This is a genomic window from Amycolatopsis sp. NPDC005003 (genome assembly GCF_053600695.1).
In genome coordinates this window covers 113,395-171,065 of record NZ_JBSGAI010000016.1, presented here as the reverse complement: position 1 = coordinate 171,065, position 57,671 = coordinate 113,395, and the positions used below count along the sequence as shown (strand labels likewise).

The window sequence follows — 57,671 nt, the reverse complement described above, 5'->3', positions numbered from 1 at the left end:
CTCGGTCAGCAGCTCGATCGAGCCGGCCGACCAGTCGACCTGCGGTGTCGGCGCGTCGACGTGCTGGGTGGCGGGGAGCTGCCCGTGCCGCAGCGACTGGACCATCTTGATCACCCCGGCCACGCCGGACGCCGCCTGCGTGTGGCCGACGACGGACTTGACCGAGCCCAGCCACAACGGCCGGTCCCGGCCCTGGCCGTAGGTGGCCAGCAGGGCCTGGACCTCGATCGGGTCGCCGAGGACCGTGCCGGTGCCGTGCCCCTCCACGGTGTCCACATCGGACGGTGAGAGCCCGGCGCTCGTGAGGGCCTTGCGGATGACCCGCTGCTGCGCGGGGCCGTTCGGCGCCGTGAGGCCGTTCGAAGCACCGTCCTGGTTGACCGCGCTGCCCCGGATGACGGCGAGGACCTGGTGCCCACGCTCACGAGCCACGGAGAGCTTCTCCAGCAGCAGGACGCCGACACCCTCGGCCCAGCCGGAGCCGTCGGCGGCCGCGGCGTAGGACTTGCAGCGCCCGTCGAAGGCCAGCGCCCGCTGCCGCGCGAAGCCGACGAACCCGCCGGGCGTCGCCATCACGGTCGAGCCACCGGCCAGGGCCATCGAGCACTCGCCACGGCGAAGGGCTTGCGCGGCAAGGTGAATCGCCACCAGCGACGACGAGCACATGGTGTCGACCGTGACGGCGGGGCCTTCCAGGCCGAGCGTGTAGGCGACCCGCCCGGAGGCGACACCGCCCGCGGTGCCCAGGGCGCGCTCCAAGCTCATGAAGCCCTCAAAGCCGCTGAGGTCCGGGGCGTAGTCCTGGTGCACGACCCCGGCGTAGACGCCGATGTCGCTGCCGCGCACCGAATGCGGGTCGATGCCCGCGCGTTCGAGGGTCTCCCAGGACACTTCCAGGAGCTGCCGCTGCTGCGGGTCCATGGCCAGCGCCTCACGCGGCGAGATGCCGAAAAAGCCGGCGTCGAACCGGGCCGCGTCCTGCAGGAAGGCGCCCTCCCGCACGTACGTCGTCCCGGGGTTGTCGGGGTCCGGGTGGTAGAGGCCCTCGACGTCCCAGCCGCGGTCGGCGGGGAAACCGGTGTAGACGTCGGCGCCGTCCGACACCACGCGCCAGAAGTCCTCCGGGCCGCGGATCCCGCCGGCGTAGCGGCAGGCCATGGAGACGATCGCGACGGGCTCCGCGGCGGCCGCGGCGAGGGCGGCGTTCTCCTGCTGGAGGCGGACGTTCTCCTTCAGCGAGGCGCGCAGTGCGTCAACGATCTGCTCGTTCGGCGCGGACATGTTCTTCCTCCACGATTCGTTCGCCATCGGCGGTCAGCTCGTCTGCCCGAGGGCCCGTTGCACGAGACCGGAGATGTCCAGTGCGTCGATCAGGTCTGCGTCGTCGGCGGCCGGGGCCGCTTCCGGGGTCGCCGTTTCCGGGTCGGCCAGGCCGAGCAGGGTCTCCAGCACGCCCGCCTCCTTGAACCGGGCGAACGGCACGGCCGCGAGGACCCGCCGGAGGTCGTCTTCCCGCCCGTCCAGGCCGTCGTCGGCTTCCCGGAGGAGTTCGACGCGCAGGTAGCCGACCAGCGCCTCCGGGGTGGGGTAGTCGAAGATCAGCGTCGCCGGCAGCCGCAGCCCGGTGGCCGCGTGCAGGCTGTTGCGGAGGTTGACCGCGGCCAGGGAGTCGAAGCCGACCTCCTGGAACGCCTGCCGCGGGCCGATGCCGTCAGCGCCGCTGTGGCCGAGGACCGTCGAGGCGTGCCCGCGGACCAGCTTCAGCAGGATGCGGTTCTGCTCGGCGTCCGGCACCGCCCGCAGGGAACCCGCGAGCGACGACGCCGTGTCGCCGTCTTCGCCGTCGTCCTGCGTGGCCTGGAGGATCGCCTTCGCCTCGGGAAGGTCGGCGAACAGCGGGCTGGGCCGGACCGAGGTGAACGCGGGGATGAAGGCACCCCAGTCCATGTCGGCCACCGCCACGGCCTTCTCGTTGCCGTCGACGGCCTGCACCATCGCGGTGACGGCCAGCGGCGGCGCCATCGGGAGGACACCGCGGCGGCGCAGCTGGGCGAGGGCGGCCTCGTCCATGCCGATGCCGATCTCGTCCAGGGCGCCCCAGGCGATCGACGTCGCCTTGAGGCCGCGGGCCCGCCGCCATTCGACCAGGGCGTCGAGGACGGCGTTCGCCGCACCCGCCGGGCCCTGCCCGCCACCGCCCCAGATGCCGGCGATCGAGGAGAACACCACGAAGGCGTCGAGCGGAGTGTCCTCGAACAGCTGGTCCAGCCACACCGCGGTGGTCACCTTGGCGGTGAACACCTCGTCGAGGTCGGCCCGGCCGGTGTCGTCGACGGAGCTGGTCTGCGCGATGTCGGCCGCGTGCACCACGGCGGTGACCTCCGAGCCCGCCACCAGCCGTTCCAGGGTGTCCCGGTCGGCGCAGAACTCGACCGTGGTGTCGGACTCGGCCAGCTCGGCCCGCAGTGCGTCGACGCCGTCACCGGTGACGATGAGCCGTTCGGCGCCGGACTGCGCGAGCCAGACCGAGGCGTGCCGGCCGAGCCCTTCGGCGCCGCCGGTGACCAGGACCGTGCCGCGCGGCTCCCACTTGCCCGCGGACTCCGGCACGGGCTTGCGGACCAGCCGCCGGTGGTAGACACCCGACCGCCGGACCGCGAGCTGGTCCTCCCCACCAGCGCCGTTCAGCACGCCGAGCAAGGCCTGCGCCGTGCGCGCGTCGGTCGCGGCGGGCAGGTCGACCAGGCCACCCCACCGGTCGAGGCGCTCCAGCGCGACGGCGCGGCCGAGGCCCCACACCGCCGCCTGGGCCGGTGCGGTGACCGCGTCCTGGATGCCGATGTTCACCGCGCCGGAGGTGAGGCACCACAGCGGCGCGGCCGTGTCGGTGTCGCCCAGGGCCTGGACCAGCGCGAGGGTCGAAGCGGTGATGTCGGTCGCGTCCGCGGGCCCGCCGTCGAGAGCGAGCAGCGAGAGCACGCCGGTGAGGTCGTTGTCCGCCAGGACACCCCGCAACCGCTCGGCGAGCTGGTCCCGTGAAGGGTCCTCGATCTCCAGCCGGACGAGGTCGAGCCCCTGGCCGGTCAGCTCCGTCAGGAGCGCGTCGGTGGTACCGGCCGGAACGACGGCCAGCCAGCGCCCGCCCGGCACGCCGGTGGCTTCGCGTTCGAGGGGCTGCCAGGTGACCTGGTAGCGCAGCTTCTCCGCGGCCGAGCGTTCGCGGCGCCGGCCGCGCCACCCGGCCAGCACGGGCACGACGGTGCCGAGCGCACCGCGCTGCTCCGGCACCAGGTCGAGCAGCTCGGCCAGACTGTCCACATCGGACTTCTCGACCGCGGTCCAGAACTCGGCGTCCACGCCTTCGGCCGCCTCCGCTTTCTCGGCCTCCTGCAGCCAGAAGTGCCGCCGGTCGAAGGCGTACGTCGGCAGGTCCACCCAGCCGGTCGCGGGCGCGGCAGCCGTCCAGTCCACGGCCACCCCGCGGACGAACAGCTCGGCCGCCGACACCAGCAGCCGCCGGAGCCCGCCGTCGTCGCGCCGCAGGGATCCGCCGACCACGGCGTCGTCGCCGATCTCACTGAGCGGCTGGACCAGCACCGGGTGGGCACTGATCTCCAGGAACACCGAGTGCCCCAGCCCGGCCAGGTCCGCGACCGACGGCCCGAACCGCACCTGCTGCCGCAGGTTCCGGTACCAGTAACCACCGTCGACGACGGCGTCCCCGATCCACGCGCCGAGGACGGTCGAGTAGAACGGGATCGCCGGTGCCTGCGCGCTGATCCCGGCCAGGGCCTCGGCGAGGGTTTCCTCGATGGCCTCGACGTGCCGGGTGTGCGAGGCGTAGTCCACCGCGACCCGCCGCACCCGGACGCCGTCGGCTTCCAGCGCGGCCAAAGCCTCGTCCAGGGCCTGGGCGTCGCCCGCGACCACGACCGAGGACGGGCTGTTGACCGCGGCCACCTCGACCCGGGCTGCCCACGGCGCCAGCCGCGCGACGGCGTCTTCCTCGCTCAGCGCGACCGACGCCATGCCGCCGCGACCGGCCAGTTCCGCGGCGATCGCCTGGCTGCGCAACGCGACCACCTTCGCCGCGTCGTCCAGCGACAACGCCCCGGACACGCAGGCCGCGGCGATCTCGCCCTGGGAGTGCCCCAGCACCGCGTCCGGGACCACGCCCAAGGAGGTCCACACCGCGGCCAGGCCGACCATCATCGCGAAGCTCGCGGGCTGCACCACGTCGACCCGGTCGAGCAGGTCGGCGTCGCCGCGCAGCACGTCGAGCAGCGACCAGTCGGTCCACGGCTCCAGCGCGGCGGCGCAGTCCTTGATCCGCTCGGCGAACACCGGCGAGGCGTCCAGGAGTTCCCGGCCCATGCCGGCCCACTGCGAGCCCTGGCCGGGGAACACCCAGACCAGCTTGCCCGGTTTGCCCGCGGTCCCGGTCACGACGCCGGGCGCGTTCTCGCCGCGGGCCAGCGCCTGCAAGCCTTCCTGGGCTTCTCCAGCGGACCCCGCGATGACGACCGCACGCTCGTTCAGCGTCGCGCGGCCCGACACCAGCGCCCCGGCCACACCCGCCAACGTCTCGCTCTCCAGGACCGCGGCCAACCGGCCGGCCTGCCCGGCGAGGGACCCGGTGCTGCGGGCCGACACGACCAGCGGCACCACGCCCGGTCGTGAGTGGAAAAGAGGGTTAGAACCCGAATCTTCACTCACGACAAGCCGCGGCAGACCGGCTTCGGGGGCTTCCTCGATGATCAGGTGCGCGTTGGTCCCGCTGGCCCCGAAACTGGACACCCCGGCCCGGCGCGGACGCCCGGTGCGCGGCCACTCGCGGGCCTCGGTGAGCACCTCGATCGCGCCCGCGGACCAGTCGACCTGGCTGGTGCGCTCGCCGGCGTGCAGCGTGGCCGGCAGGATGCCGTTCCGCATCGCCATGACCATCTTGATCACGCCGACCACGCCGGCGGCAGCCTGCGTGTGCCCGATGTTCGACTTCAGCGAGCCGAGCCAAAGCGGCGTCTCCCGCTCCTGCCCGTAGGTGGCCAGCAGGGCCTGGACCTCGATCGGGTCACCGAGTGCCGTCCCGGTCCCGTGGCCCTCCACGACGTCCACATCGGACGGTGCCAGCCCGGCGCTCGCCAGCGCGCCACGGATCACCCGCTGCTGCGATGGCCCGTTGGGCGCGGTCAGGCCGTTCGAAGCGCCGTCCTGGTTTACCGCGCTGCCGCGCAGCACGGCCAAGATCCGGTGGCCGCGTTCCTGGGCCACCGAAAGCCGCTCCAGGGCGACGACGCCGACGCCTTCGGCCCAGCCGGTGCCGTCCGCGCCTTCCGCGTAGGCCTTGCACCGGCCGTCGGCGGACAGGCCGCGCTGGCGCGAAAACTCCAGGAAGGCGTCCGGGCCGGCCATCACGGTCGCGCCGCCGGCCAGTGCCATCGAGCACTCGCCCTGCCGGAGCGCCTGCGCCGCCAGGTGGATCGCGACCAGCGAAGACGAGCACGCGGTGTCCACGGTGACGGCCGGGCCTTCGAAGCCGAACGTGTAGGCCACCCGGCCGGACGCGACGCTCGAGGCCGTGCCGGTCATCGTGTAGCCCTGGACGTCCTCGGGCACTTCGCGCAGCCGGGTCACGTAGTCGTGGTGGACGATCCCGGTGAAGACGCCGACGTCGCTGCCGCGCGCGGAGAGCGGGTCGACGCCCGCGCGTTCCAGGGCTTCCCACGACGTCTCCAGCAACAGCCGCTGCTGCGGGTCCATGGCCAGGGCTTCGCGCGGCGAGATCCCGAAGAGCCCGGCGTCGAACTGCGCCGCGTCGTGCAGGAAGCCGCCCGAGCGCGTGTAGCTCGTCCCGGCGTGGGCCGGGTCCGGGTGGTAGAGGCCGTCGAGGTCCCAGCCGCGGTCGACCGGGAAGCCGGAGATCGCGTCCCGGCCCTCCGCGACGAGGTTCCACAGCTCTTCGGGGCTGTCCGCGCCGCCCGGCAGGCGGGTGCTCATGCCGACGATCGCGATCGGCTCGTCGGAGACGTCCCGGGTCACCACGACCGGCGCCGCCGGGCGCTCGCCGCCGAGTTCGGCGCGCAGGTGGGCCGCGACGGCGGCCGGGTTCGGGTAGTCGAAGACCAGCGTGCTGGGCAGGTCGACGCCGGTGAAGTCGCGCAGGCGGTTGCGGAGCTTGATCGCGCTGAGGGAGTCGAACCCGTGGTCCTTGAAGGACCGGTCGAGGTCGAACGCATCCGCGTCCCGGTGCCCGAGCATCACCGCGGCGCTCTCCCGGACCAGCTCCAGCACGTCTTGGACCGGCTGGGCCGGCCGGTCCGCGACCGGGGCCGGTTCGTCGGTGCCGACCCAGAACCGCTCGTGCTGGAACGCGTAGGTGGGCAGCACGGTCCCGACCGCCGCACCCGGCTCGTCGAGCACCGCCGTCCAGTCCACGGCCACGCCCCGGACGTGCAGTTCGGCGAGCGCGGTCAGGACGTCGGGGACCTCGGCGCCGTTCTTGCGCAGGGTGGCGACGCAGCTCTGCTCGGACCCGCCGAGCGTGCCGAGCGCCATGGCGGCCAGGGCCCCGCCCGGGCCGAGCTCGAGGAACGTCGTCGCGCCCTGAGCGCTCAGCTCGGTGACGGCGTCGCTGAACCGCACGGCGTTCCGGACCTGGCCGACCCAGTAGTCCGGGCTGTCGAGCGCCGCGAGTTCCCCGGTCAGCGTCGAAACAACCGGCAGCGAACCAGTCCGGTACGTCAGGCGCTCCGCGACCGCGCGGAAGTCGTCGAGCATCGGTTCCATCAGCGGCGAGTGGAAGGCGTGGCCGACGGTCAGCCGCTTGGTCTTGCGGCCGCGGTCCGCCAGTCCGGCGGCGACGGCCACCACGGCGTCTTCGGCGCCGGAGAGCACCACGGAGTCCGGGCCGTTGACCGCGGCGACGCAGACAGCGCCGCCGAGGAAGGGCGCGACCTCGTCCTCGGTCGCCTGGACGGCCACCATCGCGCCGCCCGCGGGCAGGGCCTGCATCAGCCGGCCGCGCGCGGCGACCAGTTCGCCCGCCTCGGCCAGGTCCAGTACGCCGGAGACGTGCGCGGCGGCGAACTCGCCGATCGAGTGGCCGGCGAGGAGGTCCGGCCGCACCCCCCACGACTCGAAGAGCCGGAACAGGGCGGTCTCCACGGCGAACAGCGCGCCTTGGGTGTACATCGTCCGGTCGAGCAGCGTGCGGTCGGTGAAGACGACCTCGCGCACCGGACGCCCGCCCAGGTGCGCGTCCACGGCGGCGCAGGCGGCTTCGAAGGCGCCGCGGAAGACCGGGAACCTCTCGGCGAGGTCGCGGCCCATCCCCGCCCACTGGCTGCCCTGACCGGTGAAGAGGACGGCCAGCTTGCCGTCGACCGGCGTCCCCGACACGACGCCGGGGCCGAACGCGGTGAGGTCCGCCTTGAGCTGCTCCCGGTCGGCGGCCAGGACGACGGCCCGGTGGCCGAGCTGGGCCCGGGTCGTGGCCAGGGCGTGGGCGACGTCGGGGACGCGCACGTCAACGCCGAGGAAGTCGGCGAGCCGCGCGGCCTGCCCGCGTAGCCCGGCAGCCGAACGCGCGGAGAGGAGCACCGGCACCGGGAACTCTTCCGGCCCCGGCTCGGCCTCGGTGACCTGCTGGGGCACCTCTTCGAGGACGACGTGCGCGTTCGTGCCGCCGATGCCGAAGGAGGACACGCCGGCCCGGCGCGGGTGGTCGCCGGCCACCCAGTCCCGGCTCTCGGTCAGCAGTTCCACCGCACCGGCCGACCAGTCCACATGGGACGACGGCCGGTCGACGTGCAGCGTCTTGGGCAGGACGCCGTGGCGCATGGCCATGACCATCTTGATCACGCCCGCGACCCCCGCCGCGGCCTGCGTGTGCCCGAGGTTCGACTTCACCGAACCCAGCCACAGCGGCTGCTCTCGCTCTTGGCCGTAGGTGGCGAGCAGCGCCTCCGCTTCGATCGGGTCGCCCAAGGTCGTCCCGGTGCCGTGCGCCTCCACCGCGTCGACGTCCGATGTGGACAGTCCGGCGGCGGCCAGTGCCTTGCGGATCACGCGCTGCTGGGACGGCCCGTTCGGGGCGGTGAGGCCGTTCGAAGCGCCGTCGGAGTTGACCGCCGAGCCGCGGACCACGGCCAGCACCTGGTGCCCGCGGCGGCGGGCCTCGGACAGCCGCTCCACCAGGAGCAGCCCGACGCCCTCGGACCAGCCGGTGCCGTCCGCGGCGTCGGCGAACGCCTTGCACCGGCCATCCGGCGCGAGCCCGCGCTGCCGCGAGAACTCGACGAAGGTCTCGACCGTGCCCATCACCATCACGCCACCGGCCAGGGCCATCGAGCACTCGCCGCGCTGCAGCGCCTGCACCGCCATGTGCAGCGCCACCAGCGAAGACGAGCAGGCTGTGTCGACCGTGACGGCCGGGCCTTCGACGCCGTAGTGGTAGGCGATCCGGCCGGAGAGCACGCTCGCCGAGCCGCCGGTGAGCCGGAAGCCCTCGACCCCCGCCGCCCGGTGCGTCCGCAGGCTGTAGTCGTGGCTGTTGACGCCGGCGAACACGCCGATGTCCTGCCCGGCCAGGGTGGTCGGGTCGATCGCGGCCCGCTCGAACAGCTCCCAGGACGTCTCCAGCAGCAGCCGCTGCTGCGGGTCCATGGCGAGGGCCTCGTTGGGCGAGATGCCGAAGAAGGCGGCGTCGAACCCGGCGGCGTCGTCGAGGAAGGCGCCGTGCCGGACGTACGTGGTGCCTTCGTGGTCGGGGTCTTCGTGGTAGACGCGGTCGGTGTCCCAGCCGCGGTCGGCGGGGAACTCGGTGACCGCGTCGACGCCGTCGGCGACCAGCCGCCACAGGTCCTCCGGGCTGTGCACCCCGCCGGGGAAGCGGCACGCCATCGCGACGATCGCGATCGGCTCTTCGGCCGCGGCGGTCCCGATCTCGGCCGGTCGCGGTGCGGCTCCGCCGAACAGCTTGGTGCGCAGGTGTTCCGCGAGCGCCGGGGGCTTCGGGTAGTCGAAGATCATCGCCGGAGACAAGGTGAGCCCGGTCGCCGCGGCCAGGCGGTTCCGCAGTTCCACCGCGGTCAGCGAGTCGAAGCCGGCGTCCTTGAACGTCCGTCCGGAGCGGACGGATTCGGCACCGGCGTGGCCGAGGACCTCCGCGGCGTGCCGCCGGACCAGGTCGAGCAGGGCTTCGGCCCGCTCGGCCTCGCGCAGCCCGGCGAGCCGCTCGGCCGGCGACGCGGTCTTGGCCGCCGTCCGGCGCGGCAGCGGGGCGAGGCCGCGCAGCAGCGGCGGGACCGGGCCACCGGACTTCGCCGTCGCCCGCAGGGCGGCGACGTCGAACTTCGCCGCGACCAGGGCGCCACCGGTGCCGATGGCGGCGTCCAACAGGGCCGTGCCCTCGTCGGCGGCGAGGCCGGACATGCCGATCCGCTGGTTGCGCCTCAAGTCGGCGGCCCCCAGGTGTTCGGTCATCCCGCTGACCGCCGCCCAGTATCCCCAGGCGATGGACACGGCAGGCAGGCCGAGGCGGTTCCGCTGGTGCGCCAGCGCGTCCAGTTCGGCGTTGGCCGCCGCGTACCCGGCCTGGCCGGGGTTGCCCAGCACGCCCGCCGCCGAGGAGAACAGCACGAAGGCGGCGAGGTCGGCGTCGCGGGTGAGCTCGTCGAGGAGCCGGGCGGCGTCGACCTTCGGCCGCCGCACGGTGGCGAGCCGGTCCGGGGTCAGCTCGGTGACGACGCCGTCATCGAGGACGCCGGCGGCGTGGATCACGGCGGTGAGCGGGTGCTCGGCCGGGATCGCCCGCAGGACGGCTTCGAGCTGCGCCCGGTCCGCCGCGTCGCAGGCGGCGATGGTGACCGACGCCCCCAGCGCGGTCAGCTCGTCCCGCAGCTCGGGAGCCTCGCCGCGGCGGCTGACCAGCACCAGGTGCCGGACGCCGTGCGCGGTGACGAGGTGCCGGGCGGTCAGCGCGCCGAGCGTCCCGGTCCCGCCCGTGATCAGGACGGTCCCCTCGGGATCGAGCGGCCGCGCGTCCTGCCGGGGCGCAACGCGGGCCAGCCGGGGCACCGACGCGACGCCGCCCCGCACCCGCACCTGCGGTTCGCCGCTCGCCACCACCGCGGGCAGCACGGCGGGGTCGTCGAGGTCGGCCAGGACGATCCGGCCCGGGTGCTCGGACTGCGCCGAGCGCACCAGGCCCCAGATCGCGGCCGCGCCGGGCTCGGCGCAGTCGCCGGTGAGCACGGCCAGCCGGGTCTCCGCGGGGTCCGCCAGCCAGGCCCGGAGCGCGGCGAGGGTGTCCTCGACCGACGTGGCTTCGTGGGTCACGACGTCGGCCTCGCCTGCAGCGGGGAGCGGGATTTCCGTCCAGTCGACGCGGAACAGCGCGTCGGTGCGGCCCGGTTCGGGGGCGAACGGTGTGCCGCGCACGGATTCGACGGTCAGCACGGGCCGCCCGGCCGGGTCGGTCAGCCGCAGCCCGGCCGCCGTCGGCGTGCACGTGACGGCCGTCGCCCCGGCGGCCAGCAGGGACACGCCGGTCCACACGGACGGCAGCAGGTCGTCGCCGACGACCGTGCGGACGGCCGCGTCCAGCAGCGCGGGGTGGATCCCGTACCGGTCTGTGTCCCGCAGGCCGTCGACGGTGACGTCGGTGGCTTCTCCCGCCGCCGGTTCGGAAACCTCGGCGACGGCGGGAGCGAGTGTGCCGTGGGCGTGCCGCGTCCACGGTTCGTCCGCCTCGCGGGAAAAGACCTCGATGGACCGCCGCCGCTGCCCGCCGGGCTCGCCGACGATCAGCTGCACGTCCCGGCTTCCCCGTCGCGGCAGGAGCACGGGTGTGTCGATGGTCAGTTCGGCGAGGAAGGGGGTGCCGGTCCGGTCGCCGAGCCGGATGGCTGCCTCGACCAGTGCCGCAGGCGGCACCAGGCCGTCGGTTGCCCAGGGCTGCGTCCGGCGCGTCCACTGCGCCACGGCCATGACGCGGTCCGCACCGGGGGTGCTGACGATCGTGCCCAGGAGCGCGTCGCCGTCCGACGCCGGTTCGGCCGGCTCGAGCCAGTAGTGCCGGTGGTCGAAGGCGTAGGTCGGCAGGTCGACCCAGCCGGCGGCGGGCACCATCGCCGTCCAGTCAATGTCGATGCCGCGGACGAACAGCTCGCCCATCGAGGTCAGCAGACGCCGCAGGCCACCGTCGTCACGCCGCAGTGTCCCGACCGCGTCGGCGAGTTCACTGATCGGCTGCACCAGCACGGGGTGCGCGCTGACCTCGACGAACACCGTGTGACCCTGCTCGATCAGAGCCGTCGCGGCGGCCCCGAACCGGACCTGGTTGCGCAGGTTCCGGTACCAGTACTCACCGGCCAAGGTTCCGTCCTGCACCCACTCGCCGGTGACGGTCGAGTAGAACGGCACAATCGGCGCCTGCGCCCTGATCCCGGCCAGGGCCTCGGCGAGGGTGTCGCGGATGTCCTCGACGTGCCGGGTGTGCGAGGCGTAGTCCACCGCCACCCGCCGCACGCGAATTCCTTCACCGGACAGAGTTTCCAGGGTCTGGTCGAGAGCCTGGGCGTCCCCGGCGATCACCACCGACGAAGGCCCGTTGACCGCGGCCACCTCGACCCCGTCCACCAACTTCGGGAGCACGTCGTCCTCGCTCAGGGCAACCGACGCCATCCCGCCACGACCGGAAAGCTCCGCCGCGATCGCTCGGCTGCGCAACGCAACCACCCTCGCCGCGTCCTCCAGCGACAACGCCCCCGACACGCACGCGGCCGCGATTTCCCCCTGCGAGTGCCCGACCACCGCGTCCGGCCGGACTCCCACGGACTCCCACACCGCGGCCAACCCCACCATCACCGCGAAGCAGGCGGGCTGCAGCACATCGACCCGGTCCAGATCGCCCTCGCCCCGCAGGACGTCGAGCAGCGACCAGTCGATCCACGGTTCCAACGCGGCCGCGCACTCCGCGATCCGCGCGGCGAACACCGAGGACTCTTCGAGGAGCTCACGGCCCATCCCGGCCCACTGCGTCCCCTGGCCCGGGAACACCCACACGACCTTGCCCGGCGTCGCCGAACCGGTCGCGTCCAGCGCCCGCAGCCCGGCCACGGCTTCTTCGCGCGAACCGGCCACGACGACCGCGCGTTCGTCCAGCACCGCCCGACGCGACACCAGCGCCCCGGCCACCTCGGTCAGCGAAACGTCACCTTCGAGGAACGCCGCCAAGCGCTCGGCCTGCGCGGACAGCGACTCCGCGCTGCGCGCCGACACGACCAGCGGCACCACCGCGGCTTCCGAGGTGGCGACCGGCTCGTCGAGGGGTGCTTCCTCGACGATCAGGTGCGCGTTGGTCCCGCTGACCCCGAACGACGACACCCCCGCCCGGCGCGGCCGTCCGTTCCGCCGCCACTCCTGAGCCTCGGTCACCAGGGAAACCGCACCGGCGGACCAGTCGACCTCTTGAGTCGGTTTGTCGACATGCAGTGTCGGCGGCAGGACCTCGTGCCGGAGCGCCTGCACCATCTTGATCACGCCCGCGACCCCCGCGGCCGCCTGCGCGTGGCCGATGTTGGACTTCAGCGAGCCGAGCCACAGCGGCTGCTCCCGCTCCTGGCCATAGGCCGCCAGCAGGGCCTGCGCCTCGATCGGGTCACCCAGGGTCGTCCCGGTCCCGTGTGCCTCGACGACGTCCACATCGGACGGTGTGAGTCCGGCGGCGGCCAGCGCACGGCGGATGACCCGCTGCTGCGACAGGCCGTTCGGCGCGGTCAGCCCGTTGGAGGCGCCGTCCTGGTTGACCGCGCTGCCGCGCAGCACGGCGAGCACCCGGTGGCCGCGCTCCCGCGCCACCGACAGCCGTTCGAGGACGACCACGCCGACCCCCTCGGACCAGCCGGTCCCGTCGGCCGCCGCCGCAAAGGCCTTGCAGCGCCCGTCGGGCGCCAGCGCGCGCTGGCGGGAGAACTCGACGAACGAGCCCGGCGTCGCCATCACTGTGACCCCGCCGGCCAGTGCCATCGAGCACTCGCCCTGCCGCAGCGACTGGGCGGCCAGGTGCATCGCGACCAGCGACGACGAACACGCCGTATCCACGGTGACCGCCGGGCCCTCCAGGCCCAGCACGTACGACACCCGGCCGGACGCCACGCTCGACGCGACCCCGGTGGCGACGAACCCTTCGAGTTCCTCCGCCACCGGGCCGGCCCCGTAGCCCTGGCCCATCAGGCCGGAGAACACGCCGGTGTCGCTGCCCTTCAACGCGATCGGGTCGACCCCGGCGTGCTCCAGGGCCTCCCAGGAGGTCTCCAGCAGCAGCCGCTGCTGCGGGTCCATCGCGACGGCCTCGCGCGGCGAGATCCCGAAGAAGCCCGCGTCGAACTGGCCGGCGTCGTACAGGAACCCGCCCTGGCCGACATACGACGTCCCGGCGCGGGCCCGCTCGGGGTCGATGAGGCTGTCGAGGTCCCAGCCGCGGTCGTCGGGGAACGCCGAGACGGCGTCGACACCGTTCGCCACCAGCCGCCACAGGTCTTCCGGGGAAGCCACGCCACCGGGCAGCCGGCACGCCATGCCCACGATCGCGATCGGCTCGTCCGGATCGGCCGCCACGAGCGGCTCGGCGACGTCCTGGGTGAGCCCGAGCAGCTCGGCCCGGACGCGGGCGGCCAGCGCCGCCGGCGTCGGGTGGTCGAAGACGGCACTGGCGGGCAGCCACAGGCCGGTGCGCTCGGTCAGCCGGTTGCGGAGCTCGACGACGGCGAGCGAGGTGAAGCCGAGGTCGCGGAACGCCCGCCCGGCCGGAACCGGCTGCCCCAGCACGTCGGCGGCCTGGGTGCGGACGAGGTCCTCCAGGAGCTCACCCTGCGCGCGTTCGTCCAAACCGGACAGCCGCGCCCGCAGTGCCGCGGCGACGGCCTCGTCGGCCTGCCGGGTCTGCTCCTCGTGTTCGGTCTCGGCGTACCGCAGCGCACCCGGCTCGCCGGCCAGCAGGCCCCGCCGGACCTTGCCGGACGCGGTCCGCGGGAGGTGGGCGACTTCGAAGATCCGCGCGGGCACCTTGTAGGCGGACAACTGCTCGCGGCACTTCGCGAGCAGCGCCGCGGGATCGAACCCGGACGGCCCGGGGATCACGTAGGCGACCGGCACCTCGCCGAGCGTGTCGTGCGGAGCGCCGCCGACGGCCGCGTCCGCGACACCTTCGGCCGTGCGCAGGACCGCCTCGACCTCGCCGGGATGGATGTTCGCCCCACCCCGGATGATCAGCTCCTTGATCCGGCCGCAGATGGTGAAGTAGCCGGCGTCGTCGCGCCTGGCCAGGTCACCGGTGCGGAACCAGCCGTCGCGCATCGCCGCGGCGGTCGCCTCCGGGCTGTTGTGGTAGCCGAGCATGACGTTCGGCCCGCTGACCCAGACCTCGCCCTCCTGGCCGGCGGGGAGCTCCCGCCCGGTGTCCGGGTCCACGACCCGGACACCGACACCCGGCACGGGCAGCCCGCACGAACCGTCGACCCGGGCGTCGTCCGGCGGGTTCATGGTGATGGCACCGCAGGTCTCGGTGCTGCCGTAGGCGTCGATCAGCGGCACGCCGAAGGTCTCTTCGAACTCGCTGCGCAGCCCGGCGCCGAGGACCGCGCCCCCGGCCAGGGCGATCCGCAGGCTCGGGGCGGCGAACCCGCGCTGCCGGGCGGCCCGCACCAGGTGGTGGTAGGTGGTCGGCACGCCGGCCAGGAACGTCGAGTCCTCGGCCCGCAGCAGCCGCATGACGTCGTCGGCGGAACCGCCGTCCGCGATCCGGACGGTCGCGCCGACCACGGTGGCGGACAGGACGCAGGCGATGTGGGAAAGGCTGTGGAACAGCGGCAGCGGCCAGAGCACCCGGTCCCGGTCGCTCAAGCCGGGGAACGGCACGTAGCAGGAGGCGACGGACCACAGGCAGTTGCGCTGGGTCGACACCACGCCCTTGGGCCGTCCGGTCGTGCCGGACGTGTAGAACATCCAGGCCGGTTCGTCGAGGTCGAGGTCGTCCGCGGCGGGCTCGGCCGGTTCCGTGGCGGCGAGTTCGTCGTAGGAGTGGGCGCCGGCCGGGACGTCGTCGCCGGTCACCAGCAGCTTGACGGGCGGCGCGAACCGGAGCCGGGCCGCCTGCGCGGTGTCGGTGATGACCACCGTGGCGCCGCTGTCGGCCAGCGGGTACGCCAGCTCGGCCGTCGCCGATCCGGGGTTGAGCGGCACGCCGACGCCGCCCGCGCGCAGGACCGCGAAGTAGCTCTCCACAGTGGACACCCGGTTGCCGAGGCAGATCGCCACCCGGTCCCCGTGGCGGACGCCGAGGCCGGCGAGGTGCCCGGCCAGCCGGCGCGTCCGCGCCTCGAGGTCGCCGTAGGTGACCGCCCGGTGGTCGTCGGCGAAGGCCGGCTTGCCGGCGAAACGGGTCGCGTTCTCCAGGAGTGCGACGTGAAGTGGCTTGACGAGATCGGTGCGCACTGTGCCGCGGATCCTTTCGGGTGTTCGAGGGGAAGACCGCTCACCAGGAGACGGGGAGCTCCTTCACCGAGAAGACGGAACCCTTCAGCCGCAGCGGAACCTCGTCGGCCGGGACGGCCAGGCGCAGGCCGGGGAACGCCCGCAGGAGCGCGGTGAAGCCGGCGCGCAGCTCGATGCGCGCCAGGTTCTGGCCGAGGCACTGGTGGATGCCGAAGCCGAACGCGACGTGCCCGGCGGTGTCGCGCTCGATGTCCAGCTCGGCGGGGCAGCCGAACTTGACCGGGTCGCGGTTGGCCGCGGGCAGCGACACCGTCACCGTGTCGCCCTGCTTGATCAGCTCGCCCTCGAGTTTGATGTCTTCCAGCGCGGTGCGGTAGGTGTGGTACTGGTTGACGGTCAGGTAGCGCAGCAGCTCCTCGATCGCGGCGTCGAGCTTCTCCGGTGCCGCCCGCAGCTTCGCCAGCTGATCGGTGTGGTGCAGCAGCGCGAAGACGCCGGTGGCGAGCGCGCCTTCGGTGGTCTCGTACCCGGCGAACAGCAGCAGGGTGACGATGTTGCGCAGCTCCTCCTGGGTCAGGTCTTCGTTCACCAGCGAGCTGATGAGGTCGTCCCGGGGCTGCTCGCGCCGCCGCTCGATGACCTCGTCGAAGAACTTCCCGGCCAGCTCGTACGCGACCGCGGCCTCGGCCGGGTCCGCTTCCGCGTCGTGCAGGAGGGTCACCGCGGGCACGTACCGGTCGCGTTCCTCATAGGGCAGGCCGACGAGCTCGCCCAGCATCCGCAGCACGAGCGGCTTGGCGAAGTCCGCGACGACGTCGGCGGTGTCCCCCTTGGCCCGCATGACCTCGATCTGCTCGGCGGCCACGGCCTCGACGCGCGGGATCAGCCTGCTGGTGCGGCGGACGGTGAACTCGCCCGTCAGCAGCTTGCGGTAGCGCGTGTGCCCGGGCGGGTCCATGTGGATGAACATGCCGGGGATCAGCGGGTGGGTCGGGATGACCTGGCCCTGGTGGGTCACCGGGAAGTGGCCGATTTCGCAGCTGTGGCTGAACCGCGGGTCGCTGAGCACCTCGCGGACCAGGTCGTAGCCGGAAACGATCCAGCCGACGTGCCCATCCGGGTAAACCATCTTCGCGAGCGGACGTTCTTCGCGCAGAGAGTCGAACACCGCGGGCGGGTCGAACTTGTCGGTCCGATCCCACGGCACCTCGAACGAAATTGCGTCGGTCATGGAAACCTTTCCCGTGGGAGAGCTTTTATTCGGCGATCTTCGTGCGGTGCGACCACCGGAACACGGCGATGTCGCCGCCGTCGGCGGCCTGGAACTCCCCGCCGTGCACGAAATGCTCGTAGCCGGCCCCGTGGCGGATCTTGAGCGTGTTCTCCAGCGCGGCGGCGTCGACGCTGCGGTGCGCCAACGCCAGTTCGGCCGGCCCGCCGTCCAACGCGATTTTCACCTGCGTAACACTCATCGCGGCCTCCACCTGTTTCGGGGATCTCCCAGCGCAGAACAGTTTTTTCGGTCTCGATTCAGGCTAGGTGAGCCACCGCAAGGCGACATCCCTCACTCTGGTAGAGCCCCACGCACCACACACGGGCAACACAAAAGGGGGCTTTCCCCTGTGGCACAGGAGAAAGCCCCTACGGTTCGGAATCCGTCAGATGTCGGAAGGGAGGTCGACGGGCTGCCCGGTGTGCGCCGATTCGTAGGCCGCCTGGATGATCCGGAACGTCCGCAGCGCGGCCCGGCCGTCCGGCCCGGCCCCCTCGCCGCGGAGGAAGTCCTGGAGCATCAGGGCATGCAGGTCTTCGCCACCCGGTTCGGGCCGCTCGCCGCCGAGCAGCCGCGGACCGGCGTCGTACTGGACGCTCCCCTTGTCCCCGATGAAGGTGACGGCCGGCCGCCCCGTGGCGGAACCGTTGCGGCGGCAGTCGAACGACGCGACCTTACCGCTGCGGTACCGCACGGTGAGCACCGCCGCGCTTTCCCCGGTCCGTCCACTGAGGACGATGTTGGTCTGGGCGTACACCTGCCGCGCGGGCTCACCACCGAGGACGGCGTCCGCCAGGTCGAGCAGGTACGGCCCGGTGGCACCCAGCACCGCGTCCGCGGTCGTGGTCACCGAGCCGAGAACGGTCGTCAGCTCACCGATACCGCCGTCGGCGATTCCCCTGCGCACCACCGCGAACGCCTCGCCGTGGCAGGCCGGGGAGGCGAAGGTGAGCCGGTCGCCACCGGCGTCGACCAGGGCTGCCAGGTCGGTTTCCTTGGCCGCGGACGGGTGTTCGCACAGCACGCGCGCGCCGGCCTCGGCGGCCTGCCGGACCGGCTCGAACGCGTCCCAGCCCGCCGTGGCGACGACTTCGACGTCCGGCACGCCGCGCAGCACCTTGACGTGGTTTTCGGGCGCGGACGACAGGATGGCGACCTTCACGCTGCTCCCCTCACCGGCAGTTCGACGGCCCGCCCGGTCCACGCGGACTCGGCGGCGGCGTGGATGATCCGCACGGCGGCCAGCGCGTCCTCCGCCCCGATCCGCGGTTCGGGCCCGCCCGCGAACGCCGTCGCGAACTCCCGCATTTCGGTGGCGAACACCGACGGCCCGCCGTAACCGAAGTTCTCGGCCCCGCCGTCGACCACCCGGACCTCCTGTGGCCACTCGGAGTCGTAGCTCACCGTCCCGCCGGTCCCCGACACGTGGAAGGCCACTCGCACCGGCGGCCGCGGCGTCGCCGTCCACCGGCTCACGACCTGGCTGATCGCCCCACTGGCGTGGGTGAGCACGGCGGTCCCGGTCGCGACGGCGCCTTCGGGTGCCGGGGTGGCGATTTCGCCCTGGTAGCAGGCGTACACGCGGACGACGTCGCCGAAGACCCAGTGCGCGAGGTCGGCGCCGTGCAGCAGCTGGTCGGTGAGGATCCCGCCGGACCGCGCGGAAGCGGTCCCGGTCCAGGGCCGCGGGTGGTAGGCGGAGAAGGAGAACCGGCCGATCGCGCCCTCGCCCAGCCGCCCGCTCGCGACGAGCTCGTGGAGCCGGGCGTAGGGCGCGGCGAACCGGACGTCGTGGGCGGCGTAGAGCCGCACGCCTGCCTTTTCGGCGGCGGCGACGATCTCTTCGGCCTCTTCGGCGCTGGCGGCCAGGGGCTTCTCGCACACGACACCGATACCGGCGGCGATGGCGGTCATGGCGATCTCGTGGTGGCTCGCGGTCGGCGTGCAGATGTCGACGGCGTCGGCACCGTCGAGCGCCTCCGCCAGTGAGCCGGCGGCCTTCGCGCCGAACTCCTTCGCCAGGTCGGCGGCCCGGCCGTCGTCGGAGTACACCCGCACGACGGCGCCGGCGCCGAGCCACGATTCCAGGTGCAGCCGGGCGATCAGCCCCGCACCGATCAGAGCCACCTCGAGCGGCCGCGATGTCTTCACGTACCGAGACTCACCCACGCGTGCGGCAGGAGCCATTACCAACGTGGGTAGTTCGGGCTGCCACACTGGCCGGCATGTGCGAGGCATGCGAACTCGAAGCCGACCTTCCCGCCCTGCCCCCCGTGCAACTGCCCTCTGCCGCCGACGCGCAGGCCGCCGCCGAACGCAGCCCCCTCCTGGCTGACCTGCGGCGGTACGTGGCCGAACTGGACGGCACCTCGGAGCCTGGCCGCACACTGCTGCCTCGCTGGGCCGAAGCATGCGGGCTCATCCGGGTCCTGAAGGGCACGCACGTGCCGGTGAAGAAGAACGCGAAGCTGCTCGAGCAGCCGCTGGAGCTGTGGGAGCGGGCGTTCGAAGCACTCGGTGAGGCCGGCTACGGCATCGCCGTCGAAGACGACGAGGTGCCGTTCGAGTTCGGGATGCTGTTCGGGGACTTCCTCGGCGGGCTGCAGATGACGCTGTACTCCGCGGGCGGCACACCGCTGCCCCTGGAACTGCTGTACGGGATCGCCGACGAAATGCCGTCCATGTTCGCGGGACTCGAGGTTCGCGGCGACTCGCAGTGGCGCCACGGCCTCCGGGTGACGCTGGACGCGCTGGACCGCCTCGGCGCGATCGAGCGGAGCACGGCCGACGAGGCGGAACTGGCCGAGATCTCCGAGCTCACCGGCCGTCCCGCACCCGACCCGACGCTCGTGCGCTTGACTCCCCTCGGCCTGTGGACGCTGAACCGGATGCTTCGTGCCGAAGGTGTCGACGCGCCGGTCGTCGGCGAGCTGGCGACGGCCACGCTCGACATTCTCTGCGCTCACGTCGCGGACGCGTCACCGGAGATCGCCCAAGCCGAAGTGGCCGCCTGGGCGGCCCACCGGTCCCCGGCCGGCGCCGCCGCGGACGCCGCGGACTTCATCCGGGAAACGGACGAACCGGCGCTCCGCCTGTTCGGGCTGCTGGCGTTGGGCGAGTGCGGTGACGCGGGCCTGGCCGCGGCCCGAACCCTCCGCGAGCGGGGTGGCATCGCGGGTGCGGTCACGGCCGCTTGGCTGGTCGAACGCGGCGACACGGCGGCCGAAACGCTCACCGAAGAAGAGATGTGCCTGGGCATGACCGATCACCTCGCGGCCATGGACGAGCTGGGGGCGCTGTTCGAAGAGCTGGCAGCGTTGGACGACCCGTTCGCCGTGGTCGGGGTGATCGCCGCGGCGGACCATCCGGCCCGGCTCCGCCTGCTGGACGTGATCGCGCAGGAGCACCCGGACGCCAAGCTCGCCAAGCAAGCCCGCAAGGCGCGCTTCACGCTGCGCAAGAGCTGAGCCCCGGCCACCGGAGCCGCACTTTCACAGGAAACTGCGGCGCTCGGCTACTTCGTCGGCGAGGGGGAAGCCGGTGCCGACGAGGGGGCCTGCGACGCGGCCGGAACCTTCGGCGCGTTGTAGGTGTCCATGTCGGTGATCTTCCACTTGTCGCCCTGCAGCTGGGCGTTCAGGTGGAGCTGGGCCGTGCCCGCGGTCGTCTTCTTCGTGTCGGTGCGGGTCGAGGTCTGGTCGACGAAGACCATCACCTTCGCCAGGTCGCCGTTCAGCATGATCACCGCGGCGCGCGTCACCTTGCACGTCACGATCATCTTCTGCTGCGGGGCCAGCCGCTTCACCTCGCCCATCAGCGAGTTGTACTTGTTCTTGACGTCGTCGTTGGCGAGCAGGTCGTTCGCCGCGTCCTCGGTCTTCTTGATGTTGTTGAAGTCGTAGGAGAACAGCGCCTCGGCCGCCTTCGACACCGCGTCCTTGACCTGCGCGGTCTTCGCGACGTCCAGCAGCGCCGTGTTGCTCGTCGCCGAGGAGACCTTGACCTCTTCGGACTTGAACCAGAACGCCAGCCCGCCCAGGATCAGCGCGGCCAGCACCAGCGCACCCGCCACCAGGTACGGCCGCGGCACCTTCGAGCCGGCCGCCGCGGCGGGCTCGTCGTCGGTGACCGGGACTTCGGCTTCCTCGGTCGGCTTCGCGATCCCGGTGTCCCGCTTCTTCCGCCGCGGCGCCGGCCGTTCGGGAGCCGCTTCCTCCTCGACCGACGGCTCACCGGTGAGCGCGTCGACCCGCGGCTCCTCCGTCTCGACCGCCTCGAACACCTGCGTGTCTTCGGCCGGGGAGGTGTCGAGCTGCCCGGACGCGGGCTCGTCGACCGGCCGCGGCTCCGGGCGCGGCACCGGGCGCGGGCGGGGCCGCGGCTTGGCGGGGACGGCGGGCAGCTGACCGGTCCGCTCGGCGGCGGACTCGTCCGTCGACGGCTTGCGCAGCCCGGCCACGCGGGGACGCCGCGACGGCGTCGGAGTGCTGCGCGGCGGCTGGCGGCGGGAGGGGGGCACTACAGGCTCCTTACGGGTGACGCTACTGGCCGGCCGCGACGAGCGGGACGCTGTCGATGCCGGACAGCTTCCAATCATCGCCCACCCTGGTCATCGACACTTCGAGGCGCAACGGCTTCGCGCTGCTCTTGTCCCCCTGCGTCACGGTGGTGGCGATCGCGGCGAGGAAGCTGGCCTTGCCTTCGTGGTCGTCGAGCTCCTCGACGGCGATGTCCTGGACGTCGGTGGTGACCTTCGTCTTGGCGTCGGAGAGTGCCTTGCGGAACGTCGGCGCCGACTGGTCGATCTGCTGCGCCATCTTGTCGTCCGACACGGCCTTCTGCCGGGCGAAGAAGCCGTCGAGGTCGGTGTAGTCGACCTCGGTGTACGCCTTCAGCGCGTTGGTGCCCGCCTTGACGACGGCCTCGCGAGAGGCCGCCAGTGCGGCGTTGTCGTCGTTCTCGGCCACCCACCACTGGATGCCGAAGATCGCCGCCGCGATCAGGGCGGCCAGCGCCAGCGCCCCGGCGCCGAGCACCAGGATCCGCGAAGGGTCCTTCGACGGTGTCGCGGAGGACTCCTCCTCGACCGTCGTGGCGGCCGGCTCGTCCGTGCTCATGACACTCCAGAGTAGGTAACGGTCATCAAATCGACGTCAGGTCAGGCCGAGCAGCGAGCCCAGGCTGTTGAGGCTGACGCCGGGGCTGCCGACGATGCCCGGAACGCCCCGGGTGTCCCGCTCCTCGGCCAGCTCTTCGGCCGGCCGGTTCTGGTTGGCCGCGACGTCGCTGTCGGACGGCGCGACCGGCACCCCGCCGTACGGCGCGTTCTGCGAACCGCGGACGTTGATCGGGCTGCCCTTCGGTTCGGCACAGTACGCGTCTTCCTTCGCCGGCTTCGCCGAGAGGTCGTTGCCGGTGCGGTACTGCGAGTACGGCAGGTACCCCTTGGTGCAGGAAGGCGGGTTGAACAGGTTGAGCACCAGACCGAGGTGCGCGGTGCCGTCGCCGGGCGCCACGCTGCTCGCCGCACCGGCCAGCGCCGGGTACGTGACCAGGCCCTGCTCGATGCCGTCGAGGCGGGTCACGGTCAGGTTGGCCGTGGTGAGCAGGTTCGCCGTCAGCGCGCCGAGGCCGGGGCCGGACTCCTGCAGCACCTGGCTGACCTGCGCGGCCACCTGCGGCGTGATGCCGATGAGCTTGCGCAGGTCGCCGTCGGAGTTCTTCAGCGTGCCGGTGAGCTCGTTGAGGCTCTTGCTGAACGAGGCGAAGTTCTTCGCCTCGGCGTTCTGCGTGTCCAGCACCTGGCCGCCGGCGTCCAGCAGCTGGATCGTCTGCGGCAGGTACTGCTGCGCGGTGGCGGTGAAGCTGCGCGCGGTGTCCAGCAGCTTCTGCAGGTCGCCGCCGGTGCCGCGGAAGGCGTCGTAGGACTCGTCGACGACCGTGCGCAGCGAGTCGACCGGGACCGACGCGGCGAGCGAATCGAGGTCGCCGATCAGCCGGTCGGTGCTGACCGGGGTGGTCGTCTTGTTCGCCGGGATCACCGAGCCACCGGCGAGGTACGGGCCCTGGTCGGCCTTGGGCCGCAGGTCGACGTACTGCTCGCCGACCGCCGACCGGTTGGCGACGACGGCGTCGAGGTCCGCGGGCACCTTCGGGGCCGACGGGTCGATGTTCAGGTCGGCCTCGAGCCCGGTCGGCGTCAGCCGCATCTCGCCGACCCGGCCGATGTTGTAGCCGCGGTAGGTGACTTCGGCGTTGGTGAAGATGCCGCCCGACTCGTTGAGCTGGAGCTTCACCGTGTAGCCGTCGTTGCCGAACACGCTGCCGAGCCCGGCGAACCGGACCAGCGCGTAGACGATCGCGACGACGGAGATCACCACGAAGGCGATCAGCTGGATCTTCGTCCGGCGGATCAGCATCAGCCCGCACCTCCCGACAGGAGCCCGAAGAGGTTGCCCAGGCCCGGCTTGGACTGCGCGGACTGCTGCCCGGCGCCGGGGATCGGCAGCGGTGGCGGCTGGTTGGCCGGCGTGCCCTGGACCCCGCCGGTCAGGCCGGCCAGCGGCAGCTGCCCGGCCAGCGCGTTCTGCCGGCTGTTGCCCAGGTTCTCGACGATGGTCTTCAGGTTCAGGTCCACCTTCGCGAACAGGTTGAAGTAGTCGCCCTTGACGCCGTTGACGGCCTGGTCGCTGAACGGGAACGTCAGCAGGATCTCCAGCGCCTTCGGCAGATCGTTGCCCGCCTCGCCGAGCTTCTGCAACGTCGGCGTCAGCGCCTTCAGGTCGGCGACGAGGTCCTTCTGCGACTTGTTCACCGTGTCGGTGGCGACGCCGGAGAGGTTGTCCAGCGCCTGCAGCATGGTGACCAGCTGGCCGCGCTGCTGCTCCAGCACGCCGAGCCCGGGCCCGAGGTTGTCGACCGCGCCGACCAGCTTGTCCTTCTGGTCGTTCAGGGTCGAGGAGAGCCGGTTGAGCCCGTCGATGGCCCGGGTGATGTTCTTCGACTGCTTGTCGAGGTTCGTCACCAGCTGGTTCGCGTTGTCCAGCAGCGCCTTGATGTCCGGCTCGCGGCCGGACGTGGCGTTGTTGAGCTCCTTGGTGATGGTGTTGAGCTGGTCGACGCCACCGCCGTTGAGCAGCAGCGACAGCGCCCCGAGCAGCTCTTCGACCTCGACGCTGCGGTTGGTGCGCGCCAGCGGGATGGTGGCGTTGTCCGCGAGCTTGCCCTGGGCCTGGTCGGCGCCGGGCGAGGCCAGCTCGACGTACTTCTCGCCGAGCAGGCTGGACTGCTTGACGTTGGCGATCGCGTTGGCGGGCAGCTTGATGTCGCCGTTGACCCGCAGCGTCACGAGCGCGTGCCAGCCGTCCTTGGTGAGCCCGACGTTCTCGACCCGGCCGACCGGCACCTCGTCGACCTTCACCCCGGCCTGGGGGGTCAGGTCGAGCACGTCCCGGAACTCGACGTTCACCGTGTACGGGTGGTCGCCGAGGTCGGCGCCACCGGGCAGCGGCAGGTCGTAGATGCCCTTGAAGGCACACCCGGAGAGCACCAGCGCGGACGCCGTGACCAGTGTCCCGACGGTCAGTAGCTTCTTCACTGGCCACCTCCGTAGAGCTGCCCGGCGACGGGCAGGGGCAGCGGCGGCAGCTGGCCGGACTGCAGGGCCTGCACGGTCTGCGCCACGGACGGCAGCGGGATCACCTTGTCGACCACGCCGGCGATGCTCTCGCAGGCGTTGCCGAGCACGTCCGGGATGCCCTTGGTGCCGACCTGCTTGAGCAGCCGGCAGATCATCACCAGCGGCGGCTGGGTCAGCTCGTTGAGGTTCGGCCGGGCGTCGAGCGTGCCGGAGGCGCCGTTGTAGGTGTTGACCAGGTTGCTCAGGCCGACCGGGGCGACGTCCAGGATCTCGGCGAGCGAGCTGCGCTGGTCGACGAGCACCTTCGTGATACCGGCCAGCTTGTCCACATTGGACTTCAGCCGGTCGTGGTTCTGGTCGATGAACGCCTGCACCGCGGTGAGCGTGGTGCCCAGCTGCTGCACGGTCGCGGCCAGATTGTCCTTTTCGGACGCCAGGTAGCCGCTCACGTCGGCGAGCCGGCTTTCGAAGCTGCGCACCTGCTTGTCGGAGTCGGCCAGCGTCTGCGAGAACTTGCCGAGGTTCTCCACAGTGGCGAACAGGTCGTCCTTGTTGCCCGACAGCGTGCCGGCCGCCTGGCCGAGCTTGGTGATCGTGTCGTGCAGGGCCTGGCCGTTGCCGTCGACGTTGGCCGCCGCGGTGTTCAGCAGGTTCGACAGCGATCCGGACTTGTTGGCGCCGTTCGGGCCGAGGGTCTCGCTGACCCGGGCCAGGCTGGCGGCCAGCTGGTCGACCTCCAGGGGCACCTCGGTGCGGTCGAGGCCGATCACCGCGCCGTCGGAGATCCGCGGGCCGCCGGTGTAGGCCGGGGCGAGCTGGACGTACCGGTCCGACACCAGCGAGGGCGCCACGATGAGCGCCTTGGCGTCGGCCGGGACGGGCACCTTGCGGTCGTACTCGAAGTCGACCTTCACCTGGTTGCCCATCGGCGTGATCTTGGTGACCGTGCCCATGTCGACGCCGAGCATCCGCACGCTGTTGCCCTCGTACAGGCCGACGGCGCCGGCGAAGTACGCGGTCAGGTGGTTGCGGCCGGCGTCCTTGAGGGTCCACCAGATCCCGCCGGCGACGACGAGCGCGAGCACGATCGCGATGGTGAAGCCCCTGGTCAGGGCCTGCCCGAAGGGACTGGCACTGGAGCGGGTGTCACTCATTTCGTGTAGCACCCCTCTTCGTTGATCGGGCCCATCGACGGCAGCAGCAGGCCGCAGATGTAGTTGTCGAACCAGCGGCCGTTGCCGATGGTGTTGGTGAAGACGCGGATGAAGGGCGCGAACTTCTTGAGCCCGTCGGCCAGGGAGTCCTGGTTGCGCTGCAGCATCGACGTCAGCTGGTCGAGCTGGGTCAGCACCGGGTCGAGCTGCTTGTCGTTGTCGTCGATCAGGCCCTGCAGCTGGGTGGCCAGCTGGCGGGAGCCGGTCAGCAGCGCGGTGATCGCGTCCTCGCGCTTGGCCAGCTCGGCGAGCAGGTCGTTGCCGTCGGTCAGCAGCTTCTGCACCTCGGCGTCGCGGTCGACGAGCGTCTGCGACACCTCGCGGGTGTTGGCCAGCAGGTTCGACAGCTGCTGGTCGCGCGAAGCGATCGTGTCCGACAGCTTCGACAGCCCGGACAGCGCGCCCCGCACGTCCTGCGGGGTGTTGGCGAAGGTCTGCGAGATCGTGTCGAAGCTCTGCGCCAGCTGCTTGGTGTCGATGTTGTCGACCGTCTGGGACAGCCCGCGGAAGGCGTCGAGCACGTCGTAGGGCGCCATCGTGCGGTCCCGCGGGATGCCGGTGCCCGGGTTCAGCGCGCCCTCGCCCTGCGGGTCCAGCGACAGGTACTTCTGCCCGAGCAGCGTCTTGATCTTGATCGCGGCGCTGGTCCGGTCGCCCAGCCAGGCGTCCTTGACCTTGAACGACACCTTCACCGACGCGCCGTCGAGCTCGATGTCGCTGACCTTGCCGACCTTGACGCCGGCGATCCGGACGTCGTTGTCCTTCTGCAGCCCGGAGGCCTCGCTGAACTCGGCGCTGTAGGTGGTGCCGCCGCCGATCACCGGCAGGTCGTCGGAGTTGAGCGCGGCGATGAAGCCGAGCGCCAGCACGACGATCCCGACCAGCGCGATCGGCACGGGGTTGCGCTTCTGGAACGACTTCATCCGGAGCACCTCGCCCGGTTCGCCGGCAGCAGGGGCAGGGCGACGTCGTTGATCAGTGGCGGCAAGCTCACGCTCCCGGAGAACTCACAGGCGTAGAAGTTGAACCAGGAGCCGTAGTCCGCGGTGCGGGTCAGCGTGCTCACCTTGGTCGGCAGGAACTGGATGAAGTGCTCCAGCTCCGGCTCGTTCTTGTTCAGTGCACTCGTAAGGTTCCCGAGCGCGCTGATGTCGTTCTTCAGCGGCTCGCGGACCTCGCCGAGCAGCCCGGACGTCGTCTCGGCGAGGTTGCCGAGGCTCTCGATCGCGTCGCCGATCGGCTTGCGGTCGGCGGCCAGCCCGGACACCAGCTGCTGCAGCTTGACGATCAGGTCGTTGAGCTGCGGGGTGTGCGCGTTGACCGTGTCGAGCACCGAGTTGAGGTTGTCGATGACCTCGCCGATCACCTGGTCCTTGTCGGCGATCGTGGTGGCCAGCGACGCCGTGTGCGACAGCAGGCTCTCCACGGTGCCGCCCTCGCCCTGCAGGACCTGGATGACCTCGTAGGACAGCTTGTTGACGTCCTCCGGGTTGAGCGCGGTGAACAGCGGCTTGAAGCCGTTGAACAGCTCGGTCAGGTCCAGCGCCGGCGTGGTGCGCTCCAGCGGGATGGTGCCGCCGGGCTGCAGGGTCTTGCCTTCGGCGTTTTCGCCCTCGCCGAGCGAGACGTACCGCTGGCCGACCAGGTTGCGGAACTTGATCTGCGCGGTCACCCCGGCCGGCAGCGTCCGCCCGGAGTCCACTTCGAACTCGACCTCGGCCTGGCGCTTGTCGACGATCTTGACGTCCTTGACCTGCCCGACCCGGACGCCGGCGATGCGGACGTCGTCGTTGGGCAGCAGGAGCGTCGCGTCGGTGAAGCGCGCCTTGTAGGCGTTGGTGCTGGTGGTGTTGATGTTGGCGATGCTGATCCCGAGGATCGTCGTGAACAGCACGGTGACGACCACGAAGATGCCGAGCTTGATCAGCGGCGCGAGCAGGCCCCTCACTTGACCGTCACCTCCGCACCCCGGTACAGCGGGCCGACGAGCAGCGCGCTCCAGCCCGGGACGTCGGCGGCGTTCATGCCCAGCTGCGGGCCGAGCAGGTCGGCCAGGAAGCCCTGCTCCGCCGTCGAGTACGCCAGATCACCGCCGCTGCCGCCGTTGCCGGCCGCGTCGGCCTTGAACTTGGCCGGGTTGAGGCCCTCGCCGACGCTCTTCGGCGCCGGCTGGTGCAGCGTGCCGTCCTTGAACGCGCCGTCCGGCGGCTCGGACGGGAACGGCTTCGGGATGTCCTTGATGTCGTAGCAGCGCGGGCCGCGCTTGTCGTCGAACCGCGGCTCTTCCTTGCCCGCCGCATACGGCGCGCGCGGCACGATGATCTCGATGGTCGCGTGCAGGCCGGGCTGGTTGGTGCCCTTGCCCAGCGCCTGGTCGATCAGCGGCACGTTGGCGGCCATCTGGGAGATCACGCAGGGGTACTCCGGCGCGTACTTCGCCAGCAGTTCGGCCGTCGGCCGGGCGGTGTCGACGAGGGAGATGATGTTGTCCTTGTTGTTCTGCAGGAACGTCTGCAGGTCGACCGAGGCCTGGGTCAGGCTGCCGTAGAGGTTCGACAGGTTCTGCCGCTCGTCGACCACGGTCCGGGTCGTCGTGCTCAGGTTGTCCAGGCTCTGCACCAGGTCGGGGGCCGCGTCCTTCAGGTGGTCGGAAAACTCCGCGAGCGCCTTGAGGTTGTGCTGCAGCTCCGGCTCGTGCGGGTTCAGCTCGCCGATGTAGGTGCCCAGCTGCGAGAGCGTGTCGCCGAGCTGGTCGCCGCGGCCCTGCAGCGCCGTCGAGATCGCGGTGAGCGTGGCCGACAGCTTCTGCGGCTGCACCGCCTGCAGCACCGGCATCAGGTGGGAGAACGCCTGCTCCAGCTCGACCGCGTTCGACGTCCGGTCCTGCGGGATGACGTCGCCGTTGGAGAGGGTCTTCGCCGACGGGTCCTTCGGGATCTCCAGCGAGACGAACCGCTCGCCGAAGAGCGTCTTGGGCAGGAACCGCGCCGAGACGTTCTCCGGGATCAGCTTCGCCGACTCGGGCTTGAGCGCGAGCGTGAGCTCGGCGCCGTGATCGGTGGCGACGATGTCCTGCACCGAGCCGACGATCAGCCCGCGCACCTTGACGTCGGACTGCTTGATCAGCTGGTTGCCGATCTTGTCGGCCTGCAGCTTGACCGTGACGACCGGCGTGAACGCCTTGTCGTAGAGCGCGATGGACAGCGCCACCCCGCCGACCATCACGGCGATGAGCAGCAGGCCGAGCAGCCTGCGCCGGAGCACCCTCATCCCGCGATCCTTACCGTGACGTCGGTTCCCCAGATGGCGAACCCGATGAAGAAGTTCATGATCGACACCGTGACGATGGACAGCCGCACGGCCTTGCCGACCGCGACGCCGACACCGGCCGGGCCACCGGTGGCCCGGTACCCGAAGTAGCAGTGCGACAGGATGATCAGGACGCTGAACAGCAGCACCTTGATGAACGAATAGAGCACGTCCTGTGGTGGCAGGAAGAGGTCGAAGTAGTGGTCGTAGGTGCCGGCCGACTGGTTGTAGATGTAGATGACGACCAGCCGTGACGCGAGGTACGAGCTCAGCAGGCCGATGATGTAGAGCGGGATGACCGCGACGAACCCGGCGATGATCCGGGTCGTCACCAGGTACGGCAGGCTCGGCACGCCCATGACCTCGAGGGCGTCGATCTCCTCGGAGATCCGCATCGCGCCCAGCTGGGCGGTGAACCCGGCGCCGACCGTGGCGCTCAGGGCCAGCCCGGCGACCAGCGGCGCGATCTCGCGGGTGTTGAAGAACGCCGTCAGGAAGCCGGTGAAGGCCGACGTCCCGATCGAGTTCAGCGCCGAGTAGCCCTGGAGGCCGACGAGGACACCGGTGAACAGGGTCAGGCCGACCATCACGCCGACCGTGCCGCCGATGACCGCGAGCGAGCCGGAGCCGAAGCTCACCTCGGCGAGCAGCCGGAGCACCTCTTTGGTGTAGCGGCGGATGGTCCGCGGCGTCCACAACAGAGCGCGGCCGTAGAACGACATCTGGTCACCGAGGGTGTCCAGCGTCTGCAAGGGACGGTTGACGACGCGTTTCGCGCCCTGGAGGAACGTCATGGCGCTAGTCCAGCTTTCCGGGCACGATCTGCAGGTAGATCAGGGTGATCACGAAGTTCACGACGAACAGCAGCAGGAACGTGATGACCACCGACTGGTTCACCGCGTCCCCGACGCCCTTCGGGCCGCCGGAGGGGTTCAGGCCCCGGTAGGACGCGACGACGGCGGCGATGAACCCGAAGATCAGCGCCTTGATCTCACCGACCCACAGGTCGGGAAGCTGCGCGAGGGCGGAGAAGCTCGCCAGGTACGCGCCCGGCGTCCCGCCCTGCAGCACGACGTTGAAGAAGTAGCCGCCGAGCACGCCGATGACGCTGACCATGCCGTTGAGCAGGAGCGCCACCAGCATCATGGCGAGGGTGCGCGGGACGATCAGCCGCTGGACCGCGGAGACGCCGAGCACCTCCATCGCGGCGATCTCTTCGCGGATGGTCCGGGCGCCGATGTCGGCGCAGACGGCCGAGCCGCCCGCGCCCGCCACCAGCAGCGCGGTGACCAGCGGACTGGCCTGCTGCACGGTGGCGAGCACGGAGCCCGCGCCGGTGTAGGACTGCGCGCCCAGCTGGCGGGCGAGCGAACCGAACTGCAGCGAGATGACCGCGCCGAAGGGGATGGCCACCAGGGCCGTCGGCAGGATGGTCACGCTCGCGATGAACCAGGACTGCTGGATGAACTCCCGCAGCTGGAAGGGCCGCTGGAACAGGCCGCGGACGATGTCCAGGCCGAGAGCGAACAGGTTCCCGGTCTCGCGGAGCATGCCGATCCCGGGGATCTTCGCCTGTGTTGCGGGAGAGCTCACCTGCCACCTGGCCCGTTGTCGCGTGGCGGTGGCATCCGGTGCGTGCCGGGTCTCGGCGGCTGGCCGCCGCCCGGGATCCGGGCCACCTGGTCGGCGGGCAGCTGCCCGTGGTGCTGGTTCGGGACGCCGTCACCCTGCGGGCGCGCCCCGACCTGCTGCGGCTGTCCGCGGTGGGGCCGCACGCCGTAGTGGCGCTGCTCCTCCGGGCTCAGCGACTCGATGATGCTTTCCTGCGCGGCCGGCGGCAGCCGGTGCATGATCTCCATGACCCGGTCCTTGCGGCGGATCGCGCCCATGCGGGTGGCCACGCCCGGCGTCGTCTGCATCTGCGGCGGCACCCCGCTGATGTCCTCGACCCCGCCCGCGTGGTGGCCGGCGTCGAACATCGCCTGCTCGGCGGCCATCGTGGCGGAGTCCTTCTCCTCGGACATGCCGATCGGGCCCTGCATCTTGCCGTTGAGGAACTGCTTGACGACCGGTTCTTCGCTGGTCAGCAGCACCTCGCGCGGGCCGAACATGACCAGTTCCTTGCGGAAGAGCATGCCCAGGTTGTCCGGGACCGTGCGGGCCAGGTTGATGTTGTGCGTAACGATCAGGAACGTTGCGTCGATCTGAGCGTTGACGTCGAGGAACAGCTGCGAGATGTAGGTGGTGCGGACCGGGTCGAGGCCCGAGTCCGGCTCGTCGACCAGGATGATCTCGGGGTCCAGCACGAGGGCGCGGGCCAGGCCTGCACGCTTGCGCATACCGCCGGAGATCTCGCCCGGCAGCTTCTTGTCGGCGCCGTTCAGACCGGTCATGTCGAGCTTTTCGAGGACGATCCGGCGGATTTCCGTCTCGGACTTCTTCGTGTGCTCGCGCAGCGGGAAGGCGACGTTGTCGTAGAGGTTCATCGAGCCGAACAGGGCGCCGTCCTGGAAGAGGACGCCGAAGAGCTTCCGGATCTCGTAGAGCTTGTGCTCGGAGCAGGTGACGATGTCGACACCGTTGATCACGCAGCGGCCGCGGTCGGGCTTCAGCAGCCCGATCATCGACTTGAGGAAGACGGACTTGCCGGTCCCTGACGGGCCGAGCATGGCCGACACTTCGCCCGGGGGGAGCGTCAACGTGACGTCCCGCCAGATGGTCTGCTTACCGAAGGACTTCGTCAGACCTTCGATGACCACCTCGGCACCCATCGCACCTCCAGGAGCTGTTCCGCGTCATTGCGCCCGCTGCCACACCCTGCCACCCACGCCGGCGGCGGATGTGGGCCGGTGGCGCCCACGAACCCGCGTCAACCAGGTGCAACGAGCTGAGTGCGAACAGGTTACTCACCAGTTTTCTTTTCTGGCCAGCCCCGGCTCCATCGTCATCCCGCCGTGATCGGCAATCGCCAGCACGGTAGCCCATTCGGGCCAACTACGCAGTTCTTCAGGCCCCCGAACCCACGATTCGGGGGGCCCGGGGCCATTCGGACAGCGCTCCTAGGGGCTCGGAGGGTTCCGCAGCTCAGGAAGTCGTAAAACGCGAAAGGGCGGGCACCCGGCTGGGTGCCCGCCCTGTTCAGTGCGGCGCTCGCGCGCCTGGGATCACTTGATGGTGATCTTGGCGCCGGCGGCCTCGAGCTTCTCCTTGGCGGCCTCGGCGGCCTCCTTGTCGACCTTCTCCAGGAGGGCCTTGGGAGCGGCCTCGACCAGCTCCTTGGCCTCCTTCAGGCCCAGGCCCGAGACGACCTCGCGGACGACCTTGATGACCTGGATCTTCTTGTCGCCGGCGCCCTCGAGGACGACGTCGAACTCGTCCTGCTCCTCGGCGGCGGCGGCCGGGGCGGCACCCGGGGCGGCAGCGGCGACGGCGACCGGCGCGGCGGCGGTCACGTCGAAGACCTCTTCGAACTCCTTCACGAACTCGGACAGCTCGAGGAGGGTCAGCTCCTTGAAGGCGTCGATCAGCTCGGCGGTGCTCAGCTTCGCCATGATGGCTTCCTCTCAGAAAAACGAACTAGACGTTCGGGGTGGGGGTGGTTCAGCTCTCGGCGGGTGCTTCGGCTGCTTCGGTACCGGCGGCTTCGCGCTGCTTTTCCTCCAGCGCCGCAGCCAGGCGGGCGACCTGGGACGCCGGCGCCTGGAACAGCGCGGCGGCCTGGGACAGCTTCGCCTTGAACGCGCCCGCCGCCTTGGCGAGCAGGACCTCACGGCTGTCGAGATCGGCGATCCGGTTGATCTCGTCCACGGACAGCGCTTTGCCGTCCATGTAGCCGCCCTTGATCACAAGCGCGTTGTTGTCCTTCGCGAAGTCGCGAAGCGCCTTGGCGGCGTCGACAGCTTCACCCTCGACGAAGGCGATGGCGGTCGCGCCGACGAACAGGTCCTCGAGACCCTGGATGCCGGCGTCCTCGGCCGCCCGCTTGACCAGGGTGTTCTTCGCGACCCGGTACTTGGCACTGGTGCCGAGAGCGCGGCGCAGCTGGGACAGCTGTGACACGGAGAGGCCGGTGTACTGGGTAACGACGGTGGCCGAGCTGGTGCGGAAGCTCTCCGCGATCTCGGCGACGGCCGCCACCTTGTCGGGCTTCGCCATGGTCGCCTCCTCTCTTGGCTAGTGTTTCCACTGGCTTTTCGAGGGGCTCCGCGAAACGACAAAACGCCCTCGCGCAGACAGGCGCGGGGCGTTGTAGGGCACCTGGGTGCCCGGCCTCGTTCCTCCTGCGCGGGCCGCCCGCCGTGATGCGGGACCTTCGTTCCCCGTTGGGGCGGGGAAAACCAGCGGTCTTCGGTAGAACCGTCGTCAAGTGTACGTGATGGGTTGCCGAGGTTTTCCCGGGGGCCGGTCTGACCTGCGTTTAGGGCGCCTGGGGGTTCCGCGCGCGGCCTCGGAGGGCATCATGGTGACGTGGCGGAGCAGCGCGATGACGGAAAGCCGGGCTCGGACATCGAACCCGCGGGCCCGAGCACGCCCGCGGCGGGGTCCCCGCCACAGCCGCCGGTCGACCCGGCGGAGGTCGAGCAGTTCCGCCAGTTCCAGCAGTTCCAGGACTACCTGCGCTTCACCCAGGCCCAGCAGGGCGGTCGGCCGGCCCCCGCGCCGGACGCCGGCGTCGTCCAGGCCCCGCCGTCCCAGCCCGCCTCCCAGCCGGGTGGTCAGCCCCCGATGATCCCGCCGGGCTACCAGCTGGTCCCGGTCGAGCGGCGCCGGGCGCCGAAGTGGGTGACCTGGCTCGGCAAGAAGGTCATCGCCTGGGTGCTGGCGTTCATCCTGCTCGCGATCGCGGGGACGTGGCTGTACAACCACTTCTTCCCCAACGACGCCGGCAAGACCTCCGCCCAGCTCGCCCAGGAAGGCGGCGGGAAGTACCACACGAACCACGTGTTCTCGACGAACCCGTACGAGGCGGTGCGGATGGTCTACCACAACATCGCCCAGGGCCGGGTCGACGACGCCTGCGGCCGGTTCCAGAACGAGGGACAGCGCGACATCCAGACCCGGTTCGCGCAGGACATCGCCCAGACCTTCCGCCAGAACACCGCCCAGACCGACTGCAAGAAGGCCGTCGAGTTCCTCGCCACCAAGGTGACGAACAAGAACGACTACGCCGAGTCCCTGCCGTCGAGCGTCTCCGAGCCCCTGCCCGGTGACACCGTGACGGTCGATTCGTGCACCTTCCCCGTCACGGGCGGCCCGGCGCTGGGTGTCTTCACCGTGTCGAAGGTCGAAAAGGGACAGTGGCTCATCACCGGCCACGCGATCGGGCCGGCCCAGTGCAGCGGCGCTCCGACCGTGACGCCGACCAGCCGTTAACGCGGCTGCGGAGCCGACAGGAACGACACCAGGGCCTCCGCGAACGCCGGTGACATCACCGCCGTCATGTGGTCGCCCGGGATCCGGACCAGCCTCGCGCCCGCGATCGCCGCCGCCAGTCGCTCCGGCTCTGCTGCCAGCTGGTCCTGCTCGCCCGCCAGCACCAGCGTCGGCACGCCGATCGACGACAGGTCCAAGCGCCCTTCCCGCGAAGCCAGCGCCACCGCCGCCAGCGCCCGGCGATCGCCGCCCACCGCGTCCGCCAGCAGCCGGAACGGCACCCCGGCCGGCGGCACCATCGCAGGGTCCTCCGCCAGCAGTGCCGAAGCGATCTCGACCGGCTTCACCACCCGCAGGTCCACCCCGCCGAAGTCGACGATGCCCGAACCCACGCCGCCCGTGGCCAGGCAGCGGATGCGCTTGTCCGCCGCCGTCACCGTCAGGGCGATGATCGCGCCCATCGAGTAGCCGACCATCGACACCTCGTCCAGGCCGAGCTCGTCCAGCAGGGCCGAGACATCGTGCGCCATGGTGTCCGACGTGTAGCGGGATTCGTCGTACGGCTTCTCGGAGCGGCCGTGGCCGCGCGCGTCCAGGGAAATCACCGTGAAGCCCGCCGACCGCAGGGCCCCGACGACGCCGGTGGAGATCCAGTTCGCGTTCGTGTCCGCGGCGAAACCGTGCTGCAGCAGCACCGGGCGGTGGGCGCCGTCGCCCTCCCACACCGTGTAGTGCAACCGGAGCCCGTCGAACGACGCGAAAGTCGGCATGACGTCCATGAGACACGAAGAAAGGGCGCCCCCGCAGCAAGCGGGGACGCCCTTTCTGGTGATCTCAGCCTCAGACTGCAGCTTCCTCCGACAGGAGGTTGCGGGTCCGCAGCGGGTCGACCGGGATGCCCGGGCCCATCGTGGTGGTGAAGGTGACCTTCTTCAGGTAGCGGCCCTTCGCCGACGACGGCTTGGCGCGGAGGATCTCGTCCAGCGCCGCCGCGTAGTTCTCGACCAGCTTCTCGGTGTCGAAGGAAGCCTTGCCGATCACCAGGTGCAGGTTGGCCTGCTTGTCGACGCGGAAGTTGATCTTACCGCCCTTGATGTCCTGCACGGCCTTCGCGACCGCGGGGGTCACCGTGCCGGTCTTCGGGTTCGGCATCAGGCCGCGCGGGCCGAGGATGCGGGCGATGCGGCCCACCTTGGCCATCTGGTCCGGCGTCGCGATCGCGGCGTCGAAGTCGAGCCAGCCACCCTGGATGCGCTCGATCAGTTCGTCGGTGCCGACCGCGTCCGCGCCGGCGGCTTCGGCCTCGGCGGCCTTGTCGCCGACGGCGAAGACGATGACGCGGGCGGTCTTACCGGTGCCGTGCGGCAGGTTCACGGTGCCGCGGACCATCTGGTCGGCCTTGCGGGGGTCCACACCGAGACGCATCGCGACCTCGACGGTCGCGTCCATCTTGGTCTTGGAGGTCTCCTTCGCCAGCTTCGCGGCCTCGAGCGGCGCGTACAGACGCGTCTTGTCGATCTGCTCCGCAGCCTGGCGGTAAGCCTTGCTGTGCTTGGGCATGTCTGCTGTTCCTCAATTCAACGGATCAGTGTGGTGCGAGCCAGCCCTGGCTCTCCCACGGGTACTTCAGAAAATCAGGCGTCGACGACCGTGATGCCCATCGACCGAGCAGTGCCGGCGATGATCTTCGCGGCTTGGTCGATGTCGTGCGCGTTGAGGTCGGTCTCCTTGGTCTTGGCGATCTCGCGGACCTGGTCCCAGGTGACCTTGGCGACCTTGGTCTTGTGCGGCTCGCCGGAGCCCTTCTCCACGCCCGCGGCCTTCAGCAGCAGCTTCGCGGCCGGCGGCGTCTTCAGCTTGAAGTCGAACGACCGGTCCTCGTACACGGAGATCTCGACCGGGACGACGTCCCCGCGCTGCGACTCGGTCGCGGCGTTGTAGGCCTTGCAGAACTCCATGATGTTGACGCCGTGCTGACCCAGCGCGGGGCCGACCGGCGGCGCGGGGTTGGCCGCACCCGCCTTGATCTGCAGCTTGATGATCGCCGCAAGCTTCTTCTTCTTGGGTGGCATTTCTTTTCCTGTCCTGTACTACGTTCCCCGCGTACCTGCCGTGGACGCGGGGACTGCGGCCGGAAAGGCCGGCCTCAGATCTTGGAGACCTGGTTGAACGACAGCTCGACCGGGGTCTCCCGGCCGAAGATCGACACCAGGACCTTCAGCTTCTGCCCGTCGACGTTGACCTCGGAGATCGTCGCCGGCAGGGTCGCGAACGGGCCGTCCATGACCGTGACCGACTCGCCGACCTCGAAGTCGACCTCGACGGCCGGGCCGCCGAGCGGCGCGGCCGCGGCGGCCTCGCCCTTGCTGGCCTTGGCCGGGGCTTCCTTCTCGACCTGCGGCGCGAGGAACTTCAGCACCTCGTCCACGGTCAGCGGCGACGGCCGCGAGGTGGCGCCGACGAACCCGGTGACACCCGGCGTGTTGCGCACCGCGCTCCACGAGGCGTCGTTGAGGTCCATCCGGACCAGGATGTAGCCGGGCAGCACCTTGCGCTGCACCTGCTTGCGCTGGCCGTTCTTGATTTCGGTGACCTCTTCGGTCGGGACCTCGATCTGGAAGATGTAGTCCTCGACGTCCAGGGTCTGGGTCCGGGTCTCGAGGTTGGTCTTCACCTTGTTCTCGTACCCGGCGTAGGAGTGCACGACGTACCACTCGCCGGGCGCGGCGAGCAGCTCGGCACGCAGCTTGGCGACCGGGTCCTCCTCGTCCGCGGCGGGCTCGGCCTCGGTCTCGTCGATGTCGACGGAAGCGTCGGCGTCGTCACCGGAAGCGGCAGCGTCGTCGTCGACCTCGGAGTCCGACACGTCGACGGGCTCGAGGTGCGCGGACTCCTCGTCACCGAGTGCCGCGTGCACCTGCTCGTCGGAAAGCTCGGTCAGGTCGTGACCGGCTGCTGTGCCGTTGTCGGAGGTCACGTTCCGTCCTCTCAGTTGATCATTGCGGGCCAGGCCGGGACCTGGGCCCCAATCGGCGCGCGCCGGGGCGCGTCAGCCGAAGATCTTGCCGATGCCCCACTTGAATGCCAGGTCGAGCACGCTCACCAGGCCGACCATGAACACCACGAAGGCCAGCACGACGATCGTGTAGGTGACCATCTGCTTGCGGTTCGGCCAGATGACCTTGCGCAGCTCCGCCCAGACCTCGCGGATGAAGCGCACCAGCCGCGCGAACACGGAGGCCTTCTTCGGCTTCTGGTCCCGCTTCGGAGTCGGAGCGCCCTTCGCGTCGGGGGCGGTCTTCTCCCCCGACTTCCCGGCCGGGCGGGTCTTGTCGTCCGCACGTGCCGCGGACTTCCCGGCCGGACGAGCGGTCGCACGGCGCTCACGCCGGGCAGCGGCTGTGACGGGACGGGACGGGCTCTCGGGCTTCTGCCCGGTGCCGTCCTGCTCCTGCTCGCCGCCGCTGGCGTCGCTGTCGCTCACGACCACTCCTCCGCTCCACCAGTTCCGTTACGCAGGGGTGACAGGACTTGAACCTGCAACCTGCGGTTTTGGAGACCGCTGCTCTGCCAATTGAGCTACACCCCTGTGGAGCCCCGATCGCTCGGAGCCCCGATGGACGCATTCCATCGTCCCCACCATCCAGGCGGGGATGACCGTAGTGCGTTCCAAGTCCCGAAGTCTACGGCAAGCCTCGCGGGAGCCCGCAACCGCGCCCCCCGATCGACCTCCGCACCCCGGCCGGCCTGCGGAAAACTCCCCGCCGACCTCCTGATCATGCCAGGATGTCCGCCATGACGACCACCCCCCGTCCGGCGGGGGATCCGACCCGGCTCGGCCTCGCGCTCCCCCAGTACGGCACCCTCGCCGACCCCGCCGCCGTGGCGCGCTTCGCGACGGCCGCGGAGGACCTCGGCTTCACCTCGCTCTGGGTCGGCGACCGGATCCTGGCACCGCTGGAGCCCTCGGACCTCTACCCGGGCGGCGGGACGCCGGAACACCCGTACCCCAGGGAGTTCGAGACCTTCGCCGACCCGTTCACCACCCTGGCGTCCGCGGCCGCGGTGACCCGCACGGCCCGCCTCGGGATGAGCGCGCTGACCGGCCCGGTCTATTCCCCGGTGCTGCTCGCCAGGGCGCTGACCTCGCTCGACCTGGCCAGCTCGGGACGGCTGGACGTCGGCTTCGGGCTCGGCTGGCTGCGCGAGGAGTACTTCGCCACCGGCGTGCCGTGGGCGGGCCGGGGCAAGCGGCTCGAAGAACTGCTCGACGCGCTCGACGCACTGTGGACCGGCGACCCGGCGGCCCACGAGGGCCCGCAGTGGCGGATCGCGCCGTCGACGGTCGGCCTGCGCCCGGCGCAGACCCCGCGGCCGCCGGTGCTGCTCGGCGGGTTCTCGCCGCCGGCGCTGGCCCGGGTCGGGCGCCGCGCGGACGGCTGGCTCGCCGGCTGGATGCCGGAGCAGTACCTGACCGGCCTCTGGTCGGTCGCGCGCGAAGCGGCGGCGAAGGCCGGCCGCGACCCGGACACCCTGCGCCGCGTGCTGCGGGTCAACCCGCGGCCGGGCACCGCCGTCGAGACGGCCGCCGACGTCCGCCCCTGCCTCGACGTGGCCCGCGAACTGGGCATCGACGAGGTGCTCGTCGACCTGCACTACGTCGCGAAGAACGTCGACCACGCGCTGGACCTGGGCGGCGACCTGATCGCGAACTGAGCCTCTTCACTGTGACGCAGCTCTCACGCAGCGGCTCATTGTTCTATTATAGTTAGAACTATGCTCGTTCAAATCGATCCGAGCTCCACCGTCCCGCTCTTCGAGCAGGTGGCTGCGTCGCTCCGCCGGTCACTGGCCGGCGGCCACCCGGCTCCCGGGCAGCAGCTGCCACCGGCCCGGGAACTGGCCGCGGCGCTGGAGATCAACGTCCACACCGTGCTGCGGGCGTACGCGCTGCTTCGCGACGAAGGCCTGATCGACCTGCGGCGACGCCGGGGCGCCGTCGTCATCGGCGGCGCGTCCTCCCGGGCGCGGCTGGCCGAACTGGCCGAGGACCTGGTCCGCGAGGCGAGGCGCGCGGGCGTCGGCCTCGACGAGCTCACCGGGGTGCTGAAGGAGAAGTACTCATGACCAAGCTGATCCGGGTCCTGACCGCCACCGCCGTGCTGCCGGGCGCTGCGCTCGCCGTGGCGGGCGTGCTCGAAAACGCGTGGGCGGACCGGCTGCCCGACCCCGTCGCGACGCACTGGAAGAGCGCGCCGGACGCCGCCACCCCGCTCGCGGTGTTCACCGGCGTGTGCCTCGGGCTCGGCGCGGTCGCCGTCCTGCTCCTGGCCGGTTCGGCCGTCACCCTGCTGCGCCGCGGGCGGCCGCTGCCGCGCGCGACCGTCGGGGTCGGCGCCGGCTTCGCCGCCCTGCCGGCCGCCGTCCTGCTTTCGGTGCTCGTGGCGAACCTCGACGTCCCGGACTGGCACGCGGCCCGCGGCGGCCTCACCGTCGTGCTGTTCATGCCGGCCGCGGCCGCCGTCGGCGTCCTCGCGGCGCGTGTCGGCGGCCTGCCGGCCCCGCCGGTCGCCGAAGGGTCCACGCACCGGCCGAGCGTCGGGCTCCGGGCCGGGCAGCGCGCGTTCTGGTCGAGCCGGGCGGCGAACCCGGCGATGCTCTGGGCGCTGGCGCTGATCCCGCTGGCGGTCGCCCTCCTGCCCGCAGGGCTGTCCTGGCCCGTGGCCACCTGGATCGCGTTCGTCGGCGCGGTCGTCACGGCGTTGACGTACCGGCTGTCGGCGTCCGTGGACGCCAAGGGCGTGACGATCCGCTTCGGCCTCCTCGGCTTCCCGTGGCGGCACCTGGCGCTGGACAGCATCCGCGAGGCGACCGCGCGCGAGCTGACGACGTTCGGCGACGGCGGCCTCGGCCTCCGCTTCAACCCGGTCACCGGCACGACCGCGTACAAGGTGCGCGGCGGCCCGGCACTGGTGCTCGAGCTGGCGAACGGCCGGACCGTGCTGGTGAGCGTGGACGACCCGGAGACGGGCGCCGGGCTGGTCAACGACCTGCTCGCGCAGCGGATCACCCGGATTGACTAGGTCGGCGGCGCGGCGGGTTCGGTAGAAACGAAGAAGTGGCGAAAAAGAGCGGTGGCGGGGGCTGCCTGGTGCTCGTGCTCGTGGTCGGGCTGCTGGCCTTCGGGTACTACAAGTGGCAGCACGGCTCGTCCTCGGCGCCACCCGAGGGCGTGGACACCGGCGGCGGCTCCGGCCGGTACGTCGCGCTCGGGGATTCGTACACGTCCTCGCCGCGCACCGGGCGCCAGGCGGGCACCCCGGCCGGCTGCGACCGCTCGGACGACAACTACCCGCACCTCGTCTCCGCGAAGCTGAAGCCGGCCCAGTTCGCCGACGTCAGCTGCAGCGGCGCGACGACGGCGCACCTGAGCCAGGAGCAGAAGACGGGCAACGGCACGAACCCGCCGCAGCTGGACGCGGTGACGGCGGAGACGACGCTGGTGACGCTCGGCATCGGCGGCAACGACATCGGCTTGATCGCGTTCGCCTCGAGCTGCGCGACGACGCACCAGAACGCCTCGCCGTGCCGCGACCGCCTCACGGCAGGCGGCCACGACCAGCTGGCCGAGCGGATCGACGCCACCGCCCCGAAGGTCGGCGCGCTCCTCGACCGGATCCACGAGCAGGCCCCGAAGGCGAAGGTCGTGGTGGTCGGCTACCCCACGGTGCTCCCCGACGGCCCGGGCTGCTGGCCGTCCCTGCCGTTCGGCGCGGGCGACATCGACTACTTCCGCGGCGCGCTGGGCAAGCTCAACAAGATGCTGGAGGACCAGGCGGACACCCACCGCGCGGGCTACGCGGACACGGCGACGCCCGGCAAGGGCCACGACGTGTGTTCGGCGTCGGACACCCGCTGGGTGGAGGGCCTGCTGCCCGCCTCGCCGGCCATCCCGCTGCACCCGAACGCGCGGGGCGAGCAGGGCATGGCCGACGCGGTGCTGGCGGTACTGAAGCTCCCGTAGCCCGTCTGCCGCGGGCCTCAGAGGCGGACCAGGGCCTGCGGCTTCCCGAGCACGGTCTTCCCGTCGAACTTCACCACGAGGTCGATCCGCGCGACGCCGTCGTCCTTGACGTCCGCGACCTTCCCGGTGATCTCCACCAACGCGCCCTCGGGCGTGTTCGGCACGACGACCGGGCGGGTGAAGCGGGCACTGAAGTCGACCAGCCGGGCCGGGTCGCCCAGCCAGTCGGTGACCACGCGGCCCGCCACCGCCATCGTCAGCATCCCGTGCGCGATCACGTCCGGCAGGCCGACGTCCTTCGCGAACGTCTCGTTCCAGTGGATCGGGTTGAAGTCCAGCGCCGCCCCGGCGTAGCGGACCAGCTGCTCGCGGGTGATCCGCACCTCGAGGGCGGGCAGCTCGTCGCCGGTGACATGCGGGGCTCCGCCACCCGGACCGCCGTAAGAAGGTGTGTTCACGCGTTCTCCCCTCGGACCACCAGCTGCGCGCGGGTGGTGCAGACCTTCTGGCCGGCGGCGTCGGTGATGTCGGCGCGCAGATTGATGAAGTCGTTGCCGGCGCGGGCCATGATGGCGTCGATGTGGGTGGTCACCTCGAGCACGTCGCCGGCGAACACCGGGCGCGTGTAGGTGAAGCCCTGGTCGCCGTGCACCATCCGCGAGTAGTCGAGCCCGAGTTCGGGGTCGGTGACGATCGCGTTGATCGAGGCGAGGTTGATGATCGTGAGGAAGGTCGGCGGGGCGATCACGTCCGGGTGACCGGCTTCGCGGGCCGCCTCCGGGTCGCGGTAGACCGGGTTCGCGTCGCCGATCGCGTCGGCGAACTCCCGGATCTTCTCCCGGCTCACTTCGTAACTGGTCTGCGGCGGATAGCTCCGCCCGATGAACGACTGGTCCAAGGGCACGGCGACGAGGCTACCAACAGCGAGAAGCCGCCCTGGGGATCCCAGGGCGGCTTCTTCGAGCTGGTGTGAACGCGCTACGTCGTCAGCGGGTTTCCTTGTGCGTCCGGTGCGTACCGCAGTTCGGGCAGAACTTCTTCATCTCCAGGCGATCCGGGTTGTTGCGCCGGTTCTTCTTGGTGATGTAGTTGCGGTGCTTGCACTCTTCGCACGCCAGCGTGATCTTGGGTCGCACGTCGGTGGCAGCCACAGCGTTTCCTTCTCTCTCAGGTCCCGGGGGCCAGCCCCGTCGTTACCGCGTAGCGGTGGCCGGACTTGAACCGGCGACACAGCGATTATGAGCCGCTTGCTCTGCCAACTGAGCTACACCGCCCTATCGTGCCCACCCCGGGGGTCCGGGGGCATGCCCCCGGCGGGGGTTTGGGGGCTCGGCCCCCAAAGGACACCGCGAAGCGAGCTAGGCACGGGTTTTCCCCGAGCATAGCTCGCCCACTCGCGGAGCCCCTTTACGGAATCGAACCGTAGACCTTCTCCTTACCATGGAGACGCTCTGCCGACTGAGCTAAAGGGGCCTGGCCTCTCGCGAGGACTTGGAAAGATTAGCAAGGGGCGTCACCCGGCCGTGCAACCGGGGTCCCAAAACGACAAAACCTCAGGTCAGGAGGGTCAAAACGGTCTCCGAGTGCCGCCCCGGCGAGCGCGCGGTGCGGGCCTGCAGCCACGCCTCCAGGCGGTCCTCCGGCAGCGGCCGCGAGATCAGGTAGCCCTGGGCGACGTCACACCCCATCGCCTCGAGCTGATCGCGCGCCACGTCCTCCTCGACGCCCTCGGCCACCACGGTCAGCCCGAGCGAGTGCCCCAGCTCGACGATCGACCGGACCACCGCGAGGTCGCCGAGGTCGGTCCCCATGCCGAGGACGAAGCTCTTGTCGATCTTGACCTGGTCGACCGGCAGCTGCCGCAGGTACGCCAGCGACGAGTACCCGGTCCCGAAGTCGTCCACGGCGAGCGTGATGCCCAGCGAGTGCAGCTCGCGCAGGATCGGCAGCGCCTTCTGCGGGTCGGACATCACGCCGGACTCGGTCAGCTCGAACGTCAGCAGCTCCGGCGGGATGCCGTAGTGCTCCAGCTCGCGGGCCACCTTGTTCGGGAAGTCCTCGTCGGCCAGGTTGCGCACCGACAGGTTGACCGCGACCGAGATCCGCAGGCCCTCGTCGAGCCACTTGCGGCAGCGCTTGAGCGCTTCGCCGAGCACGAAACCCGTCAGGACGCCGATCAGGCCGGCCGCCTCGATGGCCGGGACGAACTCGTCCGGGCCGAGCCTGCCGAACTCCGGGTGCACCCAGCGGACCAGCGCCTCGACGCCCTGCACCTGCCGGTTCGGCAGGGTGATCTTCGGCTGGTAGTGCACGCTGACCTGACCGTCCTCGAGGGACTGCCGGAACTGCGTCACCATCTGGAAGCGGCGCAGGAAGATCTGGCCCATGCTCGGCACGTAGCCGCGGACCTCTTCGCCGCCCTTCGTCGCGCGCACCGCCACGTCCGCGCGCTGCAGCAGGCCTTCGATGTCGACGACGTCGCCCGGTTCTTCCGCGGACGTGGTCGCGTAGCCGATCATCGCGTTCGCCTCGACCGACAGCCGGTCGACCGGGTAGGGCGCCGAAAGCTCCTCGCGGAGCCGCTCCGCCGCCTGGTGGGCGTCCTCCGGCGGGCACCCGACGAGCAGCGCCGCGAAGGAGGCGCCTTCGAGCCGGGCGAGCGGGACGTCCGGACCCAGCGCGTCGCGGATGCGGCGGCCGGCCGCGACCACCATCCGGTCGGCCCAGGCGTAGCCGAGCGCGTCGCTGACCGTCGAGAAGACGTCGAGGTCGATCCGCAGCACCACGGCGTTGGCGAAGTCCCGCAGCGGCTCCTTCGCCACCTGCCGGAAGCCCGGCCGGTTGAGGTGCCCGGTGAGCGGGTCGTGGTAGGCGTCGTGGCGCAGCGTCGCCAGCAGCCGCCGGTTGTCCAGCGACGTCGCGAGGTGGCTGGCCATCGTGCCGAGCAGCTGGACGTCGTACTTGCCGAAGCCGCGCCACCGGGACAGCCGGTCGTGCGCCTCGACCACGCCGAGCAGCCGGTTCGCGCTGCGCAGCGGGACGACGAGCGCCTCCTGCGCGCCGCGGTCGAGCAGCGCCGCGCGGACGTCGGGGTTGGCCTCGGTGATCCGGAAGTGCCGCACGTGCGCGCCGGGCAGCCGCAGCAGCGGGTCGTCGGCGGCGGGGTCGGCCGACGGCAGGTCGTCGCCCGCGACCACCACCCGCATGGTGTCCTTCGGCTCGAGCCGCAGGCGCAGCACGACGCGGCCGGCGGCGAGCTGGTCCTTGATGCGCTCGGCGATCGTCGCCCATTCGCGGACGTCGACGCCGCCGACGAGCTCGTCCGCGCGGCTGGCCGGGCGGGCGGCGGCCTGCTGGCCCGAGCGGGCCACCATCAGGCTGACGTCGGAGAGCGCCTCCATGTCCCGCTGTTCGCGCAGCAGGTCGGAGTACGCCCAGTACAGCGCGGTGAGGCCGAGGAAGACGGCGAGCACCAGCGGCCACGCCTGGGGCGTGGTCGAGATGACGAGGTAGCCGGAGAGGCCGACAGAGGCGTTGACGAAGCCGACGACCAGGATCCGCCCGGTGAGCCGGACGGCGGTGCTGACCCGCATGCGGCGGCGCAGCACGCGGACCGCCGCCAGCGCGAGCAGGGTGCTCACGAGCGGCGCGGTCAGGGTGCCGGCCAGCGCCGCGACCCACGGGATCCCGTCCCCGGTCCCGACGGCGTGCTTGACCAGCCCGGCGACCGCGAAGGCGCCGGTGATCTCGAGCAGGAAGGCGCCCGCGTTGTAGAGCACGCGGCCGGCGACCTTGCGCGCGAGCAGCGTGCCGATGCCGGCGACGAGGTGCGCGGCCAGCACGACTTCGAACGGCGCGATGAAGAACCCGATGACGAGCGGGATCTCGGTGAACGAGATCGTCCAGGAGATGCCGCTGCGGACGTCGACGTTGATGCCGAGCTGTTCGGCGAGCAGGAAGGCGATCGCCAGCACCGGCCCGATCCACAGCAGCCGGTCGTTCCACTCGAACGGCAGCCACGAGCCGACCGCGAACGAGGCGACGAGCCCGAGGCTCAGCACGGCGAAGGTGTACACGCGGAAGCGGCGCTCGTCGGTGCGGGCTTCGGCGGAGACGGGTGGTGTCCCGGAAGCGGCTCCAGGCCCGGGCTGCGCCTGCGCGACGGCGTCGCCGTGGGCGTTGGTGTCCGGCATCCGACCTTCCCTCCCGGCTTGTCCACCGGTGCTGATTCGTGACTTCGGGTGTGGACAAGGGCCATACCGTACCCCGTCAGGCGTACCCGTGTCCCTTTCGAGACAGTAGGAGATCACCCCAGGGTTAACAATGCCTCGAACGCGCTGACCTGCGTGGACCAGAGGGTGAAACGCCGGATGTCCGAACTCTGCCGATTCCCATACGCACAAGACACCGGGTAGCGCTTCAATGGGCGCATGCACAGCGATGTGATTGCCACCGAGCACGCGGCGCGGCTCGCGGCGGTGGATCCCCTCCTCCCCGGCTCGACTCCCTTCGAAGCAGCGGAAAACGCGGTGGTCCTGGAGGTGGCGACGGGCGACTCCGCCGCGTCCGGGCTGGCTTCCCGCGTCCAGGTCGACCGCGACGCCCCGAACGCCCCGTGGCGCGCGCTGACCGAACACCGCCTCGACCTCCAGCTGGCCGGTCCGCAGCCGGCGGCCGTCCTCGACGCCCTCCTCACCCGATGGGATGAACATCTGCGCGCGGTCGCCGAGCGCGGCGACACCGAGACGGCGGCGATCGTGCCGCGCGCGAGCCGCGACGCCGCCGGCGCGCGGGAAATGCTGCACCACGGCTTCGCCCCGCTGCGGGTGGTCGCGGTCCGCCCTTCGCAGCGGCTGGTGCCGGCCACCCCGCTGGGCACACCCGGGGTCAAGATCCGCCGCGCCGAGCCCGGCGACCTCGAGACGGCGGTGGCGCTCGGCATGGAGCTGCACTCCTACGACGCCCAGTACGGCACGGTGAACTGGCGCACCGGCGTCGAGGAGATCCTGGCCAAGGACCTCGCCGAGCAGCTGAAGCGGCCGGAGCCGCCATTGTGGATCGCCGAGCTGTACGGGCGTCCGCTCGGCATGGTGAGCGTGCAGCACCCGGGCGAGACCGGCTGGATCAGCGGCCGCGTCGCCGCTTCCCGGGTGGGCTACCTGTCGTCACTGGCCGTGGCGGAGGCGGCGCGGTCGTCCGGCGTCGGTACCGCGCTGGCGACGCACGCCCACCACGTCCTCGACGAGGAAGGCGCCGACGTCGTCCTGCTGCACCACGCGGCGGCGAACCCGCTGTCGACGCCGTTCTGGTACGCGCAGGGGTACCGCCCGCTGTGGACGTACTGGCAGCGTCGACCGGCTGTTCGGTGAACTACTGGAGGATTACCGAGGGTGGGCGGAACTTATAGGCTGACCTCGCCGCCAGCGAGGGGAGCCTGAAGTGACCGACCAGCGGGATTCCGCGCCGAGAGCGCCCGAGGGAGTCGACACCGAGAAGCCGTCCGCGGCCCGGATCTACGACTGGTACCTGGGCGGTACCCAGAACTGGGCCGTGGACCGCGAGTTCGGCCGGCGCATGGAGCAGCAGTGGCCGCTGGTGCGCCCGGGGTCGAAGCAGAACCGCGAGTTCATGAACCGCGCGGTCCGCGCGGCGCTGCGGGCCGGCATCCGGCAGTTCATCGACCTCGGCTCGGGCGTGCCGACGGCGGGCAACGTGCACGAGGTCGTCGAGGCGGAGCTGCCGGAGGACCACGACGCGAAGGTCGTCTACGTCGACTACGAGCCGGTCGCCGTCGCCCACGCGACGCTGATCCTCGAAGAGGGCATGGCGACGGACTGGGCCGGCATCGTCCAGGCCGACATGCGGGACGCGAAGTCGGTGCTACGCGCCGAAGAGACGCGCCGGCTGATCGACTTCTCCCAGCCGGTCTGCCTGATCATGGCGGCGGTGCTGCACTTCGTCGGCCCGGACGACGACCCGGAGGGACTGCTGGCGACGTACCGGGACGCGCTCGCGCCGGGCAGCTGGCTGGCGATCTCGCAGATGAGCGAAGGCGACGGAGCGGGTCCGCACCTGGACGGGCTGCGGTGGTTCGTCGAGCAGTACCGGAAGACGAGCAACCCGGTCTGGCTGCGCAACCGCGAAGAAATCGAGCCGCTCTTCGGCGACTGGCCGATCCTCGAACCGGGCATCGTGCACCTGCCGGACTGGCGGCCGGACCGGAAGATCAACGCCCTCGAGGCGGAGGCCCGGCCGTTCGCGTGGTGCGCCGTGGCGGCGAAGCCAGGCTCCTGACCTGCGGTTTCCCCGATCGCTGTGGGCGAACGCACCATCGGAAACAAACACACCCATCGGAGAGTTGAGCTAAGCAGACTCAACTAACCGAGGAGTGCACATGTCCGACACCCGCCTCCTGCCCGTGCTCCCGCTCGATGACGACGTCGTGCTGCCGGGCATGGTCGTCCCGCTCGACCTGACCGACACCGAGACGCGGGCCGCGGTGGAGTCCGCCCAGGCCAAGACGCCGAGCCAGGCGTCGTTCCCCGGCATCCGCTCGGCTTCGGCCGCCAAGGCCGAGGTCCTCATCGTCCCGCGCGTCCACGGCGAGTACGCCGAGTTCGGCACCGTCGCCACGGTCGAGCGCATCGGCCGCGTGCCCGGGGGCAAGGCCGCCGTCCTGCTGCGCGGCACGGCCCGCGCGGTCGTCGGCCGGATCGCCGACGGTCCCGGCGCCGCCCGCTGGGTGCACGCCGAGGACGCCCCCGAGACCACCGACGACCAGACCGCGAAGCTCGCGGCCGAGTACAAGGCCGTCGTCATCTCGATCCTCCAGCAGCGCGGCGGCTGGCAGCTGATCGACGCCGTCCAGCAGGTCGAGGAGCCGTCCGCGGTCGCCGACCTGTCCGGCAACGCGCCGTACCTGTCCACCGAGCAGAAGCTCGAGCTGCTGTCCGCTTTGGACGTCAGCGCCCGCCTGGAGAAGGCTCTCGAGTGGAGCAAGGAGCACCTCGCCGAGCTCGAGGTGACCGACACGATCCGCAAGGACGTCGCCGAGGGCATGGAGAAGCAGCAGAAGGAGTTCCTGCTGCGCCGCCAGCTCGAAGCGATCCGCAAGGAGCTGGGCGAGCTCGACGGCACCGCTGACGAGACGGACTACCGCGCCCGTGTCGAAGGCGCCGAGCTGCCCGACGCCGTCAAGAAGGCCGCACTGGCCGAAGTGGACAAACTGGACCGCACGTCCGAGCAGTCCCCCGAAGGCGGCTGGATCCGCACTTGGCTGGACACCGTCCTGGAACTGCCCTGGAACGAGCGCACCGAGGACGTCTACGACATCGCCGCGGCACGGGCCGTTTTGGACGCCGACCACGCCGGTCTGGACGACGTCAAGGAACGCATCATCGAGTACCTGGCCGTCCGCAAGCGCCGCGCCGAGTCGGGCCTGGGTCCGGTCGGCGGCCGTCGTTCCGGTGCCGTGCTCGCCCTCGCGGGCCCTCCCGGGGTCGGCAAGACGTCGCTGGGTGAGTCCGTCGCCAAGGCCATGGGCCGCAAGTTCGTCCGCGTCGCGCTGGGCGGCATCCGCGACGAGGCCGAGATCCGCGGTCACCGCCGCACGTACGTCGGCGCGCTGCCCGGCCGGATCGTCCGCGCCATCAAGGAAGCCGGCTCGATGAACCCGGTCGTGCTGCTCGACGAGATCGACAAGGTCGGCGCCGACTACCGCGGCGACCCGACCGCGGCGCTGCTCGAAGTGCTGGACCCGGAGCAGAACCACACGTTCCGCGACCACTACCTCGAGGTCGAGCTGGACCTGTCCGACGTCGTGTTCCTGGCCACGGCCAACGCGCTGGAGACCATCCCCGGCCCGCTGCTGGACCGCATGGAGCTCGTCACGCTGGACGGCTACACCGAGCACGAAAAGGTCACCATCGCCCGCGACCACCTGCTCCCCCGCGAGCTGGAGCGCGCCGGCCTGGGCACCGCGGACGTCGTGCTGACGGACGCCGCGTTCAGCCGGATCGCCGCCGAGTACACCCGCGAGGCGGGCGTGCGCGACGCGAACCGGACGATCGCCAAGGTGCTGCGGAAGGTCGCGACCAAGGTGGCGCTGGACGAGGTATCGCTGCCGCTTTCGGTCGACGCTCCGGACCTGGAGACGTACCTGGGCCGGCCGCGGCACATCCCGGAGTCGTCGCTGCCGGCGTCGACGCAGCGCACGGCGACCCCGGGCGTGGCGACCGGCCTGGCGGTGACCGGCGCGGGCGGTGACGTCCTCTACATCGAGGCGTCGCTGGCCGACGAGGAGTCCGGCGCGTCCGGGCTGCAGCTGACCGGCCAGCTCGGCGACGTGATGAAGGAGTCGGTGCAGATCGCGCTGTCCTACCTGCGGTCGCACGGCGCGGAGCTGGAGCTGCCGGTCGGTGACCTGCGCAAGCGCGGCATCCACGTCCACGTGCCGGCGGGCGCGGTCCCGAAGGACGGGCCGTCGGCGGGCGTCACGATGACGACGGCGCTGGCGTCCCTGCTCTCCGGCCGCGTGGTCCGCGCGGACGTGGCGATGACCGGCGAGGTGTCCCTGACCGGGCGCGTCCTCCCGATCGGCGGCGTGAAGCAGAAGCTGCTGGCGGCTCACCGGGCGGGGATGAAGACGGTGATCATCCCGCAGCGCAACGAGCCGGACCTGGACGACGTCCCGGCCGAGGTGCTGAGCCAGCTGGACGTCCACGCGGTGGCGAACGTCCGCGAGGTCCTCGACCTCGCCCTGACCCCGGCTTCGACGCCGGTTTCCCAGGCGGCGTAACCCCGAGCGCCGCCGTGACGGCCGGTTTCCCTCTCCCCCAAGGGAAACCGGCCGTTCCCTTATGCTCCGACCTTCCGGGCGGCGACGAGGTAGCCGGTGCCGAGCCAGCGCTTGGCGCCGTGCGCGATCGTGGTTTCCGGCCGCGCCCGCCACGAGCGGTCCCGCCGCCGGACGAGCCGGTCGACCGGCGGCACCGACGCGGTGACGTCGTAGGCGATGACCTGACCCGGCTGCAGGCCGGCGCGCCACAGCAGCTCCCGCAGGCGCCGCGGGGTGAGCGCGACGATCCCGGTGCGGCGGGCCCCGTGCCGTCTCGAGGGCGGGACGCCGACGGCGCGTTCCAGCGCGCCGAGTGTGCGGCGGGCGGGCCAGAAGACACCCCATTCGAAGAGCCGGTACGGGCTCCTCGGGTTGAGCATCGTCGTCACGACGAGCCCGCCGGGCCGGGTGACCCGGGCGACTTCGCGCAGGGCCTGCGCGGCGTCGGTGTACTCGAGGACGCCCATCGCGAGGACGACGTCGAACTCCCGGTCGCCGAACGGCATCTCCTGGATGTCCCCGACCGCCAGCCGGACTTCGCGGCCCGCCCGCGCCGCGACGGCGTCGACCATCGCCGCCGACTGGTCGCAGGCGGTGATCCGGAAGTCCCCGGGCCGCGTGTCGAGCAGGTGCCGCACCATCATCCCGGGCCCGCACCCGACGTCGAGCAGATCACCGCCGGGGCAGCCGGCGAGGACCTGGTCGATGGCATAGCGCCGCGAATGGTGGTACCGAGCGGTGGGTCCCCAGCCGGCGTGGTCGTTCGCGTAGCCGGCGACGAGCGCGGGTTCGGCGTACTGCACCCGGACCAGCTCTTCACGGACGGGTCGCAACGCAGCGGGAATGGCCATGTGCTCCTCCAACGACTCGGTGGAAACCCCGGCAGCCCCTGCACCCCAGGCTGGGGTCGAGTCGTTCAAGAAATGCGTTACGGGTATTCCTGCAAAGGGTCGAAAGGCGGAGCCGCGCTTCCCCCGAACCGGCCAGCAGAGTCCCCCGACCTGCGGATTCACCGGATAATACGCCCGATATCGCCCATCCCGCGCATAGCCGACCCGCAGGCATAATACTGCCACTCAGCATAAGATAATCAATTCTCAATTGCTGCAAGAAACCAGCATCCGACAGCCGACAGCGCAAGGTGACCACGACGGGGGTCCAGGGGGGCGGAGCCCCCTGGCGGGGGTTTGGGGGTTCGACCCCCAAAAGACACAACGAAGAGAGCCATGCCTGCGTTTTCCGCAGGCATGGCTCTCTCGCGATCGCGTGGCGGGTGAGGGATTCGAACCCCCGTAGGCAATGCCAACTGGTTTACAGCCAGTCCCCTTTGGCCACTCGGGTAACCCGCCAAGGCCGGTCGCACCGGCCGGGGGAAAGCTTACCCAACGGGTTCCGACCGGGGTCAACCGGGATACCCGTCGGGTGACAGGGGCTAGGCTGGGCAGCCCCTGACAAGCGAGTACGAGGTGTGAGGACACGTGGCGGATCCCTCTTTCGACGTCGTGAGCAAGGTCGACCGCCAGGAGGTGGACAACGCGCTCAACCAGGCGAGCAAGGAGCTGGGCACCCGGTTCGACTTCCGCGGCACCGGCACGACGATCAACTGGGCCGGCGAGGAGGCGCTCACGATCGAGTCCGAGACCGAGGAGCGCGCGCTGGCCGCGGTCGAGGTGTTCAAGGAGAAGCTGATCAAGCGCAACATCTCCCTGAAGGCCTTCGAAGCCGGCGAGCCGGCGCTGTCCGGCAAGATCTACAAGATCTCGGGCAAGATCCTGCAGGGCATCGCCTCGGACAAGGCGAAGCAGGTCGCCAAGTTCATCCGGGACGAAGGCCCCAAGGGCGTCCAGGCCCAGATCCAGGGCGACCAGCTGCGGGTGTCGGGCAAGAAGAAGGACCAGCTGCAGGACGTGATCGCCTTGCTGAAGGGCAAGGACTTCGAGATCGCGCTGCAGTTCACCAACTACCGGTGACGCCGCCGCGGGCACCCGGTCGCCGGGTGCCCGCTCACGACGGGGTCACCGTCCAGCTGGCCTCGTACCCCTCGACCTGCAGGTACGCCGGTCCGCGGACGTCGCGTTCCACCTGCAGGTCGCCGATCTGGTTGAGGATCAGGTCGCGGTCCTGCACCGAGGTGGCCATCACCCACAGGCCGATGTTGCCGCGGGTCTTCGCCGTGAACTTGATGCGGGTCACGCCCGCCGGGAGCTTCAGCACCGCTTCGCCCTTGCCGGCCGTGTCCTTACCGCTTTCCGCCGTCGGGATGTTCCGGTGGTCGGCGATCGTGGCCGTCCACGGTGCGTTCGCGTGGACCGTGATCCGCTTCGCCGGGCGGTCCGGCTGCGTGTTCATCCACTTCGTGCCCTTGTAGGAGCCGATGGCGTTGACGAGGCCGTGCTCGCCGCCGTCGGTGTCGACGATCACGTTGGACGTGCACTTGGCGCAGTCGAACGTGAAGAAGCCCACCTGGTCGGCCGGCCAGGACGTCTGGAACTCGCCGCTTCCCGTGCCCGTGTGCGTCTCGGTGGGCACGTCGCGCGGCACCGGCGGCGCGGTCGACGTGGGCGTCGGTACCGAGCTCGCGTAGGTCCGGTTCTCGACGATCTCGCCGTAACCGGTCGACGGCGCGCACGCCGACGTCAGGACCAAGAGCAACAGCACGCCGGCCGGCCGGATCTTCATCATTCCCCCTCGGGGTCACCACGACCCCTCCGGTGATCTTTCGGGCCCGGGAGCGGGAGCGTTACCCGAACGCGTGAATGCGCCCCGTGGCCGCCGCGCGCCCGTGTTGTAATCGCGCGGTCACCGAGTGGAGGGGGTCGAGTTGCGCCGTTCACTGGTCTTCGTGCTGACGCTCGCGGCCGTCGCCTCGCTGCTGACACCGGCCGGCGCGGCCGAGCGCAAGCAGCTCATCCCCGGCTTCGGCGCGTACGCGCGCCTGATCCGCCTCGAACACTCCACCGTCGGCCGCGGGGCCATCATCGCCACCCTGACCAGCCAGGACGCCGGAGGCAAGGTCACGCCCGTCCTGGAGAGCACCGACGAGGGCGAGTCGTTCCACCAGATCGGCGCGATCCGCGACCCCGACGGCCGGTCCGGCATGTGCTGCGGCACCGTCTACGAGCTGCCGGAACGCGTCGGCAAGCTCCGGGCCGGCACGCTGCTGTGGGCCGCGTCCTACCGGCAGGACGCCGGGCCGCAGCGCCGCATCGGGATCCGCGTCTGGGCCAGCAAGGACGGCGGCCGCACGTGGGGCTTCCTGTCCGAGGCCGCGCGCTCGCACAACATCGACGGGATCTGGGAGCCCGAGTTCACCGTCGACGCCGGCGGCACGCTCTGGCTGCACTTCGCCGACGAGACGCAGGCACCGAAGTACGCGCAGGTGCTCAACCGGGTCGCCTCGACCGACGGCGTGACCTGGGGCACCAAGCAGCTCACCATGGCGATCCCGCCGGACCGCGTCCGGCCCGGCATGCCGATCATCCGGCGGCTCCCCGACGGCCGGTACTACTTCGCCTACGAGATCTGCAACTTCCGCGACCGCTACTGCGACCCGTACTTCAAGATCTCCGCCGACGGCGCCAACTGGGGCGACCCCGCCGACCCGGGCACCCGCGTCGACACCGCCAACGGCAACTACTTCCAGCACGCGCAGACGATCACGCTGTTCCCCGGCGGCCCGAACGGTGTGCGGATCGTCATGGTCGGGCAGATCTACACCAACGCGAAAGGCGTCCCGCAGCCCGGGAACGGCCAGGTCCTGCTCGCGAACGACGACTTCGGCAGCGGCCACTGGTACGAACTGCCCGCTCCCGTGCACATCACCGGCATCTGGAACAACTTCTGCCCCAACTACTCCTCGACGCTGCTGCCGGTCGACGGCGGCCGGAACGTGCTCGAGATCGCCACGGAGGACAACGGCGGCTGCAAGGCCTACTTCGGTAAGGGATCCGTCCTCGAGGAGCGGCCCGTAGGGTGAGGAGGTCTCAGCCCGCGCCGAAAGGGAGGCCGTCCATGAAGGGCATCGTGCTGGCCGGAGGCAGCGGGACACGTCTGCACCCGATCACGCAGGCGGTGTCCAAGCAGCTGCTGCCGGTCTACGACAAGCCGATGGTCTACTACCCGATCTCGGTGCTGATGCTGGCCGGGATCCGCGAGATCCTCGTCATCTCCACCCCCACCGACCTGCCGATGTTCCGCAGGCTGCTGGGCAACGGCGACCAGTTCGGCCTGACCTTCTCCTACGCCGAGCAGGCGAGCCCGAACGGGCTGGCCGAGGCCTTCGTGATCGGCGCGGACTTCATCGGCGACGACGACGTGGCGCTGGTGCTCGGCGACAACATCTTCTACGGCCAGGGCTTCTCCAGCCGCCTGCAGCAGGCCGTGCGCGAGCTCGACGGCTGCGTCCTGTTCGGCTACCCGGTCAAGGACCCCGAGCGCTACGGCGTCGGCGAGGTCGACGAGGCCGGCAGGCTGCTCACCATCGAGGAGAAGCCGCTGCGGCCGCGGTCCAACAAGGCGATCACCGGCCTGTACTTCTACGACAACGAGGTCGTCGACATCGCCCGCGCGCTGAAGCCGTCGGCGCGCGGTGAGCTCGAGATCACCGACGTCAACCTGACCTACCTGCGCCAGGACCGCGCCACGCTGGTCGAGCTCAGCCGCGGGTTCGCCTGGCTCGACACCGGCACGCACGACTCGCTGCTCGAAGCCGGCCAGTTCGTCCAGGTGCTGGAGCACCGCACCGGCGTGCGCATCGCCTGCCTCGAGGAGATCGCGCTGCGCATGGGCTTCATCACCGCCTACGAGTGCTACGCGCTGGGCGAGAAGCTGGCGAAGTCCGGCTACGGCGACTACGTGAAGGCAGTCGCCGTCGCGGCGGGAGCGTCGGTCTAGAACTGGCGGCGGGCCATCTCCTCCAGCCGCCGGATGCGGTCGGAGATCGGCGGGTGGGTGGAGAACAGCTTGCTCAGGCCTTCGCCGGGGCGGAACGGGTTCGCGATCATCAGGTGCGACTGCGACACCAGCTGCGGCTCGGCGACCAGCGGCCGCGCCCGGGTGCCGGCCTCCAGCTTCCGCAGCGCCGACGCCAGGCCCAGCGGGTCGCCGGTCAGCTCGGCCCCGGACGCGTCGGCCTGGTACTCCCGCGACCGGCTCACGGCCATCCGGATGACGGCCGCCGCGATCGGCCCGACGAAGATCAGCAGCAGGCTGAGCAGCGGGTTCCCGTCGCGGTTGTTGCCGCCGAAGAACAGCGCGATGTTCGCGAGCACGCTGATCACGCTGGCCAGCGCGCCGGCCACGCAGGAGATCAGGATGTCGCGGTTGTAGACGTGCGACAGCTCGTGGCCGAGCACGGCCCGCAGCTCCCGCTCGTCGAGCAGGTCGAGGATGCCGGTGGTGCAGCAGACCGCCGCGTGCCGGGGGTTGCGGCCGGTCGCGAACGCGTTGGGCGCGGACGTCGGGCTGATGTACAGCTGCGGCATCGGCTGCCGCGCGACCTGGGCCAGCTCGCGCACGATCCGGTACATCGCGGGCTGCTCGACCTCCGACACCGGCCGCGCCCGCATCGCGCGCAGCGCCAGCTTGTCGGAGTTGAAGTAGGCGAACGCGTTGATCCCGAGGGCGACGACCAGCCCGATGACCAGCGCGCCCCGGCCGAAGAGCCCGCTGAGCGCGACGATGATCGCCGACAGCAGGCCGAGCAGCAATGCCGTCTTGAGTCCGTTCTGGTGCCCGTGCACGCGCGCTCGCCTCCGTCCGCTCTGGAAGTGGGGTTACCCAGTGGAAACAACGCGATCGGGGGACGCGAAGTTCCTTCACGTGGCGATGGCGCGGGTTACGCTCGGGCGGCGAGATGATCAGGAGCGGAGGCGCCGATGGGCGGTGCACGGCTACCCCGGCGGACGCTGTTCGCCCTGGTCACGGCGGGTGCCGGCGCCCTCGTCCTGCCCGGGACGGCCAGCGCGGAGGACGTCCGGTCGCTCGAGCTGGGCGGAGCTCCGGCCGGGGTCGCGGTGAACCCGGTCACCGGGCTCGGGTACGTCGTCGACGCCCAGGCCGGGACGGTCTCCGCGGTCGATCCGCGCAGCGCGTCGGTCGTCGACGTGGTCCACGTCGGCGGCGCGCCCGGCGACGTCGCGGTCGACCCGAAGGCGGCCCGGATCTACGTCGCGAACCCGCCGGCGGGCACCGTGGTGGTGCTGGACGGCCGCACCCACGACCTGGTCAGCGTGATCGGCGCGGGCGCCGGCGCCTCGGCGCTGGCGGTCGACGAGGCGGCCAACCGCGTCTACGCGGCCAGTGGCAGCACCGGCACGCTCGCCGTGCTGGACGGCGTGAGCTGCACGCTGGCGGCGCTCGTGCCGGGCCCGAAGCCGGGGCTCGCCGGCATCGGCGTCGACCCCGGCCGCAAGCTGGCCTACTGCACGAGCACGGCCACCGATTCGGTCGAGGTCTTCTCGATCGACAGCGGGAAGTTCGTCGCCTCGGTGAAGGTCGGGCGCAATCCGACCGGCGTCGCGGTGCACCACGCGAGCGGCACGGTGTACGTGGCGAACTCCGGCATCCACCACATGTCCATTGTGGACGCCACGACCCGCACCGAGCGCAAGACCGTGTTGCTGCGCAGCGAATCCTCCGCGCTGGCCGTGCACCAGGGCACGAACACGGTGTACACCAACGGCGGCCAGAACGGGCTTTCCCGCGTCGACGGCACGGCGGGCACGCTGAGCGGCGAACTGTCGCTGGGCGTCAACCCCGGCGACGTCGCCGTCGACCAGCGGACGCGCACGGTGTGGGTCACCGATCCCCTGCACGGCCGGGTCTTCCTGGTCCGCGATTTCTGACCCCGGGAGCGCTCAGCCGTCCTTGGCGACCACCCGGGTGAGGGCCGCCACACCGATCCCGGCGATGGCCACCACCAGGCCCACGACCAGCCAGCCGACCAGCGCGAGCGCCACGCCGGCGACCGCGAAGAGGGCGAATTCGAGCAGGAAGCGGGCCGGTTCCGGGAGCCGGCGGCGCGCCCGCGGCGCGACGAACAGGCCCCAGAGCGCGGCGGCCGCCACCGGCAGCAGGACCGCGTCGACGACCGCCAGCGCCACCCCGCTGCCGAGCTGGGTGCCCGCCAGGGCGAGACCGCCCAGCAGCGCCAGCTCGGTGAGGAAGCGGACGGTCAGCACCACGCCCGCGAACCCGCTCAGGCGGGGAGTCGGCTCCGAAGTCATCGGACCAGCCTAGGAGCACGTCCACTGTGGACGTTACGGGTCCGGTTGGGTACTGTTGGTGATTCCCGCCACAGTTAGGCCATTCAGGTTGCGGTTCCGAATCGGTCCACCAGCGGCTCCCGCGTCGCTGTAACGACCTCCCGGCGCCGGTCGACGTGTTGGATGCACATCGCGACCGCGAGCCAAGGAGCCTGGTAGATGACCACATGTCGACTCTGCGGTTCGACAAACACGGCCAGTGTCGTCGACCTCGGCGCGACTCCCCCGTGTGAGCGATTTTTG

At 71.1% G+C, this 57,671-nt stretch carries 46 protein-coding genes and 4 tRNA genes (2 of these 50 only partly in view); 14 read left to right on the top strand and 36 right to left on the bottom strand.

The genetic code is table 11. The features are described 5' to 3' along the window. The 6 genes from ACWED2_RS20655 to ACWED2_RS20630 form a co-directional block, all read right to left on the bottom strand. A protein-coding gene (locus ACWED2_RS20655) for an SDR family NAD(P)-dependent oxidoreductase (RefSeq protein ID WP_449692086.1) crosses the window boundary here: on the bottom strand, nt 1-1,281 show its 5' end (the start). Its footprint begins 13,740 nt before the window's first position; the window shows 1,281 of its 15,021 coding nt (coding positions 1-1,281); it begins with the start codon at nt 1,279-1,281; its stop codon lies beyond the left edge, outside the window. Nucleotides 1,282-1,314: 33 nt separating this feature from the next. Further along, entirely contained in the window at nt 1,315-15,495 is a 14,181-nt protein-coding gene (locus ACWED2_RS20650) for a type I polyketide synthase (RefSeq protein WP_449692085.1), read from the bottom strand. A gap of 40 nt (nt 15,496-15,535) precedes the next feature. Further along, nucleotides 15,536-16,726, bottom strand: coding sequence for a cytochrome P450 (locus tag ACWED2_RS20645; RefSeq protein WP_449692084.1), 1,191 nt, complete (start codon nt 16,724-16,726; stop codon nt 15,536-15,538). A gap of 25 nt (nt 16,727-16,751) precedes the next feature. Beyond that, on the bottom strand, nt 16,752-16,967 hold the full coding sequence (locus ACWED2_RS20640; RefSeq protein ID WP_449692083.1) for a DUF5988 family protein: 216 nt from the start codon (nt 16,965-16,967) through the stop codon (nt 16,752-16,754). 186 nt (nt 16,968-17,153) lie between these two features. Next, nucleotides 17,154-17,930: a Gfo/Idh/MocA family protein gene (locus tag ACWED2_RS20635; RefSeq protein WP_449692082.1), complete on the bottom strand. Its 777-nt coding sequence runs from the start codon at nt 17,928-17,930 to the stop codon at nt 17,154-17,156. Continuing rightward, complete coding sequence (locus ACWED2_RS20630) at nt 17,927-18,919, bottom strand: Gfo/Idh/MocA family protein (protein WP_449692081.1); 993 nt, start codon at nt 18,917-18,919, stop codon at nt 17,927-17,929. Before ACWED2_RS20630 ends, ACWED2_RS20635 begins: the two co-directional genes overlap by 4 nt. A gap of 122 nt (nt 18,920-19,041) precedes the next feature. Between ACWED2_RS20630 and ACWED2_RS20625 the strand changes: the two genes are divergently transcribed. Next, complete coding sequence (locus ACWED2_RS20625) at nt 19,042-20,235, top strand: hypothetical protein (protein ID WP_449692080.1); 1,194 nt, start codon at nt 19,042-19,044, stop codon at nt 20,233-20,235. 47 nt (nt 20,236-20,282) lie between these two features. Here the strand turns inward: ACWED2_RS20625 and ACWED2_RS20620 are convergent, their stop codons facing one another. The 13 genes from ACWED2_RS20620 to rplJ form a co-directional block, all read right to left on the bottom strand. After that, on the bottom strand, nt 20,283-21,227 hold the full coding sequence (locus ACWED2_RS20620; RefSeq protein WP_449692094.1) for a hypothetical protein: 945 nt from the start codon (nt 21,225-21,227) through the stop codon (nt 20,283-20,285). An 82-nt stretch (nt 21,228-21,309) separates the two neighbouring features. Further along, nucleotides 21,310-21,885 (bottom strand): hypothetical protein, encoded by a 576-nt coding sequence (locus ACWED2_RS20615; protein ID WP_449692079.1) that lies wholly within the window; start codon nt 21,883-21,885, stop codon nt 21,310-21,312. 36 nt (nt 21,886-21,921) lie between these two features. Further along, the gene (locus ACWED2_RS20610; RefSeq protein WP_449692078.1) at nt 21,922-23,187 is read right to left on the bottom strand and encodes an MCE family protein; all 1,266 of its coding nucleotides are present in this window, start codon (nt 23,185-23,187) and stop codon (nt 21,922-21,924) included. Then, complete coding sequence (locus ACWED2_RS20605) at nt 23,187-24,365, bottom strand: MCE family protein (protein WP_449692077.1); 1,179 nt, start codon at nt 24,363-24,365, stop codon at nt 23,187-23,189. Before ACWED2_RS20605 ends, ACWED2_RS20610 begins: the two co-directional genes overlap by 1 nt. Then, nucleotides 24,362-25,561, bottom strand: coding sequence for an MCE family protein (locus ACWED2_RS20600; protein WP_449692076.1), 1,200 nt, complete (start codon nt 25,559-25,561; stop codon nt 24,362-24,364). The genes ACWED2_RS20605 and ACWED2_RS20600 overlap by 4 nt, the downstream gene beginning before the upstream one ends. Beyond that, nucleotides 25,558-26,544 (bottom strand): MCE family protein, encoded by a 987-nt coding sequence (locus tag ACWED2_RS20595; protein ID WP_449692075.1) that lies wholly within the window; start codon nt 26,542-26,544, stop codon nt 25,558-25,560. The genes ACWED2_RS20600 and ACWED2_RS20595 overlap by 4 nt, the downstream gene beginning before the upstream one ends. After that, entirely contained in the window at nt 26,541-27,569 is a 1,029-nt protein-coding gene (locus ACWED2_RS20590; RefSeq protein WP_449692074.1) for an MCE family protein, read from the bottom strand. The genes ACWED2_RS20595 and ACWED2_RS20590 overlap by 4 nt, the downstream gene beginning before the upstream one ends. Further along, nucleotides 27,566-28,891 (bottom strand): MCE family protein, encoded by a 1,326-nt coding sequence (locus tag ACWED2_RS20585; RefSeq protein WP_449692073.1) that lies wholly within the window; start codon nt 28,889-28,891, stop codon nt 27,566-27,568. The genes ACWED2_RS20590 and ACWED2_RS20585 overlap by 4 nt, the downstream gene beginning before the upstream one ends. After that, nucleotides 28,888-29,724 carry an MlaE family ABC transporter permease gene (locus ACWED2_RS20580; RefSeq protein WP_091303985.1) on the bottom strand — a complete coding sequence of 279 codons (837 nt, stop codon included), beginning with the start codon at nt 29,722-29,724 and terminating at the stop codon, nt 28,888-28,890. Before ACWED2_RS20580 ends, ACWED2_RS20585 begins: the two co-directional genes overlap by 4 nt. 4 nt (nt 29,725-29,728) lie before the next feature. Beyond that, nucleotides 29,729-30,481 (bottom strand): MlaE family ABC transporter permease, encoded by a 753-nt coding sequence (locus ACWED2_RS20575; RefSeq protein WP_003060268.1) that lies wholly within the window; start codon nt 30,479-30,481, stop codon nt 29,729-29,731. Nucleotides 30,482-30,519: 38 nt separating this feature from the next. Further along, nucleotides 30,520-31,701 carry an ABC transporter ATP-binding protein gene (locus tag ACWED2_RS20570; protein WP_449692072.1) on the bottom strand — a complete coding sequence of 394 codons (1,182 nt, stop codon included), beginning with the start codon at nt 31,699-31,701 and terminating at the stop codon, nt 30,520-30,522. Nucleotides 31,702-32,094: 393 nt separating this feature from the next. After that, the gene (gene rplL, locus ACWED2_RS20565; RefSeq protein WP_043781774.1) at nt 32,095-32,481 is read right to left on the bottom strand and encodes a 50S ribosomal protein L7/L12; all 387 of its coding nucleotides are present in this window, start codon (nt 32,479-32,481) and stop codon (nt 32,095-32,097) included. Between the two features lie 49 nt (nt 32,482-32,530). Further along, nucleotides 32,531-33,085: a 50S ribosomal protein L10 gene (rplJ, locus tag ACWED2_RS20560; protein ID WP_176173328.1), complete on the bottom strand. Its 555-nt coding sequence runs from the start codon at nt 33,083-33,085 to the stop codon at nt 32,531-32,533. Between the two features lie 312 nt (nt 33,086-33,397). Between rplJ and ACWED2_RS20555 the strand changes: the two genes are divergently transcribed. Then, nucleotides 33,398-34,303, top strand: a complete 906-nt coding sequence (locus tag ACWED2_RS20555; RefSeq protein ID WP_449692071.1) for a hypothetical protein — start codon at nt 33,398-33,400, stop codon at nt 34,301-34,303. Here ACWED2_RS20555 and ACWED2_RS20550 read toward each other — a convergent pair. The 6 genes from ACWED2_RS20550 to ACWED2_RS20525 all read right to left on the bottom strand — a co-directional run bounded on the left by ACWED2_RS20550 (nt 34,300) and on the right by ACWED2_RS20525 (nt 37,892). Continuing rightward, the gene (locus ACWED2_RS20550; protein WP_449692070.1) at nt 34,300-35,073 is read right to left on the bottom strand and encodes an alpha/beta fold hydrolase; all 774 of its coding nucleotides are present in this window, start codon (nt 35,071-35,073) and stop codon (nt 34,300-34,302) included. The genes ACWED2_RS20555 and ACWED2_RS20550 overlap by 4 nt on opposite strands. Before the next feature lie 70 nt (nt 35,074-35,143). Further along, nucleotides 35,144-35,863, bottom strand: coding sequence for a 50S ribosomal protein L1 (gene rplA, locus ACWED2_RS20545; protein ID WP_003079259.1), 720 nt, complete (start codon nt 35,861-35,863; stop codon nt 35,144-35,146). Nucleotides 35,864-35,937: 74 nt separating this feature from the next. Further along, a complete protein-coding gene (rplK, locus tag ACWED2_RS20540; protein ID WP_043781763.1) occupies nt 35,938-36,375 on the bottom strand; it encodes a 50S ribosomal protein L11 in 438 nt (145 codons plus the stop codon). 74 nt (nt 36,376-36,449) lie between these two features. Beyond that, nucleotides 36,450-37,280, bottom strand: coding sequence for a transcription termination/antitermination protein NusG (gene nusG, locus ACWED2_RS20535; protein WP_449692069.1), 831 nt, complete (start codon nt 37,278-37,280; stop codon nt 36,450-36,452). A gap of 72 nt (nt 37,281-37,352) precedes the next feature. After that, complete coding sequence (gene secE / locus ACWED2_RS20530) at nt 37,353-37,793, bottom strand: preprotein translocase subunit SecE (protein WP_449682149.1); 441 nt, start codon at nt 37,791-37,793, stop codon at nt 37,353-37,355. Nucleotides 37,794-37,819: 26 nt separating this feature from the next. After that, nucleotides 37,820-37,892 (bottom strand) — tRNA-Trp (locus ACWED2_RS20525). A gap of 206 nt (nt 37,893-38,098) precedes the next feature. Here ACWED2_RS20525 and ACWED2_RS20520 point away from each other — a divergent pair. From ACWED2_RS20520 to ACWED2_RS20505, 4 genes are read left to right on the top strand one after another with little or no spacing between them, the layout of a single operon-like run. Then, nucleotides 38,099-39,019 carry a TIGR03619 family F420-dependent LLM class oxidoreductase gene (locus tag ACWED2_RS20520; RefSeq protein ID WP_449692068.1) on the top strand — a complete coding sequence of 307 codons (921 nt, stop codon included), beginning with the start codon at nt 38,099-38,101 and terminating at the stop codon, nt 39,017-39,019. Between the two features lie 60 nt (nt 39,020-39,079). Beyond that, nucleotides 39,080-39,430, top strand: coding sequence for a GntR family transcriptional regulator (locus tag ACWED2_RS20515; protein ID WP_449692067.1), 351 nt, complete (start codon nt 39,080-39,082; stop codon nt 39,428-39,430). Then, nucleotides 39,427-40,386 (top strand): hypothetical protein, encoded by a 960-nt coding sequence (locus tag ACWED2_RS20510; RefSeq protein WP_449692066.1) that lies wholly within the window; start codon nt 39,427-39,429, stop codon nt 40,384-40,386. The genes ACWED2_RS20515 and ACWED2_RS20510 overlap by 4 nt, the downstream gene beginning before the upstream one ends. A 35-nt stretch (nt 40,387-40,421) precedes the next feature. After that, nucleotides 40,422-41,327, top strand: coding sequence for an SGNH/GDSL hydrolase family protein (locus tag ACWED2_RS20505; protein WP_449692065.1), 906 nt, complete (start codon nt 40,422-40,424; stop codon nt 41,325-41,327). 17 nt (nt 41,328-41,344) lie between these two features. Here the strand turns inward: ACWED2_RS20505 and ACWED2_RS20500 are convergent, their stop codons facing one another. The 6 genes from ACWED2_RS20500 to ACWED2_RS20475 all read right to left on the bottom strand — a co-directional run bounded on the left by ACWED2_RS20500 (nt 41,345) and on the right by ACWED2_RS20475 (nt 45,520). After that, nucleotides 41,345-41,785 carry a MaoC family dehydratase gene (locus ACWED2_RS20500; protein ID WP_449692064.1) on the bottom strand — a complete coding sequence of 147 codons (441 nt, stop codon included), beginning with the start codon at nt 41,783-41,785 and terminating at the stop codon, nt 41,345-41,347. Then, nucleotides 41,782-42,231 carry a MaoC family dehydratase N-terminal domain-containing protein gene (locus ACWED2_RS20495; RefSeq protein WP_449692063.1) on the bottom strand — a complete coding sequence of 150 codons (450 nt, stop codon included), beginning with the start codon at nt 42,229-42,231 and terminating at the stop codon, nt 41,782-41,784. Before ACWED2_RS20495 ends, ACWED2_RS20500 begins: the two co-directional genes overlap by 4 nt. Before the next feature lie 82 nt (nt 42,232-42,313). Beyond that, nucleotides 42,314-42,478, bottom strand: coding sequence for a 50S ribosomal protein L33 (rpmG, locus tag ACWED2_RS20490; protein ID WP_005152047.1), 165 nt, complete (start codon nt 42,476-42,478; stop codon nt 42,314-42,316). A 50-nt stretch (nt 42,479-42,528) separates the two neighbouring features. Beyond that, nucleotides 42,529-42,601 (bottom strand) — tRNA-Met (locus ACWED2_RS20485). A 126-nt stretch (nt 42,602-42,727) separates the two neighbouring features. Further along, a tRNA-Thr gene (locus ACWED2_RS20480) sits at nt 42,728-42,800 on the bottom strand. A gap of 80 nt (nt 42,801-42,880) precedes the next feature. Then, nucleotides 42,881-45,520: a putative bifunctional diguanylate cyclase/phosphodiesterase gene (locus ACWED2_RS20475; protein WP_449692062.1), complete on the bottom strand. Its 2,640-nt coding sequence runs from the start codon at nt 45,518-45,520 to the stop codon at nt 42,881-42,883. A 237-nt stretch (nt 45,521-45,757) separates the two neighbouring features. Here ACWED2_RS20475 and ACWED2_RS20470 point away from each other — a divergent pair, with 237 nt between their 5' ends. The 3 genes from ACWED2_RS20470 (at nt 45,758) to lon (ending at nt 50,124) form a co-directional block, all read left to right on the top strand. Further along, nucleotides 45,758-46,696: a GNAT family N-acetyltransferase gene (locus ACWED2_RS20470; RefSeq protein ID WP_449692061.1), complete on the top strand. Its 939-nt coding sequence runs from the start codon at nt 45,758-45,760 to the stop codon at nt 46,694-46,696. Nucleotides 46,697-46,766: 70 nt separating this feature from the next. Further along, nucleotides 46,767-47,621, top strand: coding sequence for an SAM-dependent methyltransferase (locus tag ACWED2_RS20465; RefSeq protein WP_449692060.1), 855 nt, complete (start codon nt 46,767-46,769; stop codon nt 47,619-47,621). 100 nt (nt 47,622-47,721) lie between these two features. Beyond that, nucleotides 47,722-50,124: an endopeptidase La gene (lon, locus tag ACWED2_RS20460; protein WP_449692059.1), complete on the top strand. Its 2,403-nt coding sequence runs from the start codon at nt 47,722-47,724 to the stop codon at nt 50,122-50,124. Between the two features lie 59 nt (nt 50,125-50,183). Here the strand turns inward: lon and ACWED2_RS20455 are convergent, their stop codons facing one another. Further along, nucleotides 50,184-51,014, bottom strand: coding sequence for a class I SAM-dependent methyltransferase (locus ACWED2_RS20455; protein WP_449692058.1), 831 nt, complete (start codon nt 51,012-51,014; stop codon nt 50,184-50,186). A 416-nt stretch (nt 51,015-51,430) separates the two neighbouring features. Further along, a tRNA-Tyr gene (locus ACWED2_RS20450) sits at nt 51,431-51,512 on the bottom strand. Between the two features lie 129 nt (nt 51,513-51,641). Here ACWED2_RS20450 and ACWED2_RS20445 point away from each other — a divergent pair. Beyond that, nucleotides 51,642-52,133, top strand: a complete 492-nt coding sequence (locus ACWED2_RS20445) for a YajQ family cyclic di-GMP-binding protein (RefSeq protein ID WP_449692057.1) — start codon at nt 51,642-51,644, stop codon at nt 52,131-52,133. A gap of 34 nt (nt 52,134-52,167) precedes the next feature. Here the strand turns inward: ACWED2_RS20445 and ACWED2_RS20440 are convergent, their stop codons facing one another. Next, nucleotides 52,168-52,842, bottom strand: coding sequence for a hypothetical protein (locus ACWED2_RS20440; RefSeq protein ID WP_449692056.1), 675 nt, complete (start codon nt 52,840-52,842; stop codon nt 52,168-52,170). 142 nt (nt 52,843-52,984) lie between these two features. Between ACWED2_RS20440 and ACWED2_RS20435 the strand changes: the two genes are divergently transcribed. Further along, a complete protein-coding gene (locus tag ACWED2_RS20435) occupies nt 52,985-54,139 on the top strand; it encodes a sialidase family protein (RefSeq protein ID WP_449692055.1) in 1,155 nt (384 codons plus the stop codon). Nucleotides 54,140-54,174: 35 nt separating this feature from the next. Further along, a complete protein-coding gene (gene rfbA, locus ACWED2_RS20430) occupies nt 54,175-55,056 on the top strand; it encodes a glucose-1-phosphate thymidylyltransferase RfbA (protein WP_449692054.1) in 882 nt (293 codons plus the stop codon). Here the strand turns inward: rfbA and htpX are convergent. Then, the gene (gene htpX / locus ACWED2_RS20425) at nt 55,053-55,904 is read right to left on the bottom strand and encodes a zinc metalloprotease HtpX (protein WP_449692053.1); all 852 of its coding nucleotides are present in this window, start codon (nt 55,902-55,904) and stop codon (nt 55,053-55,055) included. The genes rfbA and htpX overlap by 4 nt on opposite strands. Nucleotides 55,905-56,039: 135 nt before the next feature. Between htpX and ACWED2_RS20420 the strand changes: the two genes are divergently transcribed. Next, nucleotides 56,040-57,008 carry a YncE family protein gene (locus tag ACWED2_RS20420; protein WP_449692052.1) on the top strand — a complete coding sequence of 323 codons (969 nt, stop codon included), beginning with the start codon at nt 56,040-56,042 and terminating at the stop codon, nt 57,006-57,008. Between the two features lie 12 nt (nt 57,009-57,020). On the opposite strand, the gene ACWED2_RS20415 is transcribed toward ACWED2_RS20420, so the two are convergent. Continuing rightward, a complete protein-coding gene (locus ACWED2_RS20415) occupies nt 57,021-57,389 on the bottom strand; it encodes a YrdB family protein (RefSeq protein ID WP_449692051.1) in 369 nt (122 codons plus the stop codon). A 198-nt stretch (nt 57,390-57,587) separates the two neighbouring features. Between ACWED2_RS20415 and ACWED2_RS20410 the strand changes: the two genes are divergently transcribed. After that, nucleotides 57,588-57,671, top strand: partial view of a class I SAM-dependent methyltransferase gene (locus tag ACWED2_RS20410; protein WP_449692050.1) — the 5' portion only. It continues 1,149 nt past the right edge of the window; only the first 84 of its 1,233 coding nucleotides appear in the window; its start codon is at nt 57,588-57,590; its stop codon lies off the right edge, out of view.

What these genes read in the sequence shown, in the direction of transcription:
- ACWED2_RS20600 (WP_449692076.1), bottom strand. Translation starts at nt 25,561, where the DNA reads ATGAGTGACACCCGCTCCAGTGCCAGTCCCTTCGGGCAGGCCCTGACC.
- ACWED2_RS20475 (WP_449692062.1), bottom strand. Translation starts at nt 45,520, where the DNA reads ATGCCGGACACCAACGCCCACGGCGACGCCGTCGCGCAGGCGCAGCCC.
- ACWED2_RS20575 (WP_003060268.1), bottom strand. Translation starts at nt 30,481, where the DNA reads ATGCTCCGCGAGACCGGGAACCTGTTCGCTCTCGGCCTGGACATCGTC.
- ACWED2_RS20640 (WP_449692083.1), bottom strand. Translation starts at nt 16,967, where the DNA reads ATGAGTGTTACGCAGGTGAAAATCGCGTTGGACGGCGGGCCGGCCGAA.
- lon (WP_449692059.1), top strand. Translation starts at nt 47,722, where the DNA reads ATGTCCGACACCCGCCTCCTGCCCGTGCTCCCGCTCGATGACGACGTC.
- rplA (WP_003079259.1), bottom strand. Translation starts at nt 35,863, where the DNA reads ATGCCCAAGCACAGCAAGGCTTACCGCCAGGCTGCGGAGCAGATCGAC.
- ACWED2_RS20645 (WP_449692084.1), bottom strand. Translation starts at nt 16,726, where the DNA reads ATGACCGACGCAATTTCGTTCGAGGTGCCGTGGGATCGGACCGACAAG.
- ACWED2_RS20510 (WP_449692066.1), top strand. Translation starts at nt 39,427, where the DNA reads ATGACCAAGCTGATCCGGGTCCTGACCGCCACCGCCGTGCTGCCGGGC.
- ACWED2_RS20570 (WP_449692072.1), bottom strand. Translation starts at nt 31,701, where the DNA reads ATGGGTGCCGAGGTGGTCATCGAAGGTCTGACGAAGTCCTTCGGTAAG.
- ACWED2_RS20515 (WP_449692067.1), top strand. Translation starts at nt 39,080, where the DNA reads ATGCTCGTTCAAATCGATCCGAGCTCCACCGTCCCGCTCTTCGAGCAG.
- rfbA (WP_449692054.1), top strand. Translation starts at nt 54,175, where the DNA reads ATGAAGGGCATCGTGCTGGCCGGAGGCAGCGGGACACGTCTGCACCCG.
- ACWED2_RS20580 (WP_091303985.1), bottom strand. Translation starts at nt 29,724, where the DNA reads ATGACGTTCCTCCAGGGCGCGAAACGCGTCGTCAACCGTCCCTTGCAG.
- ACWED2_RS20595 (WP_449692075.1), bottom strand. Translation starts at nt 26,544, where the DNA reads ATGAAGTCGTTCCAGAAGCGCAACCCCGTGCCGATCGCGCTGGTCGGG.
- ACWED2_RS20440 (WP_449692056.1), bottom strand. Translation starts at nt 52,842, where the DNA reads ATGAAGATCCGGCCGGCCGGCGTGCTGTTGCTCTTGGTCCTGACGTCG.
- ACWED2_RS20415 (WP_449692051.1), bottom strand. Translation starts at nt 57,389, where the DNA reads ATGACTTCGGAGCCGACTCCCCGCCTGAGCGGGTTCGCGGGCGTGGTG.
- rplJ (WP_176173328.1), bottom strand. Translation starts at nt 33,085, where the DNA reads ATGGCGAAGCCCGACAAGGTGGCGGCCGTCGCCGAGATCGCGGAGAGC.
- ACWED2_RS20615 (WP_449692079.1), bottom strand. Translation starts at nt 21,885, where the DNA reads ATGAGCACGGACGAGCCGGCCGCCACGACGGTCGAGGAGGAGTCCTCC.
- ACWED2_RS20585 (WP_449692073.1), bottom strand. Translation starts at nt 28,891, where the DNA reads ATGAGGGTGCTCCGGCGCAGGCTGCTCGGCCTGCTGCTCATCGCCGTG.
- ACWED2_RS20470 (WP_449692061.1), top strand. Translation starts at nt 45,758, where the DNA reads ATGCACAGCGATGTGATTGCCACCGAGCACGCGGCGCGGCTCGCGGCG.
- ACWED2_RS20550 (WP_449692070.1), bottom strand. Translation starts at nt 35,073, where the DNA reads ATGCCGACTTTCGCGTCGTTCGACGGGCTCCGGTTGCACTACACGGTG.
- ACWED2_RS20520 (WP_449692068.1), top strand. Translation starts at nt 38,099, where the DNA reads ATGACGACCACCCCCCGTCCGGCGGGGGATCCGACCCGGCTCGGCCTC.
- ACWED2_RS20455 (WP_449692058.1), bottom strand. Translation starts at nt 51,014, where the DNA reads ATGGCCATTCCCGCTGCGTTGCGACCCGTCCGTGAAGAGCTGGTCCGG.
- rplL (WP_043781774.1), bottom strand. Translation starts at nt 32,481, where the DNA reads ATGGCGAAGCTGAGCACCGCCGAGCTGATCGACGCCTTCAAGGAGCTG.
- ACWED2_RS20610 (WP_449692078.1), bottom strand. Translation starts at nt 23,187, where the DNA reads ATGCTGATCCGCCGGACGAAGATCCAGCTGATCGCCTTCGTGGTGATC.
- rplK (WP_043781763.1), bottom strand. Translation starts at nt 36,375, where the DNA reads ATGCCACCCAAGAAGAAGAAGCTTGCGGCGATCATCAAGCTGCAGATC.
- ACWED2_RS20420 (WP_449692052.1), top strand. Translation starts at nt 56,040, where the DNA reads ATGGGCGGTGCACGGCTACCCCGGCGGACGCTGTTCGCCCTGGTCACG.